51 protein-coding genes (1 of these 51 running past the window's edge) are annotated in these 57,671 nt (G+C 64.7%); 31 read left to right on the plus strand and 20 right to left on the minus strand.

Annotated elements, in window-relative coordinates:
* Positions 1 to 203: 203 nt before the first annotated feature.
* Both CO675_RS30935 and CO675_RS30940 read right to left on the minus strand, forming a co-directional pair.
* The gene (locus CO675_RS30935; protein ID WP_097675565.1) at positions 204 to 1,481 is read right to left on the minus strand and encodes an ArgE/DapE family deacylase; all 1,278 of its coding nucleotides are present in this window, start codon (positions 1,479 to 1,481) and stop codon (positions 204 to 206) included.
* A gap of 54 nt (positions 1,482 to 1,535) precedes the next feature.
* Entirely contained in the window at positions 1,536 to 2,228 is a 693-nt protein-coding gene (locus CO675_RS30940; protein WP_375781144.1) for a pyridoxamine 5'-phosphate oxidase family protein, read from the minus strand.
* 106 nt (positions 2,229 to 2,334) lie between these two features.
* Here CO675_RS30940 and pdxR point away from each other — a divergent pair, with 106 nt between their 5' ends.
* Genes pdxR through CO675_RS30950 form a run of 3 tightly spaced genes read left to right on the plus strand, consistent with a single transcriptional unit; the run spans position 2,335 to position 4,299 of the window.
* A complete protein-coding gene (gene pdxR / locus CO675_RS30945) occupies positions 2,335 to 3,849 on the plus strand; it encodes a MocR-like pyridoxine biosynthesis transcription factor PdxR (protein WP_097675567.1) in 1,515 nt (504 codons plus the stop codon).
* Between the two features lie 46 nt (positions 3,850 to 3,895).
* Complete coding sequence (locus CO675_RS41170; protein ID WP_165445530.1) at positions 3,896 to 4,045, plus strand: hypothetical protein; 150 nt, start codon at positions 3,896 to 3,898, stop codon at positions 4,043 to 4,045.
* Between the two features lie 11 nt (positions 4,046 to 4,056).
* Positions 4,057 to 4,299 (plus strand): DUF6719 family protein, encoded by a 243-nt coding sequence (locus CO675_RS30950; RefSeq protein ID WP_097675568.1) that lies wholly within the window; start codon positions 4,057 to 4,059, stop codon positions 4,297 to 4,299.
* 53 nt (positions 4,300 to 4,352) lie between these two features.
* Here the strand turns inward: CO675_RS30950 and CO675_RS30955 are convergent, their stop codons facing one another.
* The 4 genes from CO675_RS30955 to CO675_RS30965 all read right to left on the minus strand — a co-directional run bounded on the left by CO675_RS30955 (position 4,353) and on the right by CO675_RS30965 (position 6,248).
* Complete coding sequence (locus tag CO675_RS30955; RefSeq protein ID WP_097675569.1) at positions 4,353 to 4,748, minus strand: hypothetical protein; 396 nt, start codon at positions 4,746 to 4,748, stop codon at positions 4,353 to 4,355.
* 38 nt (positions 4,749 to 4,786) lie between these two features.
* The gene (locus CO675_RS41175) at positions 4,787 to 4,945 is read right to left on the minus strand and encodes a hypothetical protein (RefSeq protein ID WP_198964807.1); all 159 of its coding nucleotides are present in this window, start codon (positions 4,943 to 4,945) and stop codon (positions 4,787 to 4,789) included.
* Between the two features lie 474 nt (positions 4,946 to 5,419).
* A complete protein-coding gene (locus CO675_RS40735) occupies positions 5,420 to 5,674 on the minus strand; it encodes a hypothetical protein (protein WP_158231335.1) in 255 nt (84 codons plus the stop codon).
* A 13-nt stretch (positions 5,675 to 5,687) separates the two neighbouring features.
* On the minus strand, positions 5,688 to 6,248 hold the full coding sequence (locus tag CO675_RS30965) for a CreA family protein (RefSeq protein ID WP_097675571.1): 561 nt from the start codon (positions 6,246 to 6,248) through the stop codon (positions 5,688 to 5,690).
* 223 nt (positions 6,249 to 6,471) lie between these two features.
* Here CO675_RS30965 and CO675_RS30970 point away from each other — a divergent pair, with 223 nt between their 5' ends.
* The 4 genes from CO675_RS30970 to CO675_RS30985 all read left to right on the plus strand — a co-directional run bounded on the left by CO675_RS30970 (position 6,472) and on the right by CO675_RS30985 (position 10,579).
* Positions 6,472 to 8,187: a L,D-transpeptidase gene (locus CO675_RS30970; RefSeq protein ID WP_097675572.1), complete on the plus strand. Its 1,716-nt coding sequence runs from the start codon at positions 6,472 to 6,474 to the stop codon at positions 8,185 to 8,187.
* 85 nt (positions 8,188 to 8,272) lie between these two features.
* Positions 8,273 to 8,839 (plus strand): glutathione peroxidase, encoded by a 567-nt coding sequence (locus CO675_RS30975; protein ID WP_198964808.1) that lies wholly within the window; start codon positions 8,273 to 8,275, stop codon positions 8,837 to 8,839.
* A gap of 163 nt (positions 8,840 to 9,002) precedes the next feature.
* A complete protein-coding gene (locus tag CO675_RS30980) occupies positions 9,003 to 10,001 on the plus strand; it encodes a polysaccharide deacetylase family protein (RefSeq protein WP_097675574.1) in 999 nt (332 codons plus the stop codon).
* Between the two features lie 20 nt (positions 10,002 to 10,021).
* Positions 10,022 to 10,579, plus strand: coding sequence for a dihydrofolate reductase family protein (locus tag CO675_RS30985; RefSeq protein ID WP_097675575.1), 558 nt, complete (start codon positions 10,022 to 10,024; stop codon positions 10,577 to 10,579).
* A gap of 108 nt (positions 10,580 to 10,687) precedes the next feature.
* Here CO675_RS30985 and CO675_RS30990 read toward each other — a convergent pair whose 3' ends face one another.
* Both CO675_RS30990 and CO675_RS30995 read right to left on the minus strand, forming a co-directional pair.
* Entirely contained in the window at positions 10,688 to 11,140 is a 453-nt protein-coding gene (locus CO675_RS30990) for a DoxX family protein (protein WP_097675576.1), read from the minus strand.
* Between the two features lie 101 nt (positions 11,141 to 11,241).
* Positions 11,242 to 13,551, minus strand: a complete 2,310-nt coding sequence (locus CO675_RS30995) for an NADP-dependent malic enzyme (RefSeq protein WP_097675577.1) — start codon at positions 13,549 to 13,551, stop codon at positions 11,242 to 11,244.
* A 223-nt stretch (positions 13,552 to 13,774) separates the two neighbouring features.
* Between CO675_RS30995 and CO675_RS31000 the strand changes: the two genes are divergently transcribed.
* Entirely contained in the window at positions 13,775 to 15,769 is a 1,995-nt protein-coding gene (locus CO675_RS31000) for an aq_1923 C-terminal domain (RefSeq protein ID WP_097675578.1), read from the plus strand.
* 174 nt (positions 15,770 to 15,943) lie between these two features.
* On the opposite strand, the gene aspS is transcribed toward CO675_RS31000, so the two are convergent.
* The gene (aspS, locus tag CO675_RS31005; protein WP_097675579.1) at positions 15,944 to 17,716 is read right to left on the minus strand and encodes an aspartate--tRNA ligase; all 1,773 of its coding nucleotides are present in this window, start codon (positions 17,714 to 17,716) and stop codon (positions 15,944 to 15,946) included.
* 196 nt (positions 17,717 to 17,912) lie between these two features.
* Here aspS and CO675_RS31010 point away from each other — a divergent pair, with 196 nt between their 5' ends.
* Positions 17,913 to 19,385, plus strand: a complete 1,473-nt coding sequence (locus CO675_RS31010) for a protein adenylyltransferase SelO (protein WP_097675580.1) — start codon at positions 17,913 to 17,915, stop codon at positions 19,383 to 19,385.
* Between the two features lie 96 nt (positions 19,386 to 19,481).
* Here the strand turns inward: CO675_RS31010 and CO675_RS31015 are convergent, their stop codons facing one another.
* Complete coding sequence (locus CO675_RS31015) at positions 19,482 to 20,471, minus strand: zinc-dependent alcohol dehydrogenase family protein (protein WP_097675581.1); 990 nt, start codon at positions 20,469 to 20,471, stop codon at positions 19,482 to 19,484.
* 119 nt (positions 20,472 to 20,590) lie between these two features.
* Here CO675_RS31015 and CO675_RS31020 point away from each other — a divergent pair, with 119 nt between their 5' ends.
* From CO675_RS31020 to CO675_RS31040, 5 genes are all read left to right on the plus strand, one after another.
* Positions 20,591 to 21,490 (plus strand): LysR family transcriptional regulator, encoded by a 900-nt coding sequence (locus tag CO675_RS31020; protein WP_097675661.1) that lies wholly within the window; start codon positions 20,591 to 20,593, stop codon positions 21,488 to 21,490.
* A gap of 467 nt (positions 21,491 to 21,957) precedes the next feature.
* Positions 21,958 to 23,262 carry an SLC13 family permease gene (locus tag CO675_RS31025; RefSeq protein ID WP_097675582.1) on the plus strand — a complete coding sequence of 435 codons (1,305 nt, stop codon included), beginning with the start codon at positions 21,958 to 21,960 and terminating at the stop codon, positions 23,260 to 23,262.
* A 99-nt stretch (positions 23,263 to 23,361) separates the two neighbouring features.
* Positions 23,362 to 24,582: a chromate efflux transporter gene (gene chrA, locus CO675_RS31030; protein WP_245453005.1), complete on the plus strand. Its 1,221-nt coding sequence runs from the start codon at positions 23,362 to 23,364 to the stop codon at positions 24,580 to 24,582.
* A 70-nt stretch (positions 24,583 to 24,652) separates the two neighbouring features.
* Positions 24,653 to 25,807 carry an acyltransferase family protein gene (locus CO675_RS31035; RefSeq protein ID WP_097675583.1) on the plus strand — a complete coding sequence of 385 codons (1,155 nt, stop codon included), beginning with the start codon at positions 24,653 to 24,655 and terminating at the stop codon, positions 25,805 to 25,807.
* Positions 25,808 to 25,940: 133 nt separating this feature from the next.
* The gene (locus CO675_RS31040) at positions 25,941 to 27,923 is read left to right on the plus strand and encodes an O-linked N-acetylglucosamine transferase, SPINDLY family protein (protein WP_097675584.1); all 1,983 of its coding nucleotides are present in this window, start codon (positions 25,941 to 25,943) and stop codon (positions 27,921 to 27,923) included.
* Between the two features lie 115 nt (positions 27,924 to 28,038).
* Here CO675_RS31040 and CO675_RS31045 read toward each other — a convergent pair whose 3' ends face one another.
* Together CO675_RS31045 and CO675_RS31050 are read right to left on the minus strand one after the other, a co-directional pair.
* Positions 28,039 to 28,737: a GNAT family N-acetyltransferase gene (locus tag CO675_RS31045; protein WP_158231336.1), complete on the minus strand. Its 699-nt coding sequence runs from the start codon at positions 28,735 to 28,737 to the stop codon at positions 28,039 to 28,041.
* A gap of 88 nt (positions 28,738 to 28,825) precedes the next feature.
* Positions 28,826 to 30,010, minus strand: coding sequence for an OpgC domain-containing protein (locus tag CO675_RS31050; protein ID WP_097675586.1), 1,185 nt, complete (start codon positions 30,008 to 30,010; stop codon positions 28,826 to 28,828).
* 641 nt (positions 30,011 to 30,651) lie between these two features.
* Between CO675_RS31050 and rnd the strand changes: the two genes are divergently transcribed.
* Entirely contained in the window at positions 30,652 to 31,800 is a 1,149-nt protein-coding gene (gene rnd, locus CO675_RS31055) for a ribonuclease D (protein ID WP_097675587.1), read from the plus strand.
* Between the two features lie 346 nt (positions 31,801 to 32,146).
* Positions 32,147 to 32,350, plus strand: coding sequence for a cold-shock protein (locus tag CO675_RS31060; RefSeq protein WP_021079877.1), 204 nt, complete (start codon positions 32,147 to 32,149; stop codon positions 32,348 to 32,350).
* 89 nt (positions 32,351 to 32,439) lie between these two features.
* Here CO675_RS31060 and purN read toward each other — a convergent pair whose 3' ends face one another.
* The gene (gene purN / locus CO675_RS31065) at positions 32,440 to 33,090 is read right to left on the minus strand and encodes a phosphoribosylglycinamide formyltransferase (protein ID WP_097675588.1); all 651 of its coding nucleotides are present in this window, start codon (positions 33,088 to 33,090) and stop codon (positions 32,440 to 32,442) included.
* Complete coding sequence (gene purM, locus CO675_RS31070) at positions 33,087 to 34,160, minus strand: phosphoribosylformylglycinamidine cyclo-ligase (RefSeq protein WP_097675589.1); 1,074 nt, start codon at positions 34,158 to 34,160, stop codon at positions 33,087 to 33,089. Before purM ends, purN begins: the two co-directional genes overlap by 4 nt.
* Before the next feature lie 160 nt (positions 34,161 to 34,320).
* Here purM and CO675_RS31075 point away from each other — a divergent pair, with 160 nt between their 5' ends.
* The 4 genes from CO675_RS31075 (at position 34,321) to ppx (ending at position 39,489) form a co-directional block, all read left to right on the plus strand.
* Entirely contained in the window at positions 34,321 to 34,863 is a 543-nt protein-coding gene (locus CO675_RS31075) for a CDP-alcohol phosphatidyltransferase family protein (RefSeq protein WP_050401447.1), read from the plus strand.
* Positions 34,864 to 34,959: 96 nt separating this feature from the next.
* Positions 34,960 to 35,637 carry a P-loop NTPase family protein gene (locus tag CO675_RS31080; protein WP_097675663.1) on the plus strand — a complete coding sequence of 226 codons (678 nt, stop codon included), beginning with the start codon at positions 34,960 to 34,962 and terminating at the stop codon, positions 35,635 to 35,637.
* 132 nt (positions 35,638 to 35,769) lie between these two features.
* Positions 35,770 to 37,974 carry an RNA degradosome polyphosphate kinase gene (locus CO675_RS31085; RefSeq protein ID WP_097675590.1) on the plus strand — a complete coding sequence of 735 codons (2,205 nt, stop codon included), beginning with the start codon at positions 35,770 to 35,772 and terminating at the stop codon, positions 37,972 to 37,974.
* 12 nt (positions 37,975 to 37,986) lie between these two features.
* Positions 37,987 to 39,489, plus strand: a complete 1,503-nt coding sequence (gene ppx / locus CO675_RS31090) for an exopolyphosphatase (RefSeq protein ID WP_097675591.1) — start codon at positions 37,987 to 37,989, stop codon at positions 39,487 to 39,489.
* A gap of 109 nt (positions 39,490 to 39,598) precedes the next feature.
* Here ppx and CO675_RS31095 read toward each other — a convergent pair whose 3' ends face one another.
* Positions 39,599 to 40,438: a TerC family protein gene (locus CO675_RS31095; RefSeq protein ID WP_097675592.1), complete on the minus strand. Its 840-nt coding sequence runs from the start codon at positions 40,436 to 40,438 to the stop codon at positions 39,599 to 39,601.
* Positions 40,439 to 40,548: 110 nt separating this feature from the next.
* A complete protein-coding gene (ndk, locus tag CO675_RS31100; RefSeq protein WP_050425938.1) occupies positions 40,549 to 40,971 on the minus strand; it encodes a nucleoside-diphosphate kinase in 423 nt (140 codons plus the stop codon).
* Between the two features lie 351 nt (positions 40,972 to 41,322).
* On the opposite strand from ndk, the gene CO675_RS31105 reads away from it, so the two are divergent.
* The 3 genes from CO675_RS31105 (at position 41,323) to CO675_RS31115 (ending at position 43,989) form a co-directional block, all read left to right on the plus strand.
* Positions 41,323 to 41,592, plus strand: coding sequence for a sulfur globule protein precursor (locus CO675_RS31105; protein WP_097675664.1), 270 nt, complete (start codon positions 41,323 to 41,325; stop codon positions 41,590 to 41,592).
* Between the two features lie 254 nt (positions 41,593 to 41,846).
* A complete protein-coding gene (locus tag CO675_RS31110; protein ID WP_245453006.1) occupies positions 41,847 to 42,017 on the plus strand; it encodes a hypothetical protein in 171 nt (56 codons plus the stop codon).
* 109 nt (positions 42,018 to 42,126) lie between these two features.
* A complete protein-coding gene (locus tag CO675_RS31115) occupies positions 42,127 to 43,989 on the plus strand; it encodes an ABC-F family ATP-binding cassette domain-containing protein (protein WP_097675594.1) in 1,863 nt (620 codons plus the stop codon).
* Positions 43,990 to 44,012: 23 nt separating this feature from the next.
* On the opposite strand, the gene CO675_RS31120 is transcribed toward CO675_RS31115, so the two are convergent.
* The 3 genes from CO675_RS31120 to CO675_RS31130 form a co-directional block, all read right to left on the minus strand.
* Positions 44,013 to 44,564 carry a hypothetical protein gene (locus tag CO675_RS31120; RefSeq protein ID WP_097675595.1) on the minus strand — a complete coding sequence of 184 codons (552 nt, stop codon included), beginning with the start codon at positions 44,562 to 44,564 and terminating at the stop codon, positions 44,013 to 44,015.
* Between the two features lie 103 nt (positions 44,565 to 44,667).
* Complete coding sequence (locus tag CO675_RS31125) at positions 44,668 to 45,120, minus strand: DNA polymerase III subunit chi (RefSeq protein ID WP_097675596.1); 453 nt, start codon at positions 45,118 to 45,120, stop codon at positions 44,668 to 44,670.
* Positions 45,121 to 45,138: 18 nt separating this feature from the next.
* The gene (locus CO675_RS31130; RefSeq protein ID WP_097675597.1) at positions 45,139 to 46,641 is read right to left on the minus strand and encodes a leucyl aminopeptidase; all 1,503 of its coding nucleotides are present in this window, start codon (positions 46,639 to 46,641) and stop codon (positions 45,139 to 45,141) included.
* A gap of 370 nt (positions 46,642 to 47,011) precedes the next feature.
* Between CO675_RS31130 and lptF the strand changes: the two genes are divergently transcribed.
* From lptF to CO675_RS31170, 8 genes are all read left to right on the plus strand, one after another.
* Positions 47,012 to 48,178, plus strand: coding sequence for an LPS export ABC transporter permease LptF (gene lptF, locus CO675_RS31135; protein ID WP_097675598.1), 1,167 nt, complete (start codon positions 47,012 to 47,014; stop codon positions 48,176 to 48,178).
* The gene (lptG, locus tag CO675_RS31140) at positions 48,175 to 49,272 is read left to right on the plus strand and encodes an LPS export ABC transporter permease LptG (protein ID WP_092113464.1); all 1,098 of its coding nucleotides are present in this window, start codon (positions 48,175 to 48,177) and stop codon (positions 49,270 to 49,272) included. The genes lptF and lptG overlap by 4 nt, the downstream gene beginning before the upstream one ends.
* Positions 49,273 to 49,349: 77 nt before the next feature.
* Positions 49,350 to 51,767: an LPS-assembly protein LptD gene (locus CO675_RS31145; RefSeq protein ID WP_097675599.1), complete on the plus strand. Its 2,418-nt coding sequence runs from the start codon at positions 49,350 to 49,352 to the stop codon at positions 51,765 to 51,767.
* Between the two features lie 112 nt (positions 51,768 to 51,879).
* Positions 51,880 to 52,827: a SurA N-terminal domain-containing protein gene (locus CO675_RS31150; RefSeq protein ID WP_097675600.1), complete on the plus strand. Its 948-nt coding sequence runs from the start codon at positions 51,880 to 51,882 to the stop codon at positions 52,825 to 52,827.
* A gap of 17 nt (positions 52,828 to 52,844) precedes the next feature.
* On the plus strand, positions 52,845 to 53,846 hold the full coding sequence (pdxA, locus tag CO675_RS31155; protein WP_097675601.1) for a 4-hydroxythreonine-4-phosphate dehydrogenase PdxA: 1,002 nt from the start codon (positions 52,845 to 52,847) through the stop codon (positions 53,844 to 53,846).
* A complete protein-coding gene (gene rsmA, locus CO675_RS31160; RefSeq protein ID WP_097675602.1) occupies positions 53,847 to 54,701 on the plus strand; it encodes a 16S rRNA (adenine(1518)-N(6)/adenine(1519)-N(6))-dimethyltransferase RsmA in 855 nt (284 codons plus the stop codon). It begins immediately after the preceding gene.
* A gap of 19 nt (positions 54,702 to 54,720) precedes the next feature.
* A complete protein-coding gene (locus tag CO675_RS31165) occupies positions 54,721 to 55,779 on the plus strand; it encodes an alcohol dehydrogenase (protein ID WP_097675603.1) in 1,059 nt (352 codons plus the stop codon).
* Between the two features lie 333 nt (positions 55,780 to 56,112).
* Positions 56,113 to 57,141 carry a hypothetical protein gene (locus tag CO675_RS31170; protein WP_097675604.1) on the plus strand — a complete coding sequence of 343 codons (1,029 nt, stop codon included), beginning with the start codon at positions 56,113 to 56,115 and terminating at the stop codon, positions 57,139 to 57,141.
* A gap of 77 nt (positions 57,142 to 57,218) precedes the next feature.
* Here CO675_RS31170 and gmk read toward each other — a convergent pair whose 3' ends face one another.
* Positions 57,219 to 57,671 carry the 3' portion of a guanylate kinase gene (gmk, locus tag CO675_RS31175; RefSeq protein ID WP_097675605.1) on the minus strand. It continues 201 nt past the right edge of the window, so 453 of the gene's 654 nt are visible here — the last part of the coding sequence; its start codon lies off the right edge, out of view; its stop codon occupies positions 57,219 to 57,221.

Below are 57,671 nucleotides of genomic sequence, written 5' to 3' on the forward strand. Positions count from 1 at the left end.
CCTCATTCTGGCACACTGATGCCGTAGGGGGCCGTCCACCCCATCAACCACAGATCTCGCTTGTTGTGCGGCTCTACCGGGGCGAGTCCCGATCACAACTTCCGCCGCGGAGTATGGGTCCCGGCCTTCGCCGGGACGACGGCGGAGTGTGTTGCGCAGTCGCGCGCAGCACTGCCATTGCAACGACGAGCTGAAAGAGCGCCCTACGCCTTCTCCACCCCGCACCATTCCGCGATGAACAGCGCGGTCGCCTTGGTCGACTTCCGCAGCGAGTCCAGCTCGACATACTCGTTGAAGCCGTGCATCGCCGCACCACTGGCGCCGAAGCAGAGACTCGGGATGTCGTAGTTCAGGCCGTAGAAGCGCGTGTCGGTCAGCGCGGTGAAGGCGCGGTCTTCCACCGCCTCGCCATAGACGACCTGGTGCGCCTTGGCGAAGGCGGCTTCCGGCGCCTCGGAGTTCACCAGCTCATAGCCTTCCGACAGGAAGCCCGACCATTCCACCTGCGGCGGATTGTTGGAGAGGAAACGGTGGTCGCGCGCCGCGGCCGACACGCAGGCCAGGATCTCCTTCTGGCATTCGGCGATCGACCAGCCCGGCAGCACCGCGATGCGGCAGTCGACATCGCACCAGGCCGGCACGCTGGACGCCCAGTCGCCACCCTTGATGATGCCCGGGTTGAAGTTGATCGGATGATTGACGTCCTTGAAATGGCGGTCGGCCTTGGCGCGCTCGTTCCAGGCGATCTCGAGCTTCTCCAGCGCATGCACCAGATGATACGCAGCCATGATCGCGTTCGAGCCGGCGCCGGCCTCGAACACATGCACCGGGAAGCCGCGCACCTTCAGGCGGAACCAGATCACGCCGACCTGTGAGCGGATCATCTTGCCGTTGGTCGGCTCCGGGATAAAGCAGGCATCGGCGCGATAGCCGCGCTGCAAGGTCGAGAGCGCGCCGACGCCGGTGCTCTCCTCCTCGATGACCGACTGGAAGTGAATCCGCGCGGTCGGCTTCAGCCCGGCTTTCTTGATCGCATCCAGCGCATAGAGCGCGGCGATGGTGCCGGACTTCATGTCGCAGGCGCCGCGGCCGTACATCCTGCCGTCCTTGATCACGGGCGAGAACGGCGGCGTCTCCCACATCTCGATCGGACCGGTCGGCACCACGTCGCAGTGGCCCTGCAGGATCAGCGATTTGCCGGCACTGGTGGCCGGGCGGTAGGTGCCGACCACCGTGCGCGCCTTGGAGAAATCATGCTCGATCGGGCCGAAGCCGCGCAGGTCCTTCAGCTCGTCGAGATTGATGTGCCAGTCGTCGACCTCATAGCCGCGCCCGCGCAGGAGATCGCCGATCATGTCCTGGCACGGCCCCTCGGCGCCGCGGGTCGAGGGGATCGCGACAAAGGCCTGCGTCGTCGCAAGCTGCGCATCGAATCCCTCGTCAACGGCAGCAAGGATCCGTTGTTGCGTCTCGGCAGTCATTTCGGCAGCTCCATGGGACATCAGAAAAGGCGGGAGCGGCAACGTAACCTGATTTCACTCCGCCGGGTATTGCGCAAAATAGGCATCCCGCAATGCATCTTCGAGCAGACGGCCTTCCGAATAGCCATCCAGCGTCGCGGGCCGCGTCACGCCGTCGAGCAGCCGCGGACACGGCTCGGGCGCGCCGAGCACGGTGCGCACCGGAATGCGCTCGGCATAGATCGGCAACTCATAATCCTCATCGTCGTCGGCGACGCCCTTGGCGCGCACCTTTGCCGAGGCCTCCTCGATCTCCATCGCGATGAACGAGGTCGCCTTGATCTCCTGCTTGTTGCTGGCGCGCAGGCTCGCGGTGCGCTCCGGAAAGAAGCGGTCGACCATCGCAACGATCGCGCGCTCCTTCTCCTCGGGGTCGGTGACGAGATAGGCCGAGCCGAACGCCATCACCGCGCGGTAGTCGGCCGAATGATTGAAGCCGCATCGCGCCAGCACCAGGCTGTCGAGATGGGCGACCGTCAGGCAGACGCGTTGGCCTTCGGACTGGTTCTCCAGCATCCGGCTCGCGCTCGAGCCGTGCCAATAGAGTTTGGTGCCCTCGCGCCAGAAGAAGGTCGGCGTGCAATAGGGCTGGCCGTCGATCACGTAGGAGACGTGGCACAGCATCGAGGCGTCCAGGATCTTGTGCACGGTGGCGTGGTCGTAGAAGCCGCGGTCATGGCGGCGCTTGACCCGGTTGCGGGACGACATGGGGTAGGACGGAGTGGACGCGCCTTCGGTCACGGCAGTGCCTTTCGAAATCTGGAATCTGTCCAGAGTTGTAGCGGCCCATTTGGTCTGCGATAGTACCAATTCCATGCGAAAAATTCCGACCAATTCCAGAGAGCCCGCGGCGCGCAAGCCTGAGCTGCCGCTCGACCTCACCGGCCCTCACGTCACACAGGGCGCGGCCTCGCAGCATCGGCTCTATCAGGCGCTGTGCCACACCATCGTCGGCGGCCTCGTCAAGCCGGGTGAGCCGCTGCCGCCGTCGCGCACGCTCGCCAAACAGACCGGCTTTCGCCGCAACGCGGTCACCACGGCCTATGAGCGGCTGATCGCCGACGGCTTCGCGGTGGCGACCACGGGCTCCGGCACCTTCGTCGCTGCACGGATTCCGGCGCAGGCCACCGCGCCGCAACGCTCAAAGATCGAGATCGAGCCGCCACAACACAACGCGCTGTCGCTCGGCTGCACCCATATCGATGACCGCGCGCTACAGCGCTTCCGCGCCTTTGCCGGCCGCCGGCTGCGCGCCTTCGGCTCCGTGCATCTGCATTACGGCGATCCCCGCGGCAGCAGCGAGTTGCGCGCCGCGATCTCAGACCATCTGCTGTCGGCGCGCGGGCTGCGCTGCGATCCCGACCAGATCATGCTGGCGTCGGGCACGCTGCATGCGCTGCGCATTGTACTCGGCGCAATCCTCAAGCCCGGCGACCAGGTCTGGTGCGAGGACCCCGGCTATCCGGCGGCGCGGCGCGCGATCGAGCATTGCGGTTATCGCCCGGTGTCGGTGCCGGTCGATGGCTCCGGCATGCGCATCGACAAGGGACGCGTATCCGCTCCGGCGGCGCGCGCCGCCTATGTCACGCCGTCGCACCAGTTTCCGCTCGGCGTGCAGATGTCGATGCCGCGCCGGCTCGAGCTGCTCGACTGGGCCAGGGACGCCGGCGCCTTCGTGTTCGAGGACGATTACGACAGCGAGTTCCGATATGACGGCGCGCCGCTGCTGTCGCTCGCCGGCATCGATCATCTGCGCCGCGTGATCTACATGGGCACGTTTGCGAAGACGCTGTTTCCGGGATTGCGGATCGGTTACTGCGCCCTGCCCGAAGCCTTGATCGGCCCGGTGTCGGCGGCGCGCGCCGCGCTCGATCGCTTTCCCGGAACCCTGATGGAAGGCGCGGTCGCCGACATGCTGAACTCCGGCGCCTTCGCCGCGAACCTGCGCAAATCGCGAAAACTCTATCGCGACGCACGCGACACGCTGGCGTCGACACTCACGAATGCATCCGAGGGCAAGCTCACCGTTCCCGTACCGTCGCAAGGCCTGCATCTCGTGGCGCGACTCGATCCTTTAACCGATCCGCTCATTGCCGCGCAGGCCAAGGCCAACGCCGGCGTCGGCGGCTGGCTGCTTGCCGAGACCTATCATCGCGCGCGCCCACTGCCCGGCTTCGTGCTGGGATTTTCCGGTCATTCGGTTCCGCAACTTGTCGCGTCAGCGGAACAATTGGCGAAGACAACGCTGGCTGCGCTTCGCGCGACGCGCAAGATATCGGTCAAGGCATCCGCCAAGCCGCAGCGCTCTAGGAGAATCGCAACCACCTGACTAAGGTCGCCCGCGTTCAGTCAGTGTCCGCCTACGGAGATACCGGATGCCCAATCGCAACGTCCTGTATCTCGTGATCGGCGCGCTGGTCGTGATCGCGGGGATGCTCGGCTACAATCTGTATCAGGCGAAGAAGCAGCCCGAAGGCCTGCAGATCAATGTCGGCCCCGACGGGGTCAAGATCCAGAACAAGTAAAGGAGGCTACGATGCCGCGCATTGGATTGGTCGCGCTAGTCGGCGCCGCAGCACTTGTCGCGATCATTCATTCCGCTTCCGCACAGACCGTCATGCGCGAGGCTGACATCGTCGACCTCCGGGTCGGTCAGCGCGTCCTGGTCGATGACGGCTCTTGCCCGGCCGGACAGATCAAGCAGGTGATCGGCGCCAGGCTGAGCCAGAACGGCGTGGTGCGGACCCAAAGCTGCGTGCCGCGCCTCGCCAAAAAATAACGCCCCGCTGTCGCGAAGCGTCTTGTCCGTCATTGCATCGGAAACACGCCCGCTCAGTTCGAGATCGGCTCGAACATGCATTGCAGAGTCGGCTTGGCGATCTTGGTGAAGGTCGGGCCAATTTCGTTCTGCTTGGACGGCGGCACCCAATCGGTCTCGATGGTCGGCACGCCGGTCTCGCTGATGCCGCGCAGCAGCGCCTGGCGCAGATCGGGGTCGTCCACCGTCGCGGCAGCATGGTCGTGCAGGCAACCGCACACCGCCTCGGGATGCGCCCACCGCCCGAGCATATGCGGCGCGCACTGGCGCACGAACTCGTCGCGCGGTTCAGGCACTCGGTACAGCGACCTGATTTGCATCGACTCGAGCGGAAGTTGGGATTGGGCCTGCGCGGAACCTACGAGGGCGAGCGATGCCAGGATCGCGGCAGAACAGATACGGAGCAACATGGGGAGCCTTTACCGGCGGTTCTTTTGTCGCGTCGCGCTCAGTTGACCTGCGCCACTACCATCGGGGCCGAGGTGACCACCGGCGAGCCGTTGTAGGAGAACGCGCCGATACCGGGCAAACCGTTGTCCGGGGTACCAGCCATCGACGAACCGGCCATCACGAAAGCGAAGGCGAGGATCAGGCTCATGGTCCGCATCTGGCAGTCTCCGTCATTCCTGTTCGGCGTCCGGCGCCGCTGTGTTGACGGATTGATAACGATCTGCGGTTTCGGGAGTTCTGCGGAACAAGCTGAAAATGGTTTCGTCGACCGGAGAATTGTTTCGTCGGCGGGCAGCCCACGAAACATTCGCCGGAAAACGCCAATGTTTTCAGTGCGAGCACGCCGCCGGTGAGCGTGTTCAACATTTCGCGCACCGAGCGCCGCCCGGCGGCTGGGAACCGCCTACGAATTATGCGTGCAAATTGAGCGGGCTACCGCGCTTTCTTAACTTTCCTCTGCTGAGACAGGAAGCAGCACAGCAAGAGCTGCGTGAACCGACCGTCGGTTCGGCCGACTCATCTGGGCGCCGTGCAACCATCTCCACGGTGGCACGTTGTCGTGATTCCCGATCCAAGCGGTTGTTGTGATCCCTGATCCAACGATTGTTGTGATCCAATCCAACGAAGGATGTCAGTCGTGGGCAATGGCAACATCGGTGTTGGCAACCAATCCGCGGCCAGCAAATCCGGCCAGCAGCAACAGATGACGGCTGCGATGCCGCAGCAGGGCGCTTATGTGATGGGCGACAATGAGTGCGCGCAGCAGAAGCTGGTCCGCCTCGTCGGCTGCCGCGATTCGAAGGTCAAGCCCGGCCTCAGTATCGGCACGAAGCAGTTCGGGCAAATCAAGCGCTAGCTCGCCCGCCGCTTCAGCCGCCTGGGCCAAGTCCCTGCTCCCACTACTGAATAAACTCGCCGCACTTTTGCACGGCAGTGGCATCGGCCGCGCCCCAGGGCATGATCGGCACCGACGACGTCGAGTTCTTCGGCGAGCCCTCGATCAGCTTGTCGGAATAGACCATGTAGACCAGCACATTGCGCTTGGCATCGCAGCCGCGCACGATCTGCATCTTCTTGAAGAACAGCGACCGCCGCTTGCTGAACATGTCGTCGCCCTGGCCGAGCTTGCCCTTGAAGCGGATCGGCCCGATCTGCCGGCAAGCCAGCGAGATATCAGAGACTTCCTCGGCAAGGCCGAGCCAGCCCTTGAAGCCGCCCTTCTCCGGCACCGTGAAGTGACAGGCGACGCCCTCAACCTCGGGGTCGTCGACGCCATAGGTTGCGAGCTTGTCGTTCGGGCTCACCCATTTGAACACCGTCGAGCGGCGAAAGATCAGGTCCGGCTCGTCGGCCGCGGTTGCGGGAACCGCCAGCCCCAAAGCCAGCAACATCAGCAGCGCCGCGGAGCCCCATCGAGACAACAGCCGCACGTCACACAAGCTCACATTTCTCGATGTCATTGAGGCCTCCGCGGGGTGGGTCCCGCCTATGTAGTGCGCAAACGCCGCACAGGAAGGCGCTGACAGTTCGGTGATCAGACCGGGCGCTTTAACCTCCTGTGAGGCTTTTTTGCTACTCTTTCGTCGAAAAATCGCCCCTCACGGAAGGGTTAGATCGCTTGCGCTGGTGAACGCGTTCGGCGTCTGCGACAACCAACAGATAGTTTGGACTGGGATTCGGAATATGCGCGCAAGCGGACGTCGGATTTCGATTTTTGATTCTGCGAATGGGCGGTTCTGGCAGTTTGCAATTCTGACGGCGGCCGGCACCGTGGCCGCCTCCTCGCAGGCCGATGCAGCCCTGTTCTATTGGAACCGTGACTCCGGCTATTACGGCGATGTCGAGCCGATGCCGCCGCAGCAGCAGCCCCGGCCGAAGCCGAAGCGCAGTACAGCCAAGAAGAATCCGGCGATCGAAAAGGAGGCCGGCCGCAAGCCGCAGGGGCCCCTGATCATCTCGGTCTCGATCGACCAGCAGCGGGTCAGCATCTACGACGCCAACGGCCTCTACGCCGAGAGCCCGGTGTCCACGGGCATGAAGGGGCATTCGACCCCGATGGGTGTCTTCAGCGTCATCCAGAAGCAGAAGTACCACCAGTCCAACATCTACAGCGGCGCGCCGATGCCGTACATGCAGCGCATCACCTGGTCGGGCATCGCCATGCACGCCGGTGTGCTGCCCGGCTATCCGGCCTCGCATGGCTGCATCCGCATGCCGATGTCGTTTGCAGTCAAGATGTACAACTGGACGCGGATGGGCGCCCGCGTGTTCGTCACGCCGGGCACGATCTCGCCGGAGAGTTTCTCGCATCCGCTGCTGGTGACGCAGAAGGTCATCCCACAGCAGCCCGTTGCCGACGACATCCTGAAGATGGATGCGCCGCTCGGCGTGAAGAGCGACAAGGGCGCGGACAAGCAATCCAGTCTCGACTTGCGCACCAGCGTCGGCCATGCCGCCGCCGCGTCGCTGCGCGACAACACCCACACCGCCGACGCCAGCGGCGCGATGCCGGCGGCGAGCGCGTCGGCGACGATGTCCGATGCGTCCTCCACCGCACGCGACGCCATTGCGGAGAAGATCGCGGCCGACAAGCCGGCCGAGACCGACCCCGCAGCTGACGACAAGACGGTCGGCGAGGTCACCGGCAGCACCGATGCGCCGAAGCCCGAGGTTTCCGCAAGCGACCCGGTGAAGGCTGAAGCCAATGCCGATGAGCTGAAGGCAGACGCCGCCAAGCCCGGCGTTGCCGAGGCGCCCAAGACGGACACATCGAAGACGGACGCGGCCAAGACCGATACGGCCAAGTCTGACGCGGCCAGCAAGGACGCCGCCAAGGCTGTGGATGCGGTCAAGCCCGCCGAGGCGGCGACTGCAGCCGACGCCAACCAGGATGCCGCCAAGGATCCCGCACGGCTGCCGGGCGTTGCCAAGATCGACATACCGAAGCGCGGCGGCCAGATCGCGGTGTTCATCAGCCGCAAGGACTCCAAGCTCTATGTGCGGCAGAACTTTGCGCCGCTGTTCGAGGTGCCGGTGACGATCGCAGCCAACGACCAGCCGCTCGGCACCCATGTGTTCACCGCGGAAGCCGACAAGACCGACGCGAACCTGCTGCGCTGGTCGGTGGTGACGCTGCCGACCCGGAGCGCCGCCCGCATCGACGTCGAGGAGCGCGCCGCGCATCGTCGCAAGGTCGCGGCCGCAGCGCCGGTCGAAGCGAAGCCGCAGCCGGCGACCAACACCCCGGCCGAGGCGCTCGACCGCATCTCGATCCCGGCCGACGCGATGGCGCGGATCAACGAAGCGCTCGGCACCGGCGGCTCGATCATCGTCTCCGACCTCGGCGTGAACCAGGGCGAGACCGGCGAAGGCACCGACTTCATCCTGCCGCTGCGCTAGGCGATCAATAACGCCTTCTTGAAAGCCTCCGCCTGCGCGCTGGACTATGATCCCGACGAACATCTGTTCCGGGGACGAGACCAAGATGGACCGCAGGACACTGATCGTGGCGGCGTTGGCTGCGGCCGCAGGATCGGGTGCGCTGCACGCGCAGCAGCCCGCGATGAGCCGGATCACGGCCTATGCCTTCTCATTTCCGGCACTGTCCGGCGGCGACATTCGGCTTGCCGACTATGCCGGCCATCCCCTGATGATCGTGAACACGGCCTCGCTCTGCGGCTTCACGCCGCAATATGCCGGCCTGCAGCAATTGTGGACCGAATTCCGCGACCGCGGCTTTGTCATCATCGGCGTGCCGTCGAATGATTTCGGCGCCCAGGAGCCCGGCGGACCGACCGAGATCGCCGAGACCGCGCAGCATCAATACGGCGTCACCTTCCCGATCGCGGCGAAAGCCGTGGTCAAGGGCGCAAACGCGCATCCGTTCTACCGTTGGGCGGCGGAGGCACGGCCCAAGGACGTGCCGCGCTGGAATTTCCACAAATACCTGATCGGCCGCGACGGCTATATCGCCGACGTCTTCCCTGAGTCGGTGGCGCCGGACGACACCCGCATCAGGACCGGAATCGCACGGGCCTTGGCGGCGGCCTAAGAGGCTGAGGTAATCCACGGAATTAACTGGGATTTCGGACTCAGCCCCGCCACGTTCATTGCCTTGGCGTCGCCACTGTGACTAGGGTACGATCGGTCGGGGGTGAAGCGGCCTTGGTTGCGGCAGTGCCGGCACCGGGAGCGCGATCAGCAGGGAACACGCCATGCGCATTGCGGCAGGTCTGATTTTCGCAGGGACCGTATCGTTGCTCGCGTCGAGCGCAGCCTGGTCGCAGACGCCGCCCGCCAAGGGCGCCGCCGCGGCGCCGGCGGCAGCACCAGCGGCCGCAGCCCCGGCGCCTGCCGCAGCTGCACCGGCGCCCGCCGCAGCGGCCGCCCAAGTGCCGCCGAAGCAAGCGCCGCAGCCGGCACGCGCCGCCTGCAACAACCCGAACGCGCTCGGCGTCGCCCGCACCGTCGAGATCGACACCACCGGTGGCCCCGGCTTCGGCTTCGAGCATTTCAAGCAGCTCGACTTCCTGCGCGATCATGAAGTGGTGCTGACCTTCGACGACGGTCCGTGGCCGGCCAACACGCCGGCGGTGCTCAAGGCGCTCGCGGACGAATGCACCACGGGCATCTTCTTTCCGATCGGCAAGCACGCCACCTATCACCCCGAAATCCTGCGCCAGGTCTATGCCGCCGGCCACACCGTCGGCTCGCACACCTGGTCGCACGAGAACCTGAACAACAAGAAGCTGACCGAGGATCAGAAGAAGGACGAGATCGAGCGCGGTCTGGCTGCGGTCAAATGGGCGCTCGAGACGTCACCCTCGCCGTTCTTCCGCTTCCCGGCGCTGCAGCATCCGCCGGAGATGGTCACCTATCTCGGCAACCGCAACATCGCGATCTTCTCCTGCGACCTCGACTCCTTCGACTTCAAGTCGAAGAACTCGCAACAGGTGATCGACACTGTGATGAAGAAGCTCGCCAAGCTCGGCAAGGGCATCATCCTGATGCACGACTTCCAGAAGCACACCGCGGAAGCCTTGCCGACGCTGCTGACGCAGCTCAAGGCCGGCGGCTACAAGGTGGTGGCGATGCGCGCGAAATTCCCGGCGACCGTGCTGCCGCAATACGAGCAGGAACTCGCCAAGGACGTCAAGCTGCCGACCGTGAGCTCGCGGCCGGTGAACAGCGTCGTCACGACCGTCGATCAGTAAACGCACCGGCGATATTTCTAGTGTCTGGGTTGCGTATCGAGGGTTTCGTCATCGTCTCCGCCGATGGCCGGTTGGCGAACGCGCGCAACGTGATGCCTGACGATCTCAAGATCGAGGGCGACAAGCGGTTCTTCACCGCAGCCCTCGACCGCGCCGATCTCGTGGTGCATGGCCGGCACTCCCAGGAAGAACAGCCGAACGCACCGAAACGGCGCCGCCTGATCCTGACCGGCAAGGTCGCGGCGATCGCACCCGACCCGGACAATCCGAAGGCGCTGTTATGGAATCCCGCCGGCTGCCCGTTCGAGACCGCGAGCCGCGAGGCCGGCGTGACCTCGGGCATGGTCGCGATCATCGGCGGCCCCGGCGTGTTCGGCATGTTCATGGACCGCTACGACACGTTCTGGCTCTCGGTCGCACCAAAGGTGCGCATCCCCGACGGCGAGCCGTGCTTTCCCGGCGTCCCTGCCCGCACCCCGCAGCAGGTGCTGTCGGCGCACGGCCTTCATGCCGACGCGCCGCAACTGATCGATGCCGCGCAGGATGTCAGCGTCACGCCGTGGCGGCGGGTGAGTTGAAGATTGATCGTCGTTCGTAGGGCGGGTTAGCCGAAGGCGTAACCCGCCTGCTCCACTTGCCCGATGCGAAAATCGGCGGATTGCGCTTCGCTAGTCCGCCCTACGCAGCTACACATCCCCATACGCCGGGTCGTCGCGGCGCGGGCCGCGGCCGTAGCCGGCGATGATGAACAGCGCGCCGATCAGCGACAGGTTCTTCAGCGCATCGATCAGGGTCTTGGCGTTGTCGGGTGCCGGCTGATTCCAGAAATCATGGAAATAGAAAGTCGTGAAGCACACGAAGATGATCAGCAGGATCGCGAAGAACCGTGCCAGCACGTTCACCGCGATCATCAGTCCAGCGATGATCTCGAAACCACCGACCACGATCGCCAACAGCTGCATGAACGGCATGCCGACGAAGGTCTCGATCTGCTGCGTATAGGGCGCTGCGATGGCCGGGATCGTCACCTTCGCCGTGAGCAGATCCGCCGTTGCCTGGATGCCGAACAGCTTGCTCGCCCCCGAATAGAGGAATAGCACGGCGAACAGAATCCGTCCGAAGGTGATGAACGCTGGCATGGGTCGGCCTCACTGGATGGCAGAAATCGGACGAAGCAGGCAGAGCGAGTATGGCCGCCCCGCCTGCTTCGATCAAATCGAATCCGTCCGACGTCGCTCGCTCACCCGAACAGCGTCGGCTGCGCGCGGCCGGCGCGCTCCTGGGCCTCGACAGCGGCAACCGCGGTCATGTTGAGGATGCCGCGCGCCGTCACACCGGGGGTGAGGATATGCGCCGGACGCGCCGGACCGATCAGGATCGGCCCCACCGGCAGCGCGTTGGCCAGCGACTTGATCATCTGGTAGGCGATGTTGGCGGCGTCGAGGTTCGGCATGATCAGGATGTTGGCCTCGCCTTCCAGCCGCGATTGCGGCAGCACCATGCGCCGGGCAACGGCCGACAACGCGGTGTCGCCCTGCATTTCGCCGTCGGCCTCGATCTCCGGATGCTTGTCCTTCAGAAGCTGGGTGGCCCGCCGCATCTTGCGCGAGGAGTCCGTATCATAGCTGCCGAAGTCGGAATGTGACACGAAGGCGACCTTCGGCTTGAAGGCAAAGCGCTGGACGTGGATCGCCGCGAGCGAAGCGACTTCCGCCAGTTCCTCCGCACTCGGGTTCGGCCGCACCTGGGTGTCGGCGAGGAAATGGGCGCCGGTGGAGGTGATCATCAGCGCCAGCGCGGCGTAGTCGCTGACCCCCGGCAGGAAGCCGATGATCTCGCGAACATGACGCAGATGGCTCATGTAGCGACCCTCGACGCCGCACAGCATGGCGTCGGCCTCGCCGCGCGATACCGCGAGCGCTGCGATCACCGTGTTGTTGGTGCGGACCACCGTCCGCGCGCCTTCGGGCGTCACACCGCGCCGGCCGGCGACGTCGATGTAGGACTGCACATAGGAGCGGTAGCGCGGATCGTCCTCAGGATTGACCAGGTCGAAGTCGCGGCCGGCCTTGATCGACAGGCCGAAGCGCTTGATCCTGGTCTCGACCACGGACGGACGGCCGACCAGGATCGGCCGCGCCAGCTTTTCCTCGAGCACCACCTGGGTCGCGCGCAGCACGCGCTCGTCCTCGCCCTCGGCGTAGATCACGCGCACCGGCTGGGTCTTCGCCTTGGCGAACACCGGCTTCATGGTGAGGCCGGAGCGGAACGCGAAGCGTTCGAGGCTCGCGGCATATTCGTCGAAGTTGGCGATCGGTCGGGTCGCGACGCCGGACTCGATTGCGGCCTTGGCGACGGCCGGTGCGATGCGCAGGATCAGCCGCGGATCGAACGGGCTCGGGATCAGCGAGCCCGGGCCGAAGCCCTGCGTTTCGCCGGTCTCGAATCCATGGGCCACCGCATCCGACGGCGGATCGCGCGCAAGCTGCGCGATGGCATCGACCGCGGCATGCTTCATCGCCTCGTTGATCGCGGTGGCGCCGACGTCGAGCGCGCCGCGGAAGATGAAGGGGAAGCACAGCACGTTGTTGACCTGGTTCGGATAGTCCGACCGGCCGGTGCAGATCATCGCGTCGGGACGCGCCGCGCGCGCCTCTTCCGGCATGATCTCCGGCACCGGATTGGCAAGCGCCATCACCAGCGGCTTGTCGCCCATCTGCTTGACCATCTCGGGCTTCAGCACGCCCGGCGCCGACAGCCCGATGAAGATGTCCGCGCCGGGAATGACGTCGGCGAGCACGCGCGCATCGGTCTTCTGGGTGTAGACCGCCTTCCAGCGGTCCATTGTGGTGTTGCGCCCTTCATAGACCACACCGTCGATGTCGCAGACGAAGATGTTCTTGCGCTGCGCGCCCATCGAGACCAGGAGGTTGAGGGTCGCGATCGCGGCGGCGCCCGCTCCCGAGCAGACGATCTTCACGTCGGACAGTTGCTTGCCGTTCAGCAGCAACCCGTTGACGATCGCGGCCGCAACGATGATGGCGGTGCCATGCTGGTCGTCGTGGAACACCGGGATCTTCATGCGCTCCTTGAGCTGGGTCTCGATCTCGAAGCACTCCGGCCCGCGGATGTCCTCCAGATTGATGCCGCCAAAGGTCGGCTCCAGCGCAGCGACGGTCTCCACCACGCGCTCGATGGTGTTGGCGTTGATCTCGATGTCGAACACGTCGATGCCGGCGAATTTCTTGAACAGCACCGCCTTGCCTTCCATGACGGGCTTGGAGGCCAGCGGGCCGATATTGCCGAGCCCGAGCACGGCCGTGCCGTTCGAGACCACCGCCACCAGATTGGCGCGGGCGGTCAGCGTGGCCGCCTCGGCGGGATTATTAGCGATCTCGGTGCAGGCGGCGGCGACGCCCGGCGAATAGGCCAGCGCCAGGTCGCGCTGGTTGGCGAGCGGCTTGATCGCCTGGATCTCGAGCTTGCCGGGCCGCGGCAGCCGGTGATAGGCGAGCGCGGCGTTATGGAGTTCTTCAGACGATGACGACATGCGTGCTTCCCGCGTTTCCGGCCCAAATTTCTTGTTTCTGTGCTAATCCAGGCAAAAGTCAGTTGTCCGGCAAATCGAGCCGGATGTGAAGCATGTCCCGCCGCTTGGATGCAACATCGGATACTATCCCCGTCAACAGGCCCGGGCGGGCCCGTTCATCGATGCTGCACCTTCCGACCGCCGATTGGCAATTTCTTTCCCTGGATGATCCGGAGTTGACCGAATGAAGAAAATCCTGCTCGGCCTGGTCGCCGTCGCAGTGCTCGCGGCCGGCGGCTACTTCGGTTTGGACTTCTATGCCCAGCGCCGGGTCACGCGCGACGTCGAGGCCGCCTTCGAGCAGGTCCGTGCCGCCGGAGCCAAGGCGAGCCACGGCAAGATCGCGTTCGACACCAGGAGCCGCACCCTGACGATTTCGGATATTGCCGCCGAGTCGGGGACGCAATCCCCGGTCAGCGTCAAGATCGCCAGCCTCACCATGACGGGCCTCGGTCAACCCGACGCGGGCCGGATCTCCGCAGACAATATCGCATTCAATGATGTCGAGATCGGCGTGACGGGGGGGCCGACCGCAACGACCGCCTCCTTGACCTACAAGGCGCCGCGGATCACGGTGAAGGACTATTCCGGTCCGGCCGGCCTGCCCCAGCTTCCGGCCTCGTCGTCGATCTTCGAGCTGTACCGGTTCGCGTTCACCCAGCTCGCGAGCATCAACGCCTCGTCGGTGACCGCGCCCACCTTGACCGGAACGATGATCTTCGGCGCCGCCGCACATGCCGGTGACGGCGCCGGCGGCGAGTTCGCCTATTCGGGCGTTGCCATCGAAAACATGAAGAACGGAAAGATCGGCACCAACAAGATCGACAAGGTTGCGTTCACGATCAACTCGCAGGCGGCGGGCAAGGCGCTCAAGACGACCGGCGATGTTGCGAACATGGTCGCGACCGATATCGACGTCGGCGCGATGGCGGCGATATTCGATCCGGCCAAGGCCAACGACGACCGGGACTACCGGGTTCAGGGCCACGTTTCAGTTGGTCCTTACACTTTCACCACCGCGCCTGGGCTGAACATGCGGATCGATGGCATGACCATCGACGACGTCAGGATCAACCCGGCAAAGATGCAACTGCCGGCGCTGCTGGCGATGGTCCCGCCACCGGGCAGTCCGCCGCCGTCTCCAGCCCAGGCGCGCGAACTGCTGGAGAAAGTCGCCGGCATCTATTCGGGCGCCGGCATCGGAAATGCCGAGTTGCACGGGCTCTCGGTCGAGACGCCGAAAGGCCCGCTCAAGCTTGCCTCGATGCGGTTCAATTTCGAACACGGCAAGATCGGCGAGCTAGCGGTCGAGGGACTTGATGGCAATGCCCAGAACGGCCCCTTCAAGGTCGGACGTTTCGCGCTGAAGTCCCTCGATGTCGCGAGCCTCATGCGGCTGTCGGCGCAGTTCGCCGCGCAGAAGCCGTCACCTGAACAGGCGCTGGCGCTGTTGCCGATGATCGAGGGCGTCGAGGTCAAGGGTGTCACCTCGCCCTACAAGGCCACCGGCAAGCCGGTCAACATCGACGTCCTCAGCCTCGACTGGGGCCAGTTCGTCGGATCGATCCCGAGCAAGCTGAGGCTGGTCGCGAAGATGGCGGCGCCGCTGGATGCGACCGATCCGCGGCAACAGGCACTCGTCGCCGCCGGGATCGACCGGATGGCCGTCGATGCCGATGTCGGCGCTGCCTGGACCGAGACGTCACGCGCGTTCGCGCTGGAGCCGGTCAAGCTCGACATGGCGGGCCTCCTCAATGCGTCGGCGAAGATCACGCTCGGCAATGTGCCGCGCGAGGCCTTCTCGACCAGCGCCGCGGAATCCCTGGGCGCGGCCGCGCAGATCGAGGCCGGCGCGATCGAGCTGACCGTCCACGACCTCGGCGTCATCGATCTCGCCATCGCTCAGTACGCGCGCACCCAGAATGTCAGCCGCGACGAGGCGCGCAACGCCGTCCTCAGCAGCATCAAGGCGCAGGGCGAAGCGATGAGCGGAGGCAGTGCCGATGTCACGGCTCTGGTCACCGCCATCAGCCAGTTCATCGAGACGCCGGGACAGACGCTGGTCATCAAGCTGACCCCACGCGCGAAAGCGCCGGCGCTTCAGCTGATGCAATTGCTCAAGACCGATCCGCCATCGGCGCTGGCGCAATTCCGGATCGAGGCCTCGACCGGGTTGTGAGGTCTGCTCGCCTGTTCTTTTCCCTCTCCCCGTTCTTACGGGGAGAGGGTCAGGGTGAGGGGCTGCTTCCGCAAAAATGCTTGCGAAAGGGACTCGCGTAGGCTCCCCTTACCCGGATCGCGTCTTTGATGCGATCCGACCTCTCCCCGCAAGCGGGGCGAGGTAAAGACTCGCCTAGCTCTTCGCCGGCGGATTGGTCTTGATGTGCAGCTCCTTGAGCTGCTTGGGCGTCGGTTCCGACGGCGCACCCATCAGCAGGTCCACGTACTGCTGATTCATCGGGAACAGCGATATCTCGCGCAGATTGTTGGTGCCGCACAACAGCATCGTGATGCGCTCGATACCGGCCGCCATGCCACCATGCGGCGGCGCGCCGTACTGGAACGCACGGTACATGCCCCCGAACCGGTCGATGACCTCCTGCTCGCCATAGCCCGCGATCTCGAACGCCTTCACCATCGCTTCCGGCTTGTGGTTGCGGATGCCGCCGGACGCCATCTCGTAGCCGTTGCAAGCGATGTCGTACTGGAACGCCTTGATCGTGAGCGGATCCTGCGACTGTAGCGCCTCGAGGCCGCCCTGCGGCATCGAGAACGGGTTGTGCGAGAAGTCGACCTTCTTGTTCTCCTCGTCATACTCGTACATCGGGAAGTCAACGATCCAGGCGAACTCGAACCGGTCCTTGTCGATCAAGTTCAGCTCTTCGCCGAGCTTGGTGCGTGCGAGGCCCGCGAACTTCCAGAACTTCTCGGGATCGCCGGCAACGAAGAACGCGGCATCGCCTTCCTTCAGGCCGAGCTGATCGCGGATCGCAGCGGTGCGCTCCGGACCGATGTTGTTGGCGAGCGGGCCTGCGCCCTCGCCGCCTTCGCGCCACATGATGTAGCCAAGGCCGGGCTGGCCCTCGCCCTGTGCCCAGGAGTTCATGCGGTCGCAGAATGCCCGGGACCCGCCGCCCTTGCCCGGAATCCCCCAAACCTGGTTCTTCGGGTCTTCCAGCATGCGCGCGAACACCTTGAAGCCGGAGCCGCGGAAATGCTCGGAGACCTCCTGCATCACGATCGGGTTGCGCAGATCCGGCTTGTCGGAGCCGTATTTGCGCACGGCCTCGGCGAACGGAATCCGCGGCCAGTTTTTCGTGACCGGCTTACCATTGGCGAATTCCTCGAACACGCCAGTGATGACCGGCTCCAGCGCCGCGAACACGTCGTCCTGGGTCACGAAGCTCATCTCGACGTCGAGCTGGTAGAACTCCGGCAGGCGGTCGGCGCGCGGATCCTCGTCGCGGAAACACGGCGCGATCTGGAAGTAGCGGTCGAAGCCCGACATCATCAAGAGCTGCTTGTATTGCTGCGGGGCCTGCGGCAGCGCGTAGAACTTGCCGGGATGGATGCGCGAGGGCACCAGGAAGTCGCGCGCACCTTCCGGCGAGGACGCCGACAGGATCGGGGTCTGGAATTCGAAGAAGCCCTGCCCCTTCATCCGCCTGCGGATGGAATCGACGATCGCGCCGCGTGTCATGATGTTCTGGTGCAGCTTCTCGCGACGCAGGTCGAGGAAGCGATACTTGAGCCTGATATCCTCGGGATATTCCTGCTCGCCGAACACCGGCAGCGGCAGCTCGGCCGCCGGGCCAAGCACCTCGATCTCCTTGATGTAGACCTCGATCATGCCGGTCGGCAATTCGGGATTGTCGGTGCCGGCGGGACGACGGCGCACCTTGCCATCGATCCGCACCACCCACTCCGAGCGGAACTTCTCGACCTCGGCGAACGCCGGCGAGTCCGGATCGGCCACGCACTGGGTAATGCCGTAATGGTCGCGCAGATCGACGAACAGCACGCCGCCATGGTCCCGGACACGATGGACCCAGCCTGACAGCCTGGCCGTCTGGTCGATATCGCTCTCTCGGAGCGCGCCGCATGTGTGTGACCGGTAGCGATGCATATTCGTTCCAAAACTGATGTCGGAGGGTCGAATCGCGACGGGGCCAAAATGCCCTGTCCGAAGTTGCGGAGGGTTTACCCGACGAGGCCGGGTGCGGCAACCAAGGGAACGCCCGGTTTTCGGGTCAAACGGCAGATTTTCCGCACCGGGGCGGTCAATCGTTTGCCTAATCCGCCCGCAGGCCTATCTTCCCGATATGACCATCCATTTCCCGTTCCAGAACACCTATTCGGCGCTGCCGGCGAACTTTTTCGCCCGCGTCGCGCCGACCCCGGTGGCCGCCCCCCGCCTGATCAAGCTGAACCGGCCGCTCGCGGTCCAGCTCGGGCTGGATCCGGACCTGCTCTCGACGGCTGAGGGCGCCGAAATCCTCGCTGGCAAGCGGCTGCCCGACGGCGCCGACCCGATCGCCATGGCCTATGCCGGCCACCAGTTCGGGCATTTCGTTCCCCAGCTCGGCGACGGCCGCGCCATCCTGCTCGGCGAGGTCATCGACAGAGACGGCGTCCGCCGTGACATCCAGCTCAAGGGATCGGGCCCCACCCCGTTCTCCCGCCGCGGCGACGGCCGCGCCGCGCTCGGCCCGGTGCTGCGCGAATACATCGTCAGCGAGGCGATGTTCGCGCTCGGCATTCCGACCACGCGCTCGCTCGCCGCGGTCGTCACTGGCGAGCCCGTGATGCGCGAGACGGCGCTGCCGGGTGCAGTGCTGACCCGCGTCGCCGCGAGCCACATCCGCGTCGGCACCTTCCAGTTCTTCGCCGCTCGCGGCGACACCGACGGCGTGCGCGCCCTCGCCGACCATGTCATCGCCAGGCACTATCCGGAGCTGAAGGATGCCGCCCAGCCCTATCACGCGCTGCTCGCCGGCGTCGTGGCGCGGCAGGCTTCGCTGGTCGCGCGCTGGCTGCTGGTCGGCTTCATCCACGGCGTGATGAACACCGACAACACCTCGATCTCAGGCGAGACCATCGACTACGGCCCCTGCGCCTTCCTCGATGCCTACAATCCGGCGCAGGTGTTCTCCTCGATCGACGAGATGGGCCGCTACGCCTATGCCAACCAGCCGCGCATCGCGCTGTGGAATCTGACCCGGCTCGCCGAATGCCTGCTGCCGCTGTTCGACAGTGAGCAGGAGAAGGCGATCGAGCAGGCGCAAGTGATCCTCGGCGAATTTCCGGAAAAGTTCACCGGGGCCTATCAGGCCGGGCTGCGCGCCAAGGTCGGCCTGTTCACCGCGCACGACGGCGACGAAGCGCTGATCCAGGACCTGCTCGACGCGATGGCGAAGAGCGCGGCCGACTTCACGTTGACCTTCCGCCATCTCGGCGAAGCAGCCCGCGGCGACGCCGCCGATGTCCGCGCGCAGTTTACCGATCCGGCAGCGTTCGACGAATGGGCCGATCGCTGGCGCACCCGCCTCGCGCTGGAGCCGCAGACGCCGGCCGAGCGCAAGACCGCGATGGGCGCCGTCAACCCGGCCTTCATCCCGCGCAACCACCGCATCGAGGCGGTGATCCAGGCGGCCGTCAACCGCGACGACTACGCGCCGTTCGAGGAACTGCTGACCGTGCTGGCCAAGCCCTACGGCGACCAGCCTCAATTCGCGGCCTATGCCGATCCACCGCTGCCCGAACAGATGGTGACGCAGACGTTCTGCGGGACGTGACCCCAGATTGTAGGATGGGTAGAGCGCAGCGAAACCCATCAATCTCGCCAGCGGAGCCGACGATGGGTTTCGCTTCGCTCTACCCATCCTACGCATTCACACCGTCACCACGATCTTCCCGAACTGCACGTTCGACTCCAGATACCGGTGCGCCGCGACGATCTCCTCGAACGGAAACGTTCTGGCGATGATCGGCTTCAGCGTGCCATCCGCAAGCCCATCGATGACGAATGCTTTCGCCACCGCTAGCCGCGCCGGATCCTGAACAATCTCGTGCACGCGGTAGCCGCGCAGGATCAGGCTCTTGCTCAGCACGGTGAACAGCGGAAACGGTGTCGGCTCCGGGCTGAGCCCGCCATACTCGATCAGGATGCCGCCATGCGCCATCGCTGATGTCAGCGGCATGAAGACGGGGCCGCCGACCGGATCGAGCACCGCGCGAACGCCGTTCGGCCCTGCGATCTGCTCCAGCCTTGATTGCAGGTCTTCCTCCGCAGACGCGATCACATGCGCAGCGCCGGCATCGCGCAGGGCTTGCGCCTTGGCCGAGGTCCGCGTCACCGCGATCGGAATCGCGCCAACGCGATTGGCGATCTGGATCGCGGCGAGCCCGACGCTGCTCGATGCTGCCGTGATGACGACGAACTCGTTCCGCGCAAGCTTCGCGATGTCGATCAAGGCGCCATAGGCCGTGAGATACTGCATCCACACCGCTGCGGCCTCCGGAAAGCCCAGCTTCGGTGGATGCTTGACGACCAACTCGGCCGGGAACGTCGCGAGCTCGCCATAGGCCGGCCAGCGCGCCATCGAGATCGGCGGCACGATGCTGACGGCATCCCCCAGCGCGAAACCGCGGACACCCTCGCCGATCGCTTCGACGATGCCGGCGGCCTCGAGGCCGAGGCCGGACGGCAATGCCGGCGTCTCGATATAGGTCCCCGTGCGCATCAGGGCCTCGGCGCGGTTCAGGCCGAGCGCCTTGATCCGGATCCGGACCTCGCCGCGCGCCGGCGGCGCGATCGCCACATCCTCGATGCGCAGCACCTCGGGACCACCATGTTGATGAAAACGAACCACGCGAGCCATCGGCAACACTCCAAAGCAGTTGAATTGCAAAACAGTTCAGTTGAATGAGCTATGCCAAGGCCAGTTCAGCGGATAAATCATCCCGCAGACTGAACAGTCAAAACCGAGGGTTTCGAATGATGGACCGCCTGACCAGCATGGCCGTGTTTCTCAGGGCGGTCGATCTCGGCTCCTTCGCGGCCGCCGCCGAGGCGCTCGAGATGTCCGGCCCGATGGTCGGCAAGCATGTCCGCTTCCTCGAGGAGCGGCTCGGCGTCCGCCTGATCCACCGCACCACGCGGCGTCAGAGCCTGACCGAGTTCGGACAGGCCTATTACGAGCGCTGCCGCGCGGTGCTCGCCGAAGCTGATGCCGCCGACGCGCTCGCCGCCGATCAACTGTCCGAACCGCGCGGACGGCTCAAGGTGACGATGCCGGCGCTGCTCGGCCGGCGCTGCGTCGCGCCGCTGCTGCTCAAGCTGGCGCAGAAATATCCTGCGCTGGAGCTCGATCTCTCGTTCGGCGACCCGGTCGCCGATCTGATGGAGGGTGGCTACGACCTTGCGATCAGGACCGGCGATCTCGACGCGCAATCCGGCCTGATCGCGCGGCGCATCGCAAGCCAGCGCATGGTGGTGTGCGGCTCGCGCGCGTATCTGAAGGCCCACGGCAGGCCGCGCACGCTCGACGAACTCGGCCAGCACAAGGCGATCGTCTATCGCCGGCTGGGGCGCGCGCGCCCATGGCTGTTCCCACGCGACGGCCAGCCACCGCGCGAGGTCTGGCCCGCCGGGCGGCTCAGGCTCGACGATCTCGAAGCCATCGCCGACGCCGCGGCACGCGGCATGGGGCTGGCGTGGCTGCCCTCCTGGCTGGTGCGCGAGCGCCTCGACAACGGCACGCTGGTCCGCGTTCTCGGCGACGAGGGTGCGCTTGCCTACGATTGCCATGCGCTGTGGCTGCCGACGCCGCGACTGCCGCTGAAGGTCCGGCTTGCGGTCGACGCGCTCGCAGCCGCGCTGCCGAAACTCGTGGCATAGCGCCGCGCCGCTGGATTCTGCCTGTCGTGAGCGTTAACTCACCCTCCACCATGCCGGGAGCCTCGCGGCGGTAACCATAAGGCTTAACAGCGCGTCAACGCTCCCCCAACAAGTCTAATTGTTTCCAATGGGGGAGAATGGCTGTGGACGCATTTGCATTCGAATTCATGGGACTGGCGATGATCGCGCTGTGTCTCGTCGTGCTGGCGATGCCGGCCGCGCGGCGGCCGTCGAAGAACATGCGCTACGAGTGAATGGCTGGCGCGTCACGCGCCTCAATGACCTGAACGAATTGCCGTCGGCCCGCGATCCGCGCGGATACCGGTCGACGGCGTGATCGACACGACCGCGCTCACGCGCATCGTCCCCCTTCCCGCACATCTCAGCCCTGACGATCGCGGCCATGCAGCAAGGTTGCGCGGTGCTATGGTCGCGCCGCCCTGCCCTCGTTCCCCTGATTCCCCGACATGACCGAGACCGCCTCGTCGCTGATCCATCCCGGCTGGTTTGCCGCGATCGCCATCCTGCTCTGGGCCACCAGCCTGCTGCCGGAATTTCTCACCGCGCTGTTGTTCTTCGCCGCAGTGGCCGTGTTCCGCGCGGCACCGCCCGATGTGCTGTTCTCCGGCTTCCAGTCGGAAGCGTTCTGGCTGGTGCTCGGCGGCTTCGTGATCGGCACTGCGATCCGCAAGGTGGGGTTGGCCGACCGGATCGCCCAGCTGCTCGCAGACCATCTCAACGGCTCCTGGTTTCGGATGGTGGCCGGCGTGATCGTGCTGACCTATGCGCTCGCCTTCGTGATGCCCTCGAACATGGGCCGCATCGCGCTCTTGATGCCGATCATCCTGGCGCTGGCCGATCGCGCCGGCTTGCCGGAGGGATCGCCGGGCCGGGCCGCGCTCGCGCTCGCCGTCGGGTTCGGCACCTATCAGCTGTCGGCATCGATCCTCCCGGCGAACGTGCCGAACCTGATCATGACCGGCGCCGCCGAGCGCGCTTACGGCGTGCATTTCGACTACATGCCGTATCTCGTTCTGCATGCGCCTGTGATCGGCATCCTCAAGGGCGTCGTCCTGATCGGCTGCCTGGTGTGGCTGTTTCCGGCGTCGCCCAAGCCGATCGAAGGCGGCGCCGCGGCGGCACCGATGAGCGCCGCCGAATGGCGGCTCTCGATCATCCTGCTCGCGACACTCGCATTCTGGATGACGGACTCCCTGCACGGTATCCGCCCGGCCTGGGTCGGGCTCGTCTCCGCATGCCTTTGCCTGCTGCCGCGCGTCGGCTTCCTCAACGGCGAGGAATTTGCTGCCGGCGTCAATGTCCGCACCTGCATCTATCTCGGCGGCATTCTCGGCCTCGCTGCCGTCGTCGCCTGGTCCGGGCTCGGTACTGCGATCGGCGATCTCATCATTCCGCATCTGCCGCTCGATCCCGCGCGGCCGGCGGCGGATTTCGCTTCGATGATCGGGCTCGCCAGCCTGCTCAATTTCGTCGTCACCGCCAACGGCGTCCCCGCGGTGTTCACGCCGCTTGCGGCCTCGCTTGCCGCGCACACGGGCCTCAGCCTTCCCACCGTGCTGATGTCGCAGGTGTTCGCCTATGCGACGCCAGTGCTGCCGTATCAGGCCGCACCGATCGTGGTCGCCGCCGGCATGGCGCGCGTGCCGACCGGCGCGGCGGTCAAGATGTGCCTCGTCGTCGGCGCGATCTCCTTCGTCGTGCTGGCGCCGCTTTATCTGCTCTGGTTTCGCCTGCTCGGCTGGATCGGCTGAGCCGCTACGAGAAATATCGCGCCGAGGCGTCATCAAATGACGCTATGCTTGCCCCTGATGAGTCCTGACATGAAACGCAAGCCAGGGAATTGACGACGCTTGCCCGACATCGACGTCCAGCACACCAACGCATCCACCGCGAGCTCGGCACACTCGCCGCTCGAGGTGCTGCTCATTTTCCTCAAGCTCGGCGTGACCTGCTTCGGCGGTCCGATCGCGCATATCGGCTATTTCCGCGACGAATTCGTCACCCGCCGGCGCTGGCTTGACGAACAGGCCTATGCGGATCTGGTGGCGCTCTGCCAATTCCTTCCGGGGCCTGCGAGCAGCCAGGTCGGCTTTTCGCTTGGCCTGATGCGCGCTGGCTATCTGGGCGCGCTGGCCGCCTGGACCGGCTTCACGCTGCCCTCTGCGATTGCGCTGGTGCTGTTTGCCTATGGCGCCGGCGGATTAAGCGGCCCGGCCGGCGCAGGCCTGGTGCACGGCCTCAAGCTGGTCGCGGTGGCGATCGTTGCCCAAGCGGTCTGGGGCATGGCCCGCTCGCTTTGTCCGGACCGCGAGCGCGCATCGATCGCAACGGTCGCGGCACTCATCATCCTTACGAGCGCCTCGTCGATCGCGCAGATCGGCGCCATCGTGCTCGGCGCCATCGCCGGGCTTCGGTTCTGCCGCGCAGCGCAAGCGGCCAATGGCGTCATCCACATCGCGATGCCGGTGTCGCGTCGCGTCGGCCTCTGTGCGCTGATCCTGTTCCTCGCTCTGCTGGTCGGGTTGCCGCTGCTCGCCCACGCCTGGCCGGGCCTCGGGCTCTTCGAAGCCTTCTACCGCTCCGGCGCGCTGGTGTTCGGCGGCGGCCATGTCGTGCTGCCGCTGCTGCGCGAAGCGGTGGTGACGCCGGGTTGGATCGGCGACGATGCATTCCTGACCGGCTATGGCGCCGCCCAGGCCGTGCCGGGACCGCTGTTCACCTTTGCCGCCTATCTCGGCGCCGTGATCGGCGGTGTACCGGGAGCGCTGGTTGGCCTCGTCGGCATCTTCGTGCCGGGACTGCTCGTCCTGCTCGCGGCGCTGCCGTTCTGGGACGGTTTTCGCAAGCGGCCGGCGGCGCAGGCGATGATGCGCGGCGTCAACGCCGCCGTGGTCGGCATCCTCGGTGCCGCGCTGTACGACCCGGTGTGGACCAGCAGCGTGCAGCGTCCGCTCGATTTTGGCATCGCGCTGGCCGGCTTCGTCCTGCTCACGGCATGGCGCGCGCCGCCGCTCGTGGTGGTCGTCCTCAGCGCGGCCGCCGGCATCGCCAGAGGGCTCCTGCAATCGTGAACAGCCGTCCGGGCGTTCGGCCGGCCGGGTTAAGAACGCCTTCATGCCTCGCCGCCATCATTGAAGGCCTATGCCGAGCGTACCCAAACAATCGGATCCGACCCGGGTTCCCGTACTGGACCTGCTGCGGCTCGCCGCGGTCGGGGCCGTGATCCTGTACCATTACGGCTTCTGGGGCACCGCATCGCACGGCGTCCAGAAGGTGGCGTTGCCGTACCTCGCCCCGGTCGCCCAATACGGCTTCCTCGGCGTCCCCGTATTCTTCGCGATCTCCGGCTTCGTCATCGCCTATTCGGCCGAAGGCCGCACGCCGGTCGGTTTTGCGATCGCCCGCTTCAGCCGGATCTATCCGACCTTCGTCATCTGCATGACGCTGACCTTCCTCACTACGCTGCTGCTGGGCCAGGCGTATTTCCACGTGACCTGGAGCCAATGGCTGGCGAACCTGTTCATCGCGGCGCCGATGCTCGGTCAGCCCTACATGGACGACGCCTACTGGTCACTGGTGATCGAGGTCGTGTTCTACGTCTGGGTCGCGCTGTTTTTGGCCTGGGGCGTCTTCCCGCGGAAGATCGACACCATCATCCTGGCGTGGATCGCCATCACTTTCGCCAACGAGCTGACGTTGGACGTTCCGCTGTTCGAGAAGCTGTTCATGGCCGACGACAGCGGCTTCTTCGCCGTCGGGCTGCTGATCTACGAGCACTACCGCGGGCGGCGCGACACCAGGCTCTACAGCCTGCTGACGCTGGCGATAGGCACGGCAACCTTCCAGGCGGTGCACAAGCTGGAGCGGCTCGGCGTCCACACCCATGGCAGCTTCGATCCGCGCGTCGTGGCCGTGATCTGCATCGTCTCACTCGGCATCGTGTTCGCCGCCACCCGGATCAAGTCGGTGCCGCTGCCTGACAGCCTGGTCAGGGCCGTGGGCGGCATCACGTACCCGCTCTATCTGCTGCACCTGCAGCTCGGTTACGTGATCCTGCTCCTGACGACGCCGGCGCCGGACGCGTTTTCGACCACGCTCGTGGTGGCAAGCATGGTGGCGCTGGCATGGTTCGTCTGGCGCTTCCTCGAAAGCCCCGCGCATTATCTCGTCAGGGACAAGCTCACCATGCTGGCCTCACGGCACGGATGGCCGTCGCGCATTCACGCGAGCGAAACGCGGGTCAATCCGGGCCACGTCTCCGCGCCGGTCGACGCCGGGCGGATCGCCAATCACTGATAGCCAGACGGCACAAAAGTCAGCGTGCGCTCGCCGTCGCCGAGCGTAGGACGCATGCAACTTTCGGGATAGACGACATCGATAAACACGTATAGGGCTCGTCCACACTCTCCACTACCGGAGGCTGTATCGGATGACTGCCGTCGCAAAAATCTTTAGAGATGCGCTCGCCGCGCTCAACAGTCGAAACTTGGCCCGGGCCGAGCGCCTCTTCGACCGCGTCGTCAAAGCCGATCCAGCCAACGTTGCGGCGCTCAATTTGCTGACGGTCGTCTTGATGGCCACAGAACGCTTTGCAGAAGCTGAGCGGCACATCGAGAAAGCAACAGCGATCAATCAGGCCTCATACGCGTCGTTCTACAATTACGGAATTGTGTCAAAGCACCTGAACAAGCCCAGACAAGCACTCGAAAAGTTCAACAAGGCTCTGGCTCTCAATCCGAAAGATGCAGCGATATGGAACAGCAGAGGGGCGACATACAACGACCTTGGAGAACACGATCATGCAATCGCGGACTTCAATGAAGCAATATTGCGGAACCCAACATGCGCCGAAACCTATGCAAATCTAGGCAATGCACTTTTGGTGGTGAGGCGTTGCCCGGATGCGATTGCTGCCTACGACAAAGCGCTGTCGCTCAAACCGCAGCTCGCAGAGGCCCATTTTGGCCGCGGCAATGCGCTCTACGACCTCAATCGGTATGACGAAGCGTTCGGCGCCTATGATAAAGCCTTTTCCATTGACCCGTGCTTGGGGGATCTTGCGGGGGCACGACTTCATACGAAGATGAAGCTCTGCGACTGGAAAGGGTTAGTGGCAGAACTCGCCCACCTGACAGAATCCATCCGGTCCGGCCATGCGAGTTGCGGTCCTTTCGCTTTGCTTTCGCTCACTGATTCATCTGACGACCACCTCACATGCGCTCAAGCGTGGATAACCAAAAGGTACCCGGCGGCATCCGCACCGATGTCGAGCAGCGTGACTGGCCCTCATGACAAGATCCGCCTCGGGTATGTCTCGACGGACTTTCGCGAGCATGCGACAGCTCACCTGATTGCGGAGCTGTTCGAGGTACATGATAGAGCACGGTTCGAGATTTTCGCGTATTCTTTGGGCCGGGATGACAAATCAAACATGCACGCGAGGTTGTCCGCCTCTTTCGACCACTTTCTGTCATGCGAAGATCGCGCAGATGTCGAAATCGCACGCATGATTGCGGACGCTGAAATCGACATTCTCGTTGATTTGAATGGTTTCACCAAAGGCGCACGCACAAACGTCTTTGCGCATCGTCCGGCTCCGATACAGGTGAATTACCTCGGCTACGCGGGAACCATGGCCGCTCCATACATCGACTACATCATCGGTGATGCAATTACCCTGACCAATGCCGATCAGGCCGCATATTCGGAGAAGTTTGTAACTCTCCCGCATTGCTATCAGCCCAACGACCGGAAGCGGCTTATAGCGGACGACGGGATCACAAGACGCGATTGGGGACTGCCGGAAGATCAAATCGTCTTCTGTTGTTTTAACAACAGTTACAAGATCCTGCCTGCAACGTTCACGTGCTGGATGCGCATTCTAACGGCCGTTGAAGGAAGCGCGCTCTGGTTGCTGGCAGATAATCAGACGACCATGCAAAACCTTCGGAAGGAGGCAGAGGCGCGTCAGGTCGATCCGTCCCGGCTGATATTTGCCGAACGAATAAAGCCCGCGAAACACCTAGCGCGACATCGCCTCGCGGACCTGTTTCTTGATACCTTGCCGTATAACGGCCATACGACAGCGAGTGACGCGCTTTGGGCAGGTCTGCCGGTGCTGACCCAATCCGGAAAGACATTTGCCGGCAGAGTTGCGGCGAGCTTGTTAAGCGCAGTTGGATTACCCAAGCTTATCGCCCAAACGACCGAAGAGTACGAAAGGCTCGCAATCCACCTGGCGACTTGTCCCGACAGGCTCGCTGGCATCAAGTCCGAACTTGCACAGAACCGAGCGACAGCGCCTCTTTTTGACACTGCCTTGTTCGGAAAGCACATCGAGGCCGCGTACCAACTGATGTACGACAGATACCGCGCGGGTCTAGCGCCGGATCACATATGCGTTCCTGCATGATGACGCGTGAGCGCATCCTAACCATTTCGTCGGGCGCGACCGATTAATCCAAGATCTGCTCCGGCCGCACAATCATCCGGTCCAACGCCGACCTTCACCGCACGGCCGCCGCCGCTCAGCGCCGCGACCAGCGGTTGCGCGCCCATCCGGCGCAGAACACCGCATCGGCGCCGTCGGGAATGGTCTGCGCGAACCAGCGGTCGACATCGGGTGAAGTCTGGCTCGTCGGCTCATCGCGATAGCGAAGCCGGCCGTAGGCGCCCCGCATCGCCATCGTCGCCTTCTCGACCGCCTGACGAGGGTACAGGGTCGCAGCCAGGCTGAGACAAAGCGCGTCGAGATCGCCCGCGTGTGTTTCGGCCGCGATCGCCGGCACGACGCTTCGGCATTGCGCGCGACCCAATACGTAGATGATGGGATTTCGGGTCCGCCAGCACAGGCAGAATTCTGCCGGCGCCGTCCGGTCACCGAACTCCGCCGCCATTGCCGTATCGAACATCCGCTTGAAGAAGCCGCGACCACGATAGCAGTCCCTGACCGCTGTACCTGAAAGATAGACCACCGGCGTGTCGGCGACGGCCAGGCGCTGAACGATCATGTAGGCCACGCATTCACCGTCATGGTGGAGCAGGACGATGCCGTGGTCCGGCTTGAACGGCGAGTGCTGGCGAGACCAGAATCTTTCTTCCGTCAGCCAGTTCGTGTCGATGATGCTGCTGATGTCGTCGAGCACGGCGTCGCGGCGATGCTCCGGGATGTCAGAGGCGATATGGAACAGTTCGCTGGTAACAGCCTCGGGCGGCATCGCAGTCACGGCGGCTCCTTGCTGGTCGATCGACTTCAGGTTGTGTCGATTATCACACCCACTTCCTGAAAATCCAGTAAGGGAAAGAGTCCACGATCTAGTTCGGTCGCCCGATCTTCTGCCGAAGATCTGCATTCGTCACATCCACGAACAAATTCGGAATGTCGTCGGCGCGGTGCAGCAGCCACGCCACGACGATCATGATCCCGATTCCGGCCGCGCTCACCGCGAGCTGTGCGATGACCGCTCCACTATATTGGATCAGGACCCAATGGGCGGAGAACGAAAGCAAGACCCCGAGGCAGAAGATCGGAAGCGAATGCTCGCCGCACAGGGTGAGCGGACGCACCGATCGGAATTTCAGCGGCGGCCAGTCCTGCGGAATCAGGCGGTGGACGATGACCGCGAGCGCGAGGAAGTGGGTCAAACGCAGCATATCCAGATCGGTCTTGTCGATCGGATAGATGAACTTCATCATCCATCCCGGTATGAACGCCTCCAGCGCATGGAAATGCCAGGTCATGACGATCAGGAACGCAAAGATCAGCCAGGCAATCGCTATCGCCGCAACGATCTGCGACTGGATGAGTCGGGAGATCTGGGACGATGCGCCCACCCCGCACCACTGGCCGAAGACAAAGAGCAGCTGCCAGCAGAATGGATTGAAGTACCACGTCGTGCCCGGCGGATAGGAGGCGATGTTCCAATCGAACCATCGCGCGAGCACGTAGAGAACAATCGAAGCCAGCAACGTGAGATTGGGACGGCGCACCAGGCCCCAGATGACCAGTGGGGACGCCAGCAGCAAGACAATGAACAGCGGCAGCACGTCGAGATCGACGGGCTTGTATCGCAGGGTGAGCGCCTGCCCGATCAGGATATCCGGATGCTGGAGAAAATTGAAAACGTTGAATTCGTTTTCATACATCGGATTGTCGAGCCGTCGGGAGGTTCTCGCAACCTGGGCCGTGAAGATCAGAAACAGCATGATATGCGCGGCGTAGATATGCGCGGCCCGCGTCCACAGCCGCTTCGCCGCAGACGGCAGGAAACCGACAGCGATGATCGGGCCGTAGATGAAACCGGCAAGGTACCCCGAAATGAAAACGAAGAACTCCGCAGCGTCGCTGAAGCCGTAGTTGCGCAGCGTGATCCAGCCGATGGCTCCATCATTGGGGATGTGATCCAGAAATATCATCCACAACCCGAGCCCTCTGAACAGGTCGAGCCGAACATCGCGTTCGATCGTTTCCTCGATCTGGTTCGCGTGGTGGGGCTCCATCGGGACGATCCTCACTCGGCTGCTTCTGAGATCGCGACAACTGCACCCGTCGGAGCCCTGTTTCGCGTCGGGCTGGAATGCGTTAGCCGACAGCGAATCCGGTTCGACAGGGGAAGACCATAGACATCCTTATACTCCCGCGTGACATCACCATCCAAGTGCCGCTCCCGCGTGCTTGACGTTTGTCGCGTGAGCCACGTTCGTCGCGCGGAGTGGAGACCGAGAAGGCATCGCAGATCGCGGGGGGCATGTTCGGCGGCATCCAAAGCCTGGATGATGACACCGAAGGGCGACGACACCGAAGATGGGGGTTCGCTATTGACGACCCGTTACATCGCGCGAGCACCATCCTCATCGTGGTCCTGGCGAAGGCCAGGACCCATTGCCCCAATGCCCATCGCCGCGCGAGGCTTCGGCCGAGGTCCCCCGACCAGCAGATTTCGCTGCTTAGGGGTCCTGGCCTTTGCCAGGACCCCGGGGGGATTCGCGGCACAACCGGGCCGAAAAGGCCCTCGAATCGCGCCCGATCAATTCAAAAATGCCCTGTCCCTCACCTCATGCAGGGCCAAAATCCCTGCAAGACCCTTGACATAGCTGCCCTTTCGGCAGAACGCGTGGGGTCAAGCCGTCATGGACTGTTCATGGATCTGATTAGCACGACCTCCGACCTCGCCGCCGCCTGCGACCGGCTCGCCAAACACAAGGTCATCACCGTCGACACCGAGTTTCTGCGGGAGACGACCTACTATCCCCTGCTCTGCGTCGTGCAGATGGCCAGTGCGGAAGAAGCTGTCGTGGTCGATGCGCTGGCGCCCGGCATCGACCTCAAGCCGTTCTTCGATCTGATGTCGAACGAGGCCGTACTGAAGGTGTTTCATGCCGCGCGGCAGGACATCGAAATCGTCTGGCACCTCTCCGGCACGATCCCGCATCCGATCTTCGACACCCAGGTCGCGGCCATGGTGCTCGGCTATGGCGACAGCATCGCCTATGACCAGCTGGTCGATCGCGTCACCGGCCACCGCCCCGACAAGACCCATCGTTTCACCGACTGGTCGCGGCGCCCGCTGACCGAGGAGCAACTGCACTACGCCGTCTCCGACGTCACCCATCTGCGCGAAGTGTTCGCGGCGCTCGATGCCGATCTGAAGAAGCGCGATCGCAGCGACTGGGTCAGCGAGGAAATGGAAATCCTGACCTCGCCGAAGACCTACGACTTCCATCCCGAGCGCGCCTGGGAGCGGCTCAAGACCCGCGTCCGCAAGCCGCGCGAGCTCGCTGTGCTGATCGAGGTTGCCGCCTGGCGCGAGCAGGAGGCGCAGAGCCGCGACGTACCGCGCTCGCGCGTGCTCAAGGACGATGCGGTCGGCGACATCGCCACTCATGCGCCGACCTCGCTCGACAAGCTCGGCAATCTGCGTTCGCTGCCGAAGGGTTTCGAGCGCTCGAAATGGGGGGCCGACATCATCGCTGCGGTGCAACGCGGGCTCGCCCGCGACCCGGCGACGCTCCCCAAGCTGGAAAAGCCGAGAAACAATTCCAACGGCGCGGCGACCGTCGAGCTGTTGAAGGTGCTGCTCCGCATGACCTCGGAGCGCCACGGCGTCGCCAGCAAGGTGATCGCCACCGTCGACGACCTCGAGCAGATCGCGGCCAGCGATGAGGCCGAGGTCGGCGCCCTGCACGGCTGGCGGCGCGAACTGTTCGGCGAGGCGGCGCTCAAGCTCAAGCGCGGGCAGCTCGCGCTTGCGATCGACAAGGGCCGCGTGGTGCGGGTGGATCGGGGTTAGCAAACCAGGTTCCGGCACGTCCGGCCGTCGGCCAGTGGCCGAACGCGCCGCGCCGGAGTTCAGCCGGCACAGGCTGAGGTTGCGTCACGCGAAAACCAGCGCGCTTGCTAAGGCGCAGATTTCGTGTTGCAATCCCTTCACAATCGGATTGCGGCCGTTCGACTGTGCGTTTCACGATGTTGATAGCCAAGGCTTCAATGTACAGGCTTCGAGAGGCGAAACTTCGGACTTGAAGACCTTGGATATCGAGACCCGGGAATTGAACAGACAGCGCAAAGCCCGCTTGTGGCGTGGCACGTGGAAAACGTGGCCGCGTCTTTTTTATGTCTAGACTGGGAGAGCGACGATGCCGAAGGGTACCGTCAAATGGTTCAACCCGACCAAAGGCTACGGGTTCATCAAGCCGGCCGTCGGCGACAAGGATGTGTTCGTTCACATCTCGGCGGTCGAACGCGCAGGTCTCAGCACATTGAACGAGAACCAGACCGTCGAGTACGAGCTGGTCGAGAACCGCGGCAAGGCGTCGGCAGAGAACCTCAAGGTTCACTGAGCGCCGCTGTCGGCGGAATTCATCCTGGCGCCTCCCCCGGCCGCATCACCCGGGGGATTGCTCTCGGGGATCTCTCGTGCAACCGCGCCCTAAGGCGCCGGCGCGATCAGCGTGCTGTCGGTTGCTGCGCTGCCTTGCGTCCTGCAGAGATCGCCTTCGAGCTTGAGCCGGCCGCTCGCCAGCAGCCGCAGCGCCTCCGGATAGATGCGATGCTCGATGGTGATCACGCGTGCGGCGAGCGTCTCCGCTGTGTCGTCGTCAGCCACGGTGACCGCACCCTGCATCACGATCGGTCCGGCGTCGGTCTCCGGGATCACGAAATGCACCGTCGCGCCGGACAGCTTGACCCCTGCACGCAAGGCCTGGCCATGCGGATCGAGGCCAGGAAAGCTCGGCAGCAGCGACGGATGGATGTTGAGCATCCGTCCGTACCAGTGCCGGACGAATTCGGCGGTAAACAGCCGCATGAAGCCGCCGAGGCAGATCAGCTCGACCTGGCTATCGTCGAGCGCCCGCTGCAGCGCCGCCTCGAAGCCGGCGCGGTCCTTGCCGAACGGCTTGCTCTCAATGACGATGGTCGGAATGCCGCTCGCGGCCGCCTTCTCGAGCCCCGGAGCGTTGGCGCGGTTGGAGATCACGGCGACGATCTCGGCAGGAAAATCCGCGGCCTTCGCAGCCTCGATCAGCGCGGCCATGTTGGAGCCGCGGCCGGAGATCAGGATGGCTGTGCGGCGCTTCATCGCGAGAGATCGAGATGACCGTGATAGACCACGCGATGCTCGTCCTTGGCCTCGATGACCTCGCCGAGCAGCGTCACGGTCTCGCCGCCGGCGGTGAAGGCCTCGGTCACCGCATCGACCGCATCGGCCTTGACGATCGCGATCATGCCGATGCCGCAATTGAAGGTGCGCAGCAGTTCGAGCTCGGCGATGCCGCCCTGCTCGGCCAGCCACTTGAACACCGGCAGCACCGGCAGCCGCGCCAGGTCGATGCCGACGCCGAGATGCTTCGGCAGCACACGCGGGATGTTATCGGTGAAGCCGCCGCCGGTGATATGGGCGAGCCCCTTCACCGCGCCGGTCTCGCGGATCGCGCGCAGGCAGGATTTCACATAGAGCCTGGTCGGCGTCAGCAGCGCCGCACCGAGCGTCATGACCGGTGCGAACGGCGCCGGCGCATCATAGGCCACGCCGGACTGCTCGACGATCTTGCGCACCAGCGAATAGCCATTGGAGTGCACGCCCGAGGACGCCAGGCCGACCACGGCATCGCCCGCCGCGATATCCCCGGTCGGCAGCAGGGTGCCGCGCTCGGCCGCGCCGACCGCAAAGCCGCCAAGGTCGTAGTCGCCGTCCTTGTAGAGGCCGGGCATCTCGGCGGTCTCGCCGCCGATCAGCGCGCAGCCGGATTCGCGGCAACCTTCCGCGATGCCGGCGACGATCTGCGCGGTGGCCTCCGGATGCAGCTTGCCGCAGGCGAAATAGTCGAGGAAGAACAGCGGTTCCGCGCCCTGCACGACGAGGTCGTTGACCGACATCGCGACCAAGTCGATGCCGATACCGCTGTGGATGCCGGTCTCGATCGCGATCTTCAGCTTGGTGCCGACGCCGTCGGTCGCGGCCACCAGGACCGGATCCTTGAAGCCCGCGGCCTTGAGGTCGAACAGCCCACCGAATCCGCCGATCTCGGCGTCCGCGCCCGGCCGTGCGGTGGCCCGCACCATCGGCTTGATCAGATCGACCAGACGATTGCCGGCGTCGATATCGACACCCGAATCCGCGTAAGTGAGCCCGTTTTTGCGCTCGGTCATGCCCAATTCCAGATGATAAGGGGCTGGTTACGAGGAATTCCGCCCCCGCGCAATGGCTCGCGGCAATGCTGCAGCGATACTATGTAGATAACACCCGGCCGCCGCGCAAAAGAGCCGGATATCGAGTAAAATCAGGCTTCTAGCCGGGAAGCGATTCAAGTTGAGCATTCCGAACATCATCACCCTCGCCCGCATCATCCTGGTGCCGGTGATCGTCTGGGCCATCGTCTCGAGCCAGATGGAGATCGCGTTCGCGATCTTCGTGATCGCCGGCGTCTCGGACGCGGTCGACGGTTTCCTTGCCAAGCGCTTCAACATGGCGAGCGAGCTCGGCGCCCTGCTCGACCCGCTCGCCGACAAGGCGCTCTTGGTGTCGATCTATGTCGCGCTCGGAATCTGGGGCGCGGTGCCACGCTGGATCGTGATTCTGGTGGTGTCGCGCGACATCATGATCGTCTCCGCCGTGATTGTGTCATGGTTGTTCGACAAGCCGGTCGAGATGAAGCCGCTGATGGTGTCGAAGCTGAACACGGTTGCGCAGGTCGCGTTCGCGGCACTCGTGCTGGCCTCGCTCGGCTTCGGCTTTCAGCCGCATCCGTACGACCTGATCCTGATGGGCCTGGTCACGATCTTTACTTTGGGATCGGTGTCCCTCTATCTCGTGGAGTGGGTGCGGCACATGAGCACGATCGAGGCTCGGTAGCGCACGATCCGGCAAAAGTGGAAACCGATTCTCCCGCGACAAACGCGAAGCGTTTGCGCAGGGATCATGCTAAAATAAAGTAGTTTGGAGATTTGCGTGGCCGGTAGCGTTCAACCTCGTCAATTGGCCTTGGCCCTGCCGCACGAGGAGAAGCTGACCCGCGACGATTTCCTTGAGGGGCCCGCCAATGAGGCGGCGCTGGCGCTGATCGATGGCTGGCCTGACTGGCCGAACCGAATCATGCTGCTGGTGGGGCCCGAAGGCTCCGGCAAAAGCCACCTCGCTGCGATCTGGGCCGAGAGCGCCGGCGCGCGCTCGACCGCGGCGCATGCGCTGACCGCCGACACGGTGCCGACCGCGCTTGCGACCGGCGCGCTGGTGGTCGAGGACCTCAGGCCGTCGGACTTCGACGAGCGCGCGATGTTCCATCTGATGAATCTCGCCCGCCAGGACGATGCCTTCGTGCTGATCACGGCACGCGTCCCGCCGTCTTCGTTCGAGATCGAGCTGCGCGATCTGCGCTCCCGGCTCCGCGCGGTGCCGACGGTGACCCTGCAGCCGCCCGATGACCAGCTGTTCCGCGGTCTGATCGTCAAGTTCTGCGCCGACCGCCAGATGAGCGTGGACGAGCCGCTCGTCAGCTACCTGACCAACCGGATCGAGCGGTCCTATACCGCTGTCCGCCAGGCGGTCGAGCTGCTCGACACCGAGGCGCTGCGGCTCGGCCGGCCGGTGACCCGGGCGCTGGCGGCCGAGCTGTTGCGCGATGCCTGAGGCGTGCCGCGGCTTGACGGCGCAGGCCAGCGGAACATCAATGTCATCGAAACGTCATCGCAATATCACATGGTCTGCGCGGCCCTCGGCTAGACCGCCCCAGCCCCCTGCCCGGAATTGGACCAGCACTTGATGGACTCGGCACAAGCACCTGAAATCAAAGAGAAAGAGGCGGAACTCCCGCCCGTCCCCGCGATCGCAAGCAGCCCCGAGCGCTTCATCAACCGGGAGCTGTCCTGGCTGCACTTCAACCGCCGGGTGCTCGAGGAATCGGTCAATCTCGGCCATCCGGTGCTGGAGCGGGTTCGCTTCCTGTCGATTTCGGCGAATAACCTCGACGAGTTCTTCATGGTCCGCGTCGCCGGCATCAAGGCGCAGGTCCGCGAGGGCATCACCGAGCGCAGCCCGGACGGCCTGCTGCCGGCCGAGCAGCTCGTGATGATCAACAAGACCGTGTCGCAGCTCGCCTCCGACCAGCAGGCGATCTGGAGCGACCTGCGCGAGATCCTGTCCAAGGTCGGCATCCAGCTGGTCGACGGGCGCGACGTCACCAAGTCCGAACGTACCTGGATCGAGGATCACTTCCTCCACAACATCTTCCCGCTGCTGACACCGCTGGCGATCGACCCGGCTCATCCGTTCCCGTTCATCCCGAACCTCGGCTTCACGGTCGCGCTGCAATTGTCGCGGGTCGCCGACGGCAAGGCGATGAACGCGCTGATCCGCATGCCCGGCAAGATCGACCGCTTCATCCGCATTCCCTCGACCAAGGAAGGCGCGCCGGCCCGGCTGATCACGCTCGAGCAGGCCACCGGCCTGTTCATCGGTCGCCTGTTCCCCGGCTACACCGTCAAGGGCCAGGGCGCGTTCCGCATCATCAGGGACTCCGAACTCGAAATCGAGGAAGAGGCCGAGGACCTCGTTCGCCTGTTCGAGACAGCGCTCAAGCGCCGCCGGCGCGGATCGGTGATCCGGCTCGAGATCGAGGCCACGATGCCCGAAGAGCTCCGCGTCTTCGTGCAGCACGCCTTGTCGGCCGCGGACGATGAAGTGATCCTGGTCGACGGCGTGCTCGCGATGAACGAGCTGTCGCAGCTCACCCGGCTCAATCGCCCCGACCTCGAATTCCCGCCCTACGTGCCGCGCCATCCTGAACGCGTCCGCGACCATGGCGGCGATATCTTCGCAGCCATCCGCCAGAAGGATCTCGTGGTCCACCACCCCTACGAATCCTTCGACGTCGTCGTCCAGTTCCTGCAACAGGCGGCGCGCGATCCCGACGTGGTCGCGATCAAGCAGACGCTCTATCGCACCTCGAACAATTCGCCGATCGTGCGCGCGCTGGCGGACGCCGCCGAAGCCGGCAAGTCGGTGACCGCGCTGATCGAATTGAAAGCGCGCTTCGACGAGGAGGCCAACATCCGCTGGGCGCGCGACCTCGAACGCGCCGGCGTGCAGGTCGTCTACGGCTTCATCGAACTGAAGACGCACGCCAAGCTGTCGATGGTGGTGCGCCGCGAGAGCGGCAACCTCACGACCTATGTGCACACCGGCACCGGCAACTATCATCCGGTCACGGCCCGCATCTACACCGACGTCTCGTACTTTACGTCGGACCCGATCATCGGCCGCGACGTCGCGCGGGTGTTCAACTACATCACCGGTTATGCCGAGCCGAGCGACATCGAGAAGATGGCGGTGTCGCCGCTGACATTGCGCAAGCGGATCATCGAGCACATCCACGGCGAGATTGCTCACGTCAAGCATGGCCGGTCCGGCGCGATCTGGATGAAGATGAACGCGCTGGTCGATCCTGACATCATCGACGCACTGTATGAGGCCTCGCAGGCCGGCGTCTCGATCGAGCTCGTGGTGCGCGGCATCTGCTGCCTGCGGCCCGGACTGCCCGGATTGTCGGAGAACATCCGCGTCAAATCGGTGATCGGCCGGTTCCTGGAACACGGCCGAATCTATTGCTTCGGCATGGGCCAGGGCCTGCCGAGCGCAAAAGCTGCTGTGTATATCTCGTCCGCCGACATGATGCCGCGGAACCTCGACCGCCGCGTCGAGGTGCTCTGTCCGTTGCAAAATCCCACGGTGCATCAGCAGGTTCTCGAACAGATCATGGTCGCGAACCTGAAGGACACCGAGCAAAGCTGGCAATTGTTGCCGGACGGATCGTCAACGCGTATGAAGGCCGCGAAGGGCGAAGAGCCCTTCAATCTGCATGACTATTTCATGACAAATCCGAGTCTGTCCGGCCGTGGTAAGTCTCTCAAGGAATCTTCACCGCGCCGTCTCACGCGTCGTAACGAGCGTCAGCAGCCATCGTCTTGAGGGGGCCTTACGGTGAAGCGGCCGCGGAAGCGCGCTTCCAGCGTCGCTGTGATCGATATCGGCTCGAACTCGGTTCGTCTCGTGGTTTACGAGGCGATGGCGCGCAGCCTCATCACCATCTTCAACGAGAAGGCGCTGTGCGGGCTCGGACGCGAGGTGCAGAGCACCGGCCTGCTCGCAACCGATGCGGTCAACAAGGCGCTCACCGCGCTGCGCCGCTTTCGCGCGCTGTGCAAAATCCAGCAGGTCGGCCGCGTCTACGCGATCGCGACCGCGGCCTGCCGCGACGCCAAGAACGGTCCCGACTTCATCGCCCAGGCCGAGCGCATCTGCGGCGCCAAGATCGAAATCCTCACCGGTCCGCGTGAGGCGAAGCTGTCTGCGCTCGGTGTCGTCTCGGGCGTGCACAATCCGAACGGCATCGTCGGCGATCTCGGCGGCGGCTCGCTCGAGCTGATCGACGTCAAGGGCAACCGGGTGCGCAGCGGCGTAACGCTGCCGCTCGGCAGCCTGGCGCTGCAGGACCTCTCGAACAAATCGCTCAAGCGCGCCGAACGCATCGTCAAGAACGAGCTGCTCGGCGTCGCCCAGCTCAAGACCGGCCGCGGCCGCACCTTCTACGCGGTCGGCGGCACCTGGCGCGCGCTGGCGCGCATCCACATCATCCAGAGCGGCTACCCGCTCAAGGTGATGCACGGCTATTCCATTCCGGCGGCGGACGCGCTCGACTTCGCGCAGCGGCTGCGGCGGCTGGCGGCGACCAACATGCTGGCCAATATCGAATCCGTCGCCGATGCGCGGCGACCGCTGTTGGCCTACGCCGCGCTCGTGCTCGAATACATCATCCGCGCCGCCCAGCCGAAGACCATCGTGTTCTCGACTTTCGGCGTGCGCGAGGGTCTGCTCTACGAGATGCTGCCGCAGGCCGAGCGCGCCAAGGATGGCTTGGTCTGCGCCGCCCAAAACCTCAACGAATTGCTGTCGCGCTCGGCCCGCCATGCCCAGGAGCTGACGGCGTGGACCGACCGGCTGGTGCGCGTCGTCCGGCTGCGCGAGACCGAGGAAGACCGCAGGCTGCGTCACGTCGCCTGCCTACTGTCAGATATCGGCTGGCGCGTGCATCCGGATCATCGCGGCGAGGAAACCCTCAGCCTGATCATGAACGGCAATTTCGGCTCGATCACGCATCAGGGCCGCGCCTTCGTCGCGCTGTCGGTGTTCTATCGCTACGCCGGCCTCAGCGAGGAGAACGAACCGCCGCCGCAGATCCGCGCGCTGGTGACGCCGGCGATGGACGAGCGCGCGCGCGTGCTCGGCGCCGCGTTCCGTGTCGCACATCTGATCACGGCGGCGCGCACCGGCGTGCTGCCGGCGACGCATTTCCGCACCCAGGGCCGCAAGCTGATGCTGGTGTTCGAGCACCGGATGGTTGATCTAGTCGCCGACCGCGTCGGCAGCCGCTTCAAGCAACTGGCGCGGCTGGTCGGTCGCGTCGGCTCGATCGTGCGGCGCTAGACGTCGTCGGTTCTGATTCAATCAGAACCGACGATGTCCAGCTCTCTCGTTTTGACGCGTTTTCTTCACGCGAACCGGCGTCCACCTCGCTCGAAAACGCTATGACCCCTCACGCCGCTTTGGCGGCGTGCTTGGCTTTCCGGAGCGCGTGACGGCGCCAGATCGATCCGATGAGCAGCACCACGACGATGCCGAGCACGGCGAGCGTGATCTCGCCGCCGTTGCCGCTATGGGCGAATTGCGGCGACATCCCGATCGAGGTCAGCCAGGAATCGAGCCTCGCACCTAGCGGTCCGGCGAACAGCGCATTCAGCTTCGGATGCACGGCCGGATCGGTCGCGATGACGTCGCCCGCGATCCAGCCGAGCAGCGCGGCGCCGGCCCAGACCAGGACCGGCAGCTTGGTGAGCAGCGCCATGATCAGCGCCGCACCGGCCACGATCAGGGGAACGCTGATCGCAAGTCCGAGCACCAGCAGTGGCACACTGCCGTTGGCGGCAGCGGCGACCGCGATCACATTGTCGAGGCTCATCACGATGTCGGCGACCACGACGATCTGAACCGCAGCCCACAGATGCGAGGCCGCGTGCACGCTGTCCTCGTCCTCCTGCTCCGGCACCAGGAGCTTGGCGGCGATCACGATCAGCGCCAGGCCACCGACCAGCTTCAGGTAGGGAAGCTCCATCAGGCTGGCGACGATGCCGGTGAAGATGACACGCAGCAGCACCGCCGCGGCGGCACCGAGAATCATGCCCCACAGGCGCTGGCGCGGCGCGAGCCCGCGGCAGGCCAGCGCGATCACGAGCGCGTTGTCGCCCGACAGCAGGACGTTGATCCAGATGATCTTGCCGACGGCGACCCAGAAGGTCGGGGTCGCCATCTCGTTCTTGAACTCGGTGAAGAACGCGCCGATGTACGCCGGATCAAAGATCTGCCACAGCCAGTCCACAGCGAGTCCTATTCGGCCCTGCGGCCGCCCCTGGCGGCGGTGGTCCGCCGCTCCCAGTTCATTTCGGCACGGTCTCCCCAGGAGACCGCGTCATTTTCAGTTGTGCGGCGTCAGCCGACGATCTCGTTGCCGGCGAAGAACTGCGCAATCTCGATCACCGCGGTCTCCGGCGCATCCGAACCGTGCACCGAATTCTCGCCGATCGACTTCGCATAGAGCTTGCGGATGGTGCCTTCGGCGGCCTTCGACGGATCCGTCGCGCCCATCACGTCGCGATACTTCAGGATGGCGCCCTCGCCTTCCAGCACCTGGACCACGACGGGGCCGGAGGTCATGAAGTCGACCAGCTCGCCGAAGAACGGGCGCGCCTTGTGGACGGCATAGAAGGTTTCGGCCTGGCCGCGGGTCATCTGGATGCGCTTCTGCGCCACGACCCGCAGGCCCGCCTTCTCGATCACCGCATTGACCGCGCCGGTCAGGTTGCGCTCGGTGGCATCGGGCTTGATGATCGAAAAGGTGCGTTCAATCGCCATGATTTCGTCCTTGTAAACAGTGGCTGGGAGTTGCCGGGGCTTATATCGGCGCGATGGGGTAACGGCAAGCGACCCTGTGACGCGTTAGCCTTTAGTTTTGATGGATTTTCACGACAAAAACCGTCGTCCGGGCGGTCCCCGGACACAGACAGGCTCGGCCAACTTACCGCGATTTCACTTAGGTGAACCCATTCTGACAGCGCCGTGCCGCTGCCGTTCAGCTGCAGCCGCCTAGGCTCTGCACCGATCGGACGCCTTGCTGGCCCCCCAATCCGCAAGCCTCACAGGACGTCTCGGGAAACGATGTCACCGCGGGCGCGTCGCGCGCGCCCATACCTCGAGGAGACGATCATGTTACGCAAATTATCGCTCGCTGCCGTTGCCGCAATTTCGCTCGGTGCCGCCGCACTCGCCCCGACCTCCGCCTCGGCCTGGGGTGGCTGGCATGGCGGCTGGCACGGTGGTTGGCACCACGGCTGGTGGGGCGGCCCGCGCGTCATCGTCGGAGGTCCGGCCTATTACGGCGGCTATGGATACGGCTACGGCGGCGGCTGCTACGTGCGCCGCGTCGTGCCGACCCCGTGGGGTCCGCGCTGGCGCCTGATCAACCGCTGCTACTGATCCATCTGTTCTGTCGACTGCTCCCCTGACTTACCCTCGCCCCGGCCTTGCGCCGGGGCTTTTTTGTGCCCGCCTGGGAACCCGGTCGCATCGTGCGCCTCACTACCTCAAGGCGAGAGTAAGGCGGAACGGAAACCAAATTCGGGGGTCGCGACTTGTCATGGCAAGGACTTACGGAACACGCGAGATGGAACTCGCCAAGAAGTACTCCAAGAAACATTCCAAGGCACATGCCAAGAGCCATGACGATGACAATGACCCAGACCCACAACGATCCCGATCAGATTGATCGCAAGACCTGCCGTTACATCTGCGATGCCGTGGGTGAACGGCTCCAGCAAAGCATGCGGCCAGAACCCGCACTTTCGTCCCGCCTGCAGCAACTCCTCGAGGAAATGCAACGCCGGGAAAACGAGCGCCAGTAGATATTGCGGGCTGATCGGCAGCCCCATTGCGTTTTTTTGCAACAGCCGTCCGGATAGATTTTACCGACAGACGGGTTGCGTTTGGCGGCGGGTCCGGTGACAACGCTGCATGCTCTCCATCACTGACATTTCAGTCCGGATCGCCGGGCGGCTGTTGATTGATCACAGTTCTGTGCAAATCGTGCCCGGCGCACGCGTCGGATTTGTCGGCCGTAACGGCGTCGGCAAGTCGACGCTGTTTCATGCCATCCGCGGCGAGCTTCCGACCGAGAGCGGCAACATCGCGCTTCCGCCGCGCTGGCGGATCGGCAGCCTCGCGCAGGAAGCGCCTGACGGGCCCGAAAGCCTGATCAACGTCGTGCTGAAGGCCGACCTCGAGCGCGACGCGCTGCTGCGCGAGGCCGAGACCGCGCACGACCCGCATCGGATCGCCGAGATCCAGACCCGGCTGGTCGACATCGACGCCCACTCGGCCCCTGCCCGCGCCGCGGCGATCCTCTCCGGCCTCGGCTTCTCGACATCAGACCAGGCGCGGCCGTGCGCAGAATTCTCCGGTGGCTGGCGCATGCGCGTCGCGCTGGCGGCGACGCTGTTCTCTGCACCCGATCTCCTGCTGCTGGACGAACCGACCAACTATCTCGATCTCGAGGGCACGTTGTGGCTCGAGAATCACCTCGCCAACTACCCGCGCACGGTGATCGTGATCAGCCACGACCGCGATCTCCTCGACACCTCGGTCGATCAGATCCTCCACCTCGATCGCGGCAAGCTCACGCTCTACAAGGGCACCTATTCCTCATTCGAGGAGCAGCGCGCCGCGCGCGAATTGCTCGACGCCAAGCACGCCAAGCGGCAGGCCGATGAGCGCAAGCGCCTGCAGGCCTTCGTCGACCGCTTCAAGGCCAAGGCCTCCAAGGCGCGGCAGGCGCAGTCGCGCGTCAAGATGCTGGAGCGGATGAAGCCGACCACCGCGCTGGTGACCCAGGACGTTCGCGAGATCTCCTTTCCGGCACCGGAGAAGCTACTATCGCCGCCGATCATCGCAGTCGATGACGTCTCGGTCGGCTACGAGCCGGGCAAGCCCGTGCTCAATCGCGTGACCTTGCGCGTCGATCCCGACGACCGCATCGCGCTGCTCGGCTCCAACGGCAACGGCAAGTCGACGCTGGTCAAGCTGCTGGCAGGCAAGCTCGCGCCGTTCGCAGGCAGAATCACGCGGGCCGATAAGCTGTCGGTCGGCTATTTCGCCCAGCACCAGGTCGACGAGCTCAATCTCGACGGCTCGCCCTATGATCACATCCGCAAGCTGATGCCCGAGGCACCGGAGAGCAAGGTGCGCGGCCGTGTCGGCGCGATCGGCTTCTCGGGCAAGGCCGGCGACACGCTGGTGAAGAGCCTGTCAGGCGGCGAAAAGGCGCGGTTATTGCTCGGGCTTGCGACGTTCTACGCCCCCAACATGATCATCCTGGACGAGCCCACCAACCATCTCGACATCGACAGCCGCGCGGCGCTGGCCGAGGCGATCAACGAATTCCCCGGCGCCATCATGATGGTCTCGCACGATCGCTATCTGATCGAGGCCTGTGCCGATCGTCTGTGGGTAGTCGCCAACCAGACCGTGACGGCCTATGACGGCGATCTCGACGAATATCGCCGCATGATCCTGTCTTCGAATGACAGCCGGCCGGCGTCGCGCGAGCGCGTCAAGGAGCCGGCAAAGCCGGAACGCGTCCGCAATGAGAAACGCGCTTCGCCGAGGCAGCGGATCGCGCAGGCCGAGAGCGAGATCGAGCGCATCAACGGCATCATCACAAAGATCGATACCGCGCTCGCGCTGCCCGATATTTTCACCCGCGATCCCAAGCAGGCCGCACAGCTGACCAAGGCGCGCGCCGGCGCCGAGAGCGCGCTGCAACGCGCCGAGGAAGAATGGCTGGAAGCCAGCGCCGAACTCGACGAAGCCGCGAACTAGATTTGCGAGGGAGCGCCCGCGGCTTAGCCGTGCGCGGTCTTTTTCTTCTTCGGCTTCGCGGGCTTCGGCTCCGGCGCAGCATCCGGACCGCGCTCGACCGACGTCAGGCGTCCCGAGCTGAACGTATAGATACCGGCGCGCGCGCCCCGCGACCAGGTCACGACCGCGACGCGCTCGCCGCCCGGCCCGCTCGACAGGTTGACGCTGTCAGGGGCGCCGATACCACGCACGACGTCGCATTCGGTGTGGCCGAGAGCGACACTGCCGCCGGTCGGCTGCGGCGGCGGCGCGCCGGGAGCCTGCGCGTTCGCGTCGGTGGCACCCGCGGGCGGCGCCATGCCGGGACAGCTTCCGTCGGCACTGACGAGATCGTCGTTGGTCACCGGCTTGTCCGGCGTCAGCGGCGGCGATTCGATCGAGATGTTGCGGATGAACACCCGTCCCGGGCGCGAGAACCAATCCGCGTCACGCGAAAAGATGTCGGACGCGCTCGAGCAGCCGGCGAGGCCCGGTGCAAGTACCAGCAACGCCAGCAGCGACTTCCGACTGAATGTTCCATCACGCACGATCGACAAGGCTCCTAACCCCTCTACCTAAGGGCTTGTCCGAACATCACTTTGCGGCATGACCGTGACCCGCCCCCGGAAACGTCGAATTATCATTAATTCATCGATATCGCTATTGGCGCCGCTGCCAGCGTCCCCGCTCGTCGGCCTGCCAATAGGTCACCTCGAAGCCGCGGGCCTTGCAAGCGGTCCAGCTCTCCCGCGCCGAAGCCACCGCGTCGGGGTCGTCGCCGTTGAACACCAGGACGAGGCGCTCGTAGCTGTCGCAGTCGGCCGGCAGCGCCGCATTGTCGACCAGGAACCGGACATTGGCCCGGTTCGGATTACCCTCCTCGACCGACAGGATGATCGGCTGGTCCTGGGCGTCGGCCACATGCGAACTCGCATGCGGCAGGAACGAATCGTCGCTGTAGGTCCACAAATGCGCGTCGAGCGTCTCGGCGCGCTCCTGCGACGTCGATTGCACGACCACCCGCCAGCCGCGCTCGAGCGACTTCTCGAGCAGCGGCGGCAGCACGCTCTCCAGCGTCATGTTCTGCAGATGGTAGAACAGAACCTCGGTCATGCGCCGGCTGACACTCTATTACTTCTTGGCTTCATAGTACTCGGAGACGAGACGCTCGAGCAGCCGGACGCCGTAGCCCGAGCCCCAGCTCTGATTGATCTCGGTCTTCGGCGCGCCCATCGCGGTGCCGGCGATGTCGAGATGCGCCCAGGGCGTCCCGTCGACGAAGCGCTGCAGGAATTGCGCAGCCGTGATCGAGCCGCCATTGCGTCCGCCGGTGTTCTTCATGTCGGCGAATTGCGAGTCGATCTGCTTGTCGTATTCGGGACCGAGCGGCATCCGCCACACTTTCTCGCCGGTCTCCAGGCCAACCTTGGCGAGGCGCTCGGCGAGTTCGTCATTGTTGGAGAACAGGCCGGCGTAATCGGTGCCGAGCGCGACCATGATCGCGCCGGTCAGCGTTGCGAGATCAACCATGAATTTCGGCTTGCACTTCTTGGCGACGTACCAGAGCACGTCGGCGAGCACGAGGCGCCCTTCGGCGTCGGTGTTGATGATTTCGATGGTCTGGCCGGACATCGAGGTGACGATGTCGCCCGGACGCTGCGCGTTGCCGTCGGGCATGTTCTCGACGAGGCCGATGGCGCCGACCGCGTTGACGCGGGCCTTGCGCGCCGCGAGCGCGTGCATCAGCCCGACCACGCAGGCCGCACCGCCCATGTCACCCTTCATATCCTCCATGCCGCCGGCCGACTTGATGGAGATGCCGCCGGTGTCGAAGCAGACGCCCTTACCGACGAATGCGACCGGCGCCTCGCTCTTCTTGCCGCCATTCCAGCGCATGATCACGGTGCGGCTGGGCCGTACCGAGCCCTGCCCGACGCCGAGCAGCGCGCCCATGCCGAGCTTGGTCATCGCCTTGACGTCGAGGACCTCGACGGTGACGCCGAGCTTGCGCAGCTGGCTGGCGCGGCGCGCGAACTCTTCGGGGTACAGCACGTTCGGCGGCTCGTTGACGAGTTCGCGCGCCAGGTTGACGCCGTCGACGATGGACGAATCGGGGGCAAACGCCTTCCTGGCAGAGGCGACGTCGTCGACCGCGATCGAGACGTCGGCGCGTACCGCGCCGTCCTCGCCGTCCTTCTTCTTGGTCTTGTAGCGGTCGAACTTGTAGGCGCGCAGCCGGATGCCGGTTGCAATCGTCGCAGCCTGCCCGGCTGTCATCGCGGCATCGGGCAATTCCGCGAGGACGGTCATCGCACCGCTGCCGGCGTTGAGCTTGCCGGCCACCACACCGCCGAATTTGAGAAGGTCCTTCTCCTTCAGGTCGGCCGTCTTGCCGGTGCCGATCACGATCAGCCGGTCGACCTTGATTCCCTCCGGCGCCAGGATGTCGAGGGCGGCCCCGCTCTTGCCCTTGAACTGGTTGGCGGCCGCAGCCCGCTTGACCGTCTCGGCGGCAGCTCCCAGTGCCTTCCGGGTGGCGGCTCCCAGCTTCAATTGCTCGTCGCAAAAGACCACCAGAATGCCGCGGGCGGACGCGGAGAACGGGACAAAGCCGACCTTGACGGCGTCGGACATAGGAAAATCCTCCAGAACTCAGGGTGTTGCTCGGGCCTGAGGCGGCCCTTCCGGCACGCGGGGGTGAGCATTGCGATGGTGGTCCGGAGCGACCCGGACCGGGCTTGCGGTCCACTATGACCTGCCGGCTGCGCCGCTGCCAAGCGCCGGAGTGGCCGGAAGGCCACAAAAGCGATTAATTAACCATAAATTAAGCGTGCCTTGGCCCGGCCATTTTGTTGACGGATCAAAGGGATGGTAGTGAGATTGTGAACAGAGAATGAGCCGGACGAGTCCGCGGCTCGACCATAGGGGAACCCGGGTTGACGGGATTGGTCGAAAGCCGCGCGTTTGGTTGCGTGCAGGGGTCTTTGGGGGTCGTGCGGTAGCGATGGGGTCGATCGACAAGTACATCTTCAAAACGACGCTGGCGTCGTTTGCGCTTGTCCTGGTCAGCCTTACCGGCGTGATCTGGATTACGCAGGCGTTGCGCGGCATCGACCTGATGACCAGCCAGGGTCAGACCATCGTAACCTTCCTCGGCATCACCGGCCTCGTGATCCCCGCCCTGGTCCTGATCATCGCCCCGATCGCGCTGATGATCGCGATCTCGCACACGCTGAACAAGCTCGCCACCGATTCCGAAATCATCGTCATGAACGCGGCGGGCTTCTCGCCGTTCCGGCTGTTCCGGCCGTTCTTCTTCGCGACCTGCGTGGTGGCGGCGCTGGTCGCCTTCATCGGCGCCTATCTCGCCCCCGATGGCATGCGCCGAATCAAGCAATGGGATGCCGAGATCACCGCCGACGTTCTGACCAACATCCTGCAGCCCGGCCGCTTCGCCCAGCTCGATCAGAACCTGACGATTCGGATCCGCGAGCGCCTGCCCGGCGGCGTGCTCGGCGGCGTTTTCGTCGACGATCGCCGCGATCCGCAGCAGCGCGTCACCATCGTCGCCGACCACGGCACCGTGCTGAAGAACGAGAGCGGCTCATATCTCGTGCTGGAGGACGGCAATCTCGAGCGATTCGAAGTCGGCAAGCGCGATCCGACCCTGGTGGTGTTTCAGCGCTACGCGTTCGACATGTCGAAATTCTCGCAGGGCCGCGACGTCACGCTTGGAATCCGTGAGCGCTATCTCTGGGAGTTGATGTGGCCGGACGAGAACGATCAGACCTATCAGCAGCTGTCGGGCCAGTTCTTCGCGGAGCTGCATGATCGCTTCATGGCGCCGATCTATCCGTTTGCGTTCGCAGCTCTCACCTTTGCCTTCCTCGGGGCGCCGCGCACCACGAGGCAAAGCCGCAATTTCTCGATCGGCGGCTCGGTCTTCGCGGTGTTCGGCCTGCGCATGGTCGGATTCGCCTGCTCGGTCATGGCCGTGAAGACGCCGCTGGCGGCGCTGGTGCAATATCTGATGCTGTTCGCCGGTATCGGCGTCGGGATCTGGATGATCATCGGCGGCGTGGTCGTCGAACCGCCGCCGGCGCTGATGGAAGCGATCAACCGCAATAACGAACGCATTGCGCGCCTCTTCCGGAGGCCGGCCACCGCATGAGCATGGTCACAAATACGCTCGGGCGTTATTTCGCCGGCCGCTTCGTGGTCGCGGCGGTAGGCGTGTTCGCGGGCATCTTCGTGCTGCTCGTGCTGGTCGACTACATCGAGATGGTGCGCAAGACGTCGAGCCTTGTCGGGGCCTCCGCGATCACGGTCGCGGAAACCTCGCTGTTCCGCGTGCCGCAGCTGCTCGAGAAGCTGATGCCGTTCTGCGTGCTGATCGGCGCGATGACCTGCTATCTCGCGCTGTCGCGGCGGCTGGAGCTCGTGGTCGCGCGCGCCGCCGGCGTCTCGGCCTGGCAATTCATCTCGCCCGCGCTGGTCAGTGCCATCGTGCTCGGCATCTTCGCGACCACCGCCTACAATCCGGTATCGGCCAATCTGCGTGAGCTCTCCAAACGGATGGAGGCCGAGCTGTTCGGCTCGGCGCCGGGCGGCGGCATCCAGGACGCGTCCGGTTTCTGGCTCAACCAGATCAACGACGAAGGTCAGGCGATCATCAATGCAGCCCGCAGCGAGCAGCAGGGCATTCGGTTGACCGGCCTCACGGTGTTCCGATTCGATACGGCGCTGCAGTTCAAGGAACGAATCGAGGCCCGCGAAGCGACGCTCGAAGAAGGCCGCTGGGCGTTCACGGGAGTACGCCGATACACCCTCGATAAGGCTCCGGTGGACCAGGACACCTTCTACCTGACTACCACCCTGACCCCTGCACAGGTGCGCAACAGTTTCTCCACCCCCGAAACTGTGTCCTTTTGGCAACTGCCGAACTACATCCGTTCGTCGGAGAGCTCAGGGTTCGCGACGGCTGGCTATCGCTTGCAGTATCACAAGCTTATCGCGCAGCCGTTTTTGCTGGCTGCGATGGTGATGTTGGCGGCTTCTGTGAGCCTCCGCTTCTTCCGGATGGGCGGCGTGCAGAAGATGGTTTTGAGTGGCGTGGGCGCAGGCTTTCTGCTCTACGTCCTGTCGAAAGTAACTGAAGATTTGAGCAAGGCTGAGTTGATGCATCCCATCGCTGCGGCGTGGCTGCCTGTCGTTGTGGGTAGCCTCACCGGTTTCTTAGCTTTGCTGTACCAGGAGGACGGGTAGTGGCTACCGTCGCCGCCCGCCAGTTGAGGTCGCCTGTATCCGGGCGGCGCAGTGCCCTGCGCCGTCAACGGAGCCGTATGGCCGCGTTTGGCGTTTCGATATCTGCTCTCCTTGCTGCGTTCGTCGCAGTCAGCGCGCTCGACGTCGTCGCGTCGACGCCGGCTGCCGCGCAGTCGTTCACCTACAATCCGCGTCCGCCGAAGCCGGTCCGCCCGCCGGCCAAGAATGACGGGCAGATGCTCGTTCAGGCGACCGAGGTCGACTACGACTACAACAACAGCCGCATCTCGGCCGTCGGCAACGTCCAGATGTTCTACAACGGCACCAGCGTCGAGGCCGACAAGGTCATCTACGACCAGAAGACCAAGCGTCTTCATGCCGAAGGCAACATCCGCATGACCGATGCGGAAGGCAAGATCACCTACGCCAACATCGTGGATCTCAGCGACGACTACCGCGACGGCTTCGTCGATTCGCTGCGCGTCGACACCGAAGACCAGACCCGCATGGCGGCGACCCGCGCCGATCGGTCCAGCGGCAATTACACGGTGTTCGACAACGGCGTTTATACCGCCTGCGCACCCTGTAAGGATGATCCGAAGAAGCCGCCGCTCTGGCAGGTCAAGGGCGCGCGCATCATCCATGATCAGACCGAGAAGATGCTCTATTTCGAGAACGCCCAGCTCGAGTTCTTCGGCGTTCCGATGGCCTACATGCCCTATTTCTCGACGCCCGATCCGACCGTGAAGCGCAAGAGCGGCTTCCTGATGCCGGGCTTCACCACCTACACGGCGTTCGGCTATGGCGTCGAAATCCCCTATTATTGGGCGATCGCGCCTGACATGGACGCGACCTTCAGTCCGCGCATCACCTCCAAGCAGGGCGTGCTGCTGCAGACCGAATTCCGCCAGCGCTTCGTGGATGGCTCCTATCAGATCAGGCTTTACGGCATCGACCAGCTCGATCGGGGTCAGTTTACCGGCCAGCCGGGCGACCGCGACTTCCGCTGGGGCGTCGACACCAAGGGCCAGTTCGCGCTGAACGACAAATGGGTCTGGGGCTGGGACGGCGTCTTGCTGTCCGACTACTTCTTCATGTCCGACTACCGGCTCGCCCAGTACAAGGATCCGTTCGGTTCGTTCCTGTCGCTGCCGACCGAAGCGATCTCGCAGCTCTATCTGACCGGTGTCGGCAACCGCAGCTTCTTCGACGCGCGCGCGATCTACTATCTCAGCTACTCGGGTAACCAGAACCAGGTCCCGGTGGTCGCGCCCGTGATCGACTACAACAACGTGATCAACAACAACATCTTGGGCGGCGAGTTCAGCTACAAGATGAACTTCGTCAACCTGACACGCGAAACCGCGGTGTTCGATCCGATCACGACGACCGCCAACACCAACAGCCTGTGCCTGACCACATCGGCCGATCCGATGGCGCGCACGCCGTCGCAGTGCCTGCTGCGCGGCATGCCGGGCACCTACACCCGCCTGACGGCCGAAGCGCAGTGGCGCAAGTCCTACACCGACCCGCTCGGCCAGATCTGGACGCCGTTCGCCAGCGTCCGCGCCGATGCGATCAACGCCGACGTCTCGAATCAGCCGGGCGTTTCCAACTTCCTGCCGGTCGGCGACACCCAGACGGTCCGCCTGATGCCGACCGTCGGCCTCGAATACCGCTATCCCTTCATCAACGTGCAGCCGTGGGGCACGACCACCGTCGAGCCGATCGCGCAGGTCATCATCCGACCCAACGAACCCAATGCCGGCAAGCTTCCGAACGAGGACGCACAGAGCCTGGTGTTCGACACCAGCAACCTGTTCGCGGTCGACAAGTTCTCCGGCTACGACCGCGTCGAAGGCGGCAGCCGCGCCAATGTCGGCGTGCAGGCCACCACGCAGTTCGACCATGGCGGCAGCATCAAGGGGATGTTCGGACAGTCCTACCAGATGTTCGGGATGAACTCGTTCGCGGTCGCCGACGTCACCAACACCGGCGTCGATTCCGGCCTGCAGAACCCGCGCTCGGACTATGTCGCGAGCCTCGCTTATTCGCCCAACCGCACCTACACCTTCAGCGTCCGCTCGCGGATGGATGAAGCGACCTGGAACATCAACCGGTTCGAGGCCACGGCGAGCGCGAATTTCGACCGCTGGTCGATCGCCGTAACCTACGGCGACTATGCAGCGCAGCCGGAACTCGGCTACCTCACCCGCCGCGAGGGCATCCTCACCAGCGGTTCGATCAAGGTGGCGTCGAACTGGGTGGTTCAGGGTGCGGCGCGCTGGGACCTTGAAGCGAACAAGATCAACCAGTACGCCGTCGGCGCGGGCTACGTGGACGACTGCTTCGTGCTGGCTGCGAACTACATCACGTCCTATACCTATCAGGCAGGCTCGCAGCCGCCCGTCCTCAGCCACGCGTTCATGTTCCAGATCGGGCTGCGGACGATCGCCCAGACCTCCACGACCAGCAGCTCCGCTGGCGTGCAATAGCGAACGAGGGGCCCGCCAAGGGGTTTTGAATTGGGGGCTTGAATTGAGGGCTTTATTGCCCGCGGGCCGGTGGCCCCGGCTTGAACTGGTTTAAACGGCTGACATGACCACAATGACGACCGCTAGCCTGCCAACGCGCTGCTATCAGCTAGTGTTGAGTTCCCTGCTGGCTCTTTTCCTCCTGTTCGGGGGCAGTGCGCGACTGCACGCCCAGACCATCGCCGTGATGGTCAATGGCGAACCCATCACCAATTTCGACATCGAGCAGCGCGCCAAGCTGAACGCCCTGACCGGCGGCAAGAATCCCGATCGAAAGGCCATCCTCGACGAGCTGATCGACGAGAAGCTGAAGATCAAGGAAGCCAAGAAATTCGGCGTCGATCCCACCGCCAACGATATCGAACAGTCCTACGGCGGCATGGCCCAGCGGATGCGGCTCAACAACGACCAGCTGACCAAGGTCCTCGAGAGCAAGGGCATCCGCCCCGATACGCTCAAGCAACGCATCAGGGCCGACATGGTCTGGACCAGCCTGGTCCGCGGCCGCTTCAAGGAAAGCCTGCAGGTCGGCGAAAAGGACGTCGCCACGGCGGTCAAGGAGACCGGTGATGCACCCGACGCCGAAGCGTTCGAATACCGGATGCAGCCGGTCGTTCTGATCGTGCCCCGCGGCTCTCCGCAATCCGAATTCGAGAACCGCCGCAAGGAAGCCGACACCCTGCGCGAGCGCGTCACCAGCTGCGAGGAAGCCAACACCTTCTTCAAGTCGATGCGCAACGCCGCGATCCGCGAGATCGTCGTCAAGACGTCGGCCGACCTGCCGCAGTCGCTGCGCGACATCCTGGACAAGACCCCGGTCGGCCACCTCACCCCTCCCGAAGTCACCAAGCAGGGCATCGAAATGGTCGCCCTCTGCGGCAGGAAGGCGACGACCGTGGACACGCCGAAGAAGCGTGAGATGCGGGACAAGATGTACGTGCAGAAGTACGAGGCGAAGTCGAAGGCCTACCTGCAGGAAGTTCGAAAAGCCGCGATGATCGAATATCCAGGCGGACGATGATCGACTATCGTTGACGCATGGCTCAACCTCTCGCACTGACATGCGGCGAGCCCGCAGGCATCGGCCCCGACATCACGCTCGCCGCGTGGCTGCGCCGCCGCGAACTCGATCTCCCGCCGTTCTACCTGCTCGGTGACCGCGCGTCGCTCGCCAAGCGCGCGAGGACGCTCGGACTTGCCGTCGAGTTTGCCGAGGTCAGCGCCGAGGAGGCATCCGCGGCATTTGCACGGGCCCTGCCCGTCGTTGCGACCGGCAAGGCGGCGACGGCGCAGCCGGGCAAGCCGGACGGAACGAGCGCAGATGCCGCGCTGGCGTCGATCCGTCAGGGCGTCGCCGATGTCGCGTCGGGCAAGGCCAGCGCCGTCGTCACCAATCCGATCGCCAAGAACGTGCTGTACCGCGCCGGCTTCCGCCATCCCGGCCACACCGAATTCCTCGCCGAGCTTGCCGCCCGCGGCGGACCTGCGCCGCAGCCGGTGATGATGCTGTGGTCGCCGGCGCTCGCCGTCGTCCCGGTGACGATCCATGTCTCGGTCCGCGAGGCGCTGGCGCAATTGTCGACCGACCTGATCGTGTCGACGGCGCGGATCGTGGTCGCCGACATGAAGGCGCGGTTCGGCCTCGCCTCGCCGCGGCTAGCCGTCGCAGGCCTCAACCCGCATGCCGGCGAAGACGGCACGCTCGGCATGGAAGACGTCGAGATCGTCGCGCCCGCGGTCGAGATTCTGCGCCGCGACGGCATTGCCGCCCGCGGCCCGCTGCCGGCCGACACCATGTTCCACGCAGCCGCGCGCAAGACCTATGACTGCGCGCTCTGCATGTATCACGACCAGGCGCTGATCCCGATCAAGACCGTCGCGTTCGAGGACGCCGTCAACGTCACGCTGGGCCTGCCCTTCATCCGGACGTCGCCCGATCACGGCACCGCATTCGATATCGCCGGCACCGGCAAGGCCAATCCCTCGAGCCTGATCGCCGCCCTCCGGCTCGCCGCGCGCATGGCCGCGGCATCAAGCTAAGTGAGCGCGATCGACGATCTGCCACCGCTGCGCGACATCATTCGCGAGCATTCGTTGTCGGCGCGCAAATCGCTCGGCCAGAATTTTCTGCTCGATCTCAATCTCACCGCTCGCATTGCCCGTGCCGCGGGCCCGCTGGAAGATTCCACCGTGATCGAGGTCGGACCCGGCCCCGGCGGACTGACGCGCGCGCTGCTTGCGATGGGCGCCAGGCGCGTCATCGCCATCGAGCGCGACGAGCGCGCGATCGATGCACTGGACTACATCGTCAAGCGCTATCCCGGCCGCATCGAGATCGTGCATGGCGACGCGCAGCACTTTGATCCGCGCCCCCTGCTCGATGGCGGCAAGGCCAAGATCGTCGCCAACCTGCCCTACAACATCGCAACCCAGCTGCTGGTCGACTGGCTGTCGATCGAGCCGTGGCCGCCCTGGTACGACACCATGGTGCTGATGTTCCAGCGCGAGGTCGCCGAGCGCATCGTCGCCCATGAGGACGAGGAAGCCTACGGCAGGCTCGCGGTGCTCGCCAACTGGCGCGCCGAAACCAAGATCCTGTTCGATATCTCGCCCGCAGCCTTCGTGCCGCAGCCGAAGGTGACATCCTCGGTGGTACGATTGATACCGCGCGCCACTCCGGAGCCGTGCGACCGCCGCATGCTCGAACAGGTCGCCGCCGCCGCCTTCGGCCAGCGCCGCAAGATGCTGCGCCAGAGCCTGAAATCGCTGTCGGTCGATCCGGCGCGGCTTGCCGCCGCGGCCGGGATCGACGCGACGCGGCGCGCCGAAACCATCCCGGTCGCGGGCTTTGTTGCCATGGCCAGGGAATTGGCCGATATACGGTCCACAAAATAGAACATCAGGAGAAAACGTAATGGCGCGTATGGTTCGCCAATCCCTCGTCAAATTCGATGCACCGCTGTGCGAAACCATCGTCGACACGCCCAAGCCGCAGGGACGCGAAGTGCTGGTGCGCATCGAGCGCTGCGGCCTGTGTCATTCCGATCTCCACATCCAGGACGGCTACGCCGATCTCGGCGGCGGCAAGAAGCTCGACACCACCCGCGGCATGACGCTGCCCTTCACGCTCGGCCATGAGATCGCAGGCGTCGTCGACGAAGTCGGTCCCGACGCACCGAAGGATCTGGTCGGATCGAAGAAGGCGGTGTTCCCCTGGATCGGCTGCGGCCAGTGCCGCGACTGTCTCGCCGGCGACGAGAATCTCTGCGCCAAGCAGCGCTTCCTCGGCGTCTCGATCGACGGCGGCTTCGCCACCCACGTGCTGGTGCCCGACGCGAAATACCTGCTCGATTACGATCCGCTTCCGGTCAATCAGGCCGCCACGTTGATGTGCTCCGGCGTGACCGCCTATGGCGCGCTGAAGCGCCTGGTCGATCGTCCGCGCCAGCGCAATCTGCTGCTCATCGGCCTCGGCGGCGTCGGCATGATGGGCCTGTCGTTCGCGCAGGCGATGTTCAAGCAGCCGATCGCGGTTGCCGATCTGAGCCCCGCGGCGCGCGAGACCGCGCTGAAGAACGGTGCGGCGGCGGCCTACGATCCCGCCGAGCCCGATGTCGTCAAGCGCATGCTGAAGGAGAGCGACGGCGGCTTCGACGGCGTCGTCGACTTTGCCGGCAATGAGAAGTCGATGGCGTTTGCGGTGTCGACCGTCGCACGCGGCGGCAAGATCGTGGTGTCCGGCCTGATGGGCGGCCAGTTCACGCTGCCGATGGTGCAATGGGTCTACAAGCGCATGACCATCGAAGGCTTCATGGTGGGCACGCTGGCCGAGGGCCAGGAGCTGATGGCGCTCGCCCGGGCTGGCAAGATCAAGCCGACGCCGATGAAGGAAGAGCCGATGGCCGACGTCCAGAAATGGATCGAAGAGCTGCGCGCCGGCAAGGTCGTCGGACGCATCGTCCTTAAGAACTAAGGCAGGAAAAGCGCGTAGCGGTTTTCCCTGCGACAAACGCGGAACGCGTTGGCGCGGAGATATTGTTCAGACAAGACGTCCCGCCGGCGTTGCCATCGCCGGCGGGACGCAGCGGTCTTGCAGCAAAAACGCGAGCTTTGGTCCTGCGGAACCTGACGGCCGACCGAGCAAATCATTCAGCCCGTGCTCCAGCCTTCCGCGCACCGCAATTGCGGTGCGACGCGAGCCTCAATTAAGCCCCACCCGTTCCGGATTTGCGGCGCATTGCGACCCAACTCTTTACCGAGATTGGCGTCACCAGCGTTTGCGTAAAAAAGAATACCGGGGACGCGTATGTCAAATCGTTCAGCGAAATTCGCTGCGGCGCTTGCCGTCAGCATGTTGGCCGCTGCCAACTTCACGGCCATGGCCCAGACTGCCGCCGGCACGGCGAGCACCGATACTACGAATGCCAAGACGGCCGACACCTGTCAGTCCGCGCCGAAGGGAACCGCGCCTGCGGGAAGCCACTGGTTCTATCACCTCGACCGCAGCACCCAAAAGAAGTGCTGGTACCTCGGTGACGCCAAGAACAAGGTTGTTGCCAAGACCGCGACCGCGCAGCAGCAGCCCGCGGCCGCCCCCGACACGGCGACGGCCGACGCGCAGCCGCCGCAGAGCCAGCCGGCGCCGCCACAGCCGGCCATGCGCAAGTCCGTCGCCGATGCCCATGCCGAATGGCCCTCACCGCAGGCCGCAGCAGCACCGGTCGCGCCGCCCGCCGCCGGTCAAGCCGGCGGTGCGGCAGCGGCCACCGATCCGGCGGCGTCAGGCACGAACGCCCAGACGTCGGACGTGAACGCCCGATGGCTGGACGCATCGAGCATGGCCGGGACCAACGGAACCCGGCACGCCGCAGACCAGCCGACCGTGGTCGCGCAGGCGGACGCGTCTCCGCAACCGGCAGCCGCGCCGGCACCCGCCGCCCCCGTGACGGCCGAGGCCTCCGCCGAGAAGTCGTCCTCCTCGACGCAGATGCTGCTGATCGTGATGATCGGCGCGCTGGCGCTGGCTGGCCTCGTCAGCGCGCTGGTGTTCCGGCTGACCCGCACCCGTACGCCGCCCTACGAGATCAGCGACGAATGGCGTGCGCCCTGGGATTCACTCCACACCGAACCGGCGCCACCGATGGCAGTCGTCAGCCGCGACCGTCCGCTGCGCCTGTCGGAGGCCGCGCCGCGCCGGTCGGAGACACCGGTTCCGCGCCGCGCCGAGACGCCGGCCGCTCGCCGCGAGACGCCGCGAGAGCCGGATCAAACCGAGCAGGACAACAAGCAGATCGCCGCGATGCTGCAGCGGCTGGCGCGCAGCGCGGCGAACTAAAGGGCGCGCGAAATGACCGGTGATGCGATCCCTCCGATCGCATCACGATCCCGGATCGGGCCACGATCCCGGCAAGGTTACTTCTCGAGCTGGCGCTGCAGGCCGCGCACGAATTCGGTGAGGCCAGTACGGCGCTCTCGCTTGAGACGCTCGGCCTTCAGGATCGACTGCACCTCGGCAAAGGCGTCGTCGACGTTCTGGTTGACGACGATGTAGTCGTATTCCGCCCAGTGGCTCAGCTCATGGGTGGCGCGATTCATCCGCCCGCGGATGATTTCCTCGGAATCCTGTGCACGGGTGTGCAGCCGCTTCTCGAGGTCGGCGGCCGACGGCGGCAGGATGAAGACGCTGACCACGTCGGCGCGCGCCTTCTCGCGCAGCTGCTGGGTGCCCTGCCAGTCGATGTCGAACAGCACGTCCTGCCCGGCCGCGAGCGCGGCCTCGACCGGCGCGCGCGGCGTGCCGTAGCGGTTGTCGAACACGGTGGCCCATTCCAGCAGCTCGCCCTGCTTGGCCATCGCCTCGAACTT

It is taken from the genome of Bradyrhizobium sp. C9 (assembly GCF_002532045.1).
Taxonomy (GTDB): domain Bacteria; phylum Pseudomonadota; class Alphaproteobacteria; order Rhizobiales; family Xanthobacteraceae; genus Bradyrhizobium.

Coding starts and splice junctions, on each gene's coding strand:
- CO675_RS30935 (WP_097675565.1), bottom strand. CDS start 1,481: ATGACTGCCGAGACGCAACAACGGATCCTTGCTGCCGTTGACGAGGGA.
- CO675_RS30940 (WP_375781144.1), bottom strand. CDS start 2,228: ATGTCGTCCCGCAACCGGGTCAAGCGCCGCCATGACCGCGGCTTCTAC.
- pdxR (WP_097675567.1), top strand. CDS start 2,335: ATGCGAAAAATTCCGACCAATTCCAGAGAGCCCGCGGCGCGCAAGCCT.
- CO675_RS41170 (WP_165445530.1), top strand. CDS start 3,896: ATGCCCAATCGCAACGTCCTGTATCTCGTGATCGGCGCGCTGGTCGTG.
- CO675_RS30950 (WP_097675568.1), top strand. CDS start 4,057: ATGCCGCGCATTGGATTGGTCGCGCTAGTCGGCGCCGCAGCACTTGTC.
- CO675_RS30955 (WP_097675569.1), bottom strand. CDS start 4,748: ATGTTGCTCCGTATCTGTTCTGCCGCGATCCTGGCATCGCTCGCCCTC.
- CO675_RS41175 (WP_198964807.1), bottom strand. CDS start 4,945: ATGCGGACCATGAGCCTGATCCTCGCCTTCGCTTTCGTGATGGCCGGT.
- CO675_RS30965 (WP_097675571.1), bottom strand. CDS start 6,248: ATGACATCGAGAAATGTGAGCTTGTGTGACGTGCGGCTGTTGTCTCGA.
- CO675_RS30970 (WP_097675572.1), top strand. CDS start 6,472: ATGCGCGCAAGCGGACGTCGGATTTCGATTTTTGATTCTGCGAATGGG.
- CO675_RS30975 (WP_198964808.1), top strand. CDS start 8,273: ATGGACCGCAGGACACTGATCGTGGCGGCGTTGGCTGCGGCCGCAGGA.
- CO675_RS30980 (WP_097675574.1), top strand. CDS start 9,003: ATGCGCATTGCGGCAGGTCTGATTTTCGCAGGGACCGTATCGTTGCTC.
- CO675_RS30990 (WP_097675576.1), bottom strand. CDS start 11,140: ATGCCAGCGTTCATCACCTTCGGACGGATTCTGTTCGCCGTGCTATTC.
- CO675_RS30995 (WP_097675577.1), bottom strand. CDS start 13,551: ATGTCGTCATCGTCTGAAGAACTCCATAACGCCGCGCTCGCCTATCAC.
- CO675_RS31000 (WP_097675578.1), top strand. CDS start 13,775: ATGAAGAAAATCCTGCTCGGCCTGGTCGCCGTCGCAGTGCTCGCGGCC.
- aspS (WP_097675579.1), bottom strand. CDS start 17,716: ATGCATCGCTACCGGTCACACACATGCGGCGCGCTCCGAGAGAGCGAT.
- CO675_RS31010 (WP_097675580.1), top strand. CDS start 17,913: ATGACCATCCATTTCCCGTTCCAGAACACCTATTCGGCGCTGCCGGCG.
- CO675_RS31015 (WP_097675581.1), bottom strand. CDS start 20,471: ATGGCTCGCGTGGTTCGTTTTCATCAACATGGTGGTCCCGAGGTGCTG.
- CO675_RS31020 (WP_097675661.1), top strand. CDS start 20,591: ATGGACCGCCTGACCAGCATGGCCGTGTTTCTCAGGGCGGTCGATCTC.
- CO675_RS31025 (WP_097675582.1), top strand. CDS start 21,958: ATGACCGAGACCGCCTCGTCGCTGATCCATCCCGGCTGGTTTGCCGCG.
- CO675_RS31035 (WP_097675583.1), top strand. CDS start 24,653: ATGCCGAGCGTACCCAAACAATCGGATCCGACCCGGGTTCCCGTACTG.
- CO675_RS31040 (WP_097675584.1), top strand. CDS start 25,941: ATGACTGCCGTCGCAAAAATCTTTAGAGATGCGCTCGCCGCGCTCAAC.
- CO675_RS31050 (WP_097675586.1), bottom strand. CDS start 30,010: ATGGAGCCCCACCACGCGAACCAGATCGAGGAAACGATCGAACGCGAT.
- rnd (WP_097675587.1), top strand. CDS start 30,652: ATGGATCTGATTAGCACGACCTCCGACCTCGCCGCCGCCTGCGACCGG.
- CO675_RS31060 (WP_021079877.1), top strand. CDS start 32,147: ATGCCGAAGGGTACCGTCAAATGGTTCAACCCGACCAAAGGCTACGGG.
- purN (WP_097675588.1), bottom strand. CDS start 33,090: ATGAAGCGCCGCACAGCCATCCTGATCTCCGGCCGCGGCTCCAACATG.
- purM (WP_097675589.1), bottom strand. CDS start 34,160: ATGACCGAGCGCAAAAACGGGCTCACTTACGCGGATTCGGGTGTCGAT.
- CO675_RS31085 (WP_097675590.1), top strand. CDS start 35,770: ATGGACTCGGCACAAGCACCTGAAATCAAAGAGAAAGAGGCGGAACTC.
- ndk (WP_050425938.1), bottom strand. CDS start 40,971: ATGGCGATTGAACGCACCTTTTCGATCATCAAGCCCGATGCCACCGAG.
- CO675_RS31105 (WP_097675664.1), top strand. CDS start 41,323: ATGTTACGCAAATTATCGCTCGCTGCCGTTGCCGCAATTTCGCTCGGT.
- CO675_RS31110 (WP_245453006.1), top strand. CDS start 41,847: ATGACCCAGACCCACAACGATCCCGATCAGATTGATCGCAAGACCTGC.
- CO675_RS31115 (WP_097675594.1), top strand. CDS start 42,127: ATGCTCTCCATCACTGACATTTCAGTCCGGATCGCCGGGCGGCTGTTG.
- CO675_RS31125 (WP_097675596.1), bottom strand. CDS start 45,120: ATGACCGAGGTTCTGTTCTACCATCTGCAGAACATGACGCTGGAGAGC.
- CO675_RS31130 (WP_097675597.1), bottom strand. CDS start 46,641: ATGTCCGACGCCGTCAAGGTCGGCTTTGTCCCGTTCTCCGCGTCCGCC.
- lptF (WP_097675598.1), top strand. CDS start 47,012: ATGGGGTCGATCGACAAGTACATCTTCAAAACGACGCTGGCGTCGTTT.
- lptG (WP_092113464.1), top strand. CDS start 48,175: ATGAGCATGGTCACAAATACGCTCGGGCGTTATTTCGCCGGCCGCTTC.
- CO675_RS31145 (WP_097675599.1), top strand. CDS start 49,350: ATGGCCGCGTTTGGCGTTTCGATATCTGCTCTCCTTGCTGCGTTCGTC.
- CO675_RS31150 (WP_097675600.1), top strand. CDS start 51,880: ATGACGACCGCTAGCCTGCCAACGCGCTGCTATCAGCTAGTGTTGAGT.
- pdxA (WP_097675601.1), top strand. CDS start 52,845: ATGGCTCAACCTCTCGCACTGACATGCGGCGAGCCCGCAGGCATCGGC.
- CO675_RS31165 (WP_097675603.1), top strand. CDS start 54,721: ATGGCGCGTATGGTTCGCCAATCCCTCGTCAAATTCGATGCACCGCTG.
- CO675_RS31170 (WP_097675604.1), top strand. CDS start 56,113: ATGTCAAATCGTTCAGCGAAATTCGCTGCGGCGCTTGCCGTCAGCATG.